This window comes from Sphingomonas sp. (genome assembly GCF_041661885.1).
Lineage (GTDB): Bacteria > Pseudomonadota > Alphaproteobacteria > Sphingomonadales > Sphingomonadaceae > Sphingomonas.
Genome location: NZ_JBAZTL010000006.1, coordinates 1 through 54,981, shown reverse-complemented (window position 1 = coordinate 54,981; position 54,981 = coordinate 1). Strand labels below are relative to the sequence as shown.

Genomic DNA, 54,981 nt, shown 5'->3' with positions numbered 1-54,981 from the left:
CCACAGCGAATATTCGGATTGCAGCGCCGCGATCGGATGCACTGCCGCCGCCTTGCGCAGCGTCGCGGCGCTCGCTTCGGACAGGCCAAGAAAGCGCACCTTGCCCTCGTGCACAAGCTCGGCCATCGCGCCGACGGTGTCCTCGATCGGCACGTTCGGGTCGACGCGGTGCTGGTAGAACAGGTCGATCGTGTCGATGCCAAGCCGCCGGAGCGAGCCTTCGCACGCGCGGCGGATGTTGGCGGGGGTGCTGTCGACACCAGATACCTTGCCGTCCTCACCGAAGCGGAAGCCGAATTTGGTCGCGATCACCAGGCGATCGCGCTTGCCGCGAATGGCGCGACCGACCAGTTCCTCGTTGATGAGCGGCCCATAGACTTCGGCGGTGTCGAACAGCGTTACGCCCAGCTCGATCGCACGGTGGATCGTGGCGATGCTCTCGGCTTCGGTCGCGGCACCGTACATATTGGGGCCGACGCCCGCCATCGGCATACAGCCTAGGCCAAGTGCGGAAACCGTGAGGTCGGGGCCAAGCGTGCGATATTTCATGAAGGGTGTTCCTGCAGCAAGGTATCAGCGGCGGACAGCGGGACCTTGTCCCCACGCGCTGCCACGGTCAGCGTAACCGCCAGATCGAACAGGACGTTCCCGAGCGTGCGGAAAATATCGGGCATCGTCTCGACCGCAACCAGCAGGCCGAGCGGGGCGACGGGCACGCCGAGGGTCACCGCAATCGGCGCGATTGCGCTGATGAAGCTGATTTGCCCCGGCAGGCTGACCGACCCAAGCGAGGTCAGCACCGCGACCACGGTTGCCGCCCCCAGCGTTGCCAAGCTTATCGGCACACTGAACCACGCCGCAACATAGATGGCGACGGCCAGGTTCATCGCCGGGCCGGTCGCGCGCATCATCGCCACGGCGAGCGGCAGCACCACGCCCGATGTCGCGACGGGCACGTCCAGCTCTTCGGAGCTGCGCAACATTGCGGGCAGGCTGGCGAGCGAGGATTGCGTGCTGAGCGCGACCGCCAGCACCGGCAGCGAAGCGCGGACGAACCGCCCAAGCGCCATGCCGCCTCCCCAGATGGCGACGGGCACCGCAAACAGACCGACCACGATTCCGACCGAGGACACCGTCACGATATAGTGGAACAGCGCCCCCACCGCCGCCGTCCCGGTCTTGGCGGCAACCGTCAGCGCGAGCGCGAACACGCCGACTGGCGCGATCCAGATGATCCAGCCGATCATCACCAGCATCGCATCGCGGATGGCGGAAAAAAAGGTCAGCAACGCGGCGCGGCCCGTGGCGTCGATCCGGGTGAGGGCAAAGGCAAAGATCAAAGCGAACAGAATCAGCGACAGGAAGCCGCCATTGGCAGCGGCGGCAATCACATTGTTGGGCACCATCCCTGCCAGAAATTCGCCGAGCGGCGGCACCGCGCCCGGCGGGCCGACATTGACCAGCGCGCCGCGCAAGGCGGCGGCAGAGGCAGCGGGAATCGGCACCAGCCCCAGGAGCAACGGCGTAAGCAGCGCGGCGGCCATCGCACTGCACACCATCACCACCAGGATGATGCTGATCGCCCGCGCGGCGACCGCCCCGCTGCGCGCGGCCTCGGCGGTCGAGGCGATACCGGTGACCAGCAGCGAGAACACCAGCGGGATCACCGTCATTTGCAACGCATTGAGCCAGGCCGCGCCGACCGGCTGGGCAACTGCGGTCGCGCCGGGCACTGCGCCCGGCAACCAGGTGGCAAAAATAATCCCGAGGAGTAACCCCGCGCCCAGCGACACGAGGATCCGCGTCGACGGGCTGTTCAACGTTGCAGACATACTCGCCCTTATCCGTAAGCAGCGCTATCAAGCGCCTCTGAAGATACGGGCATAACCGAACGGATGAGGGCGGATGGCAAGAAAATATTTCGGCACCGATGGAATTCGTGGCCTCACCAACAAAGCCCCGATGACGGCGGCGATGGCGATGCAGGTCGGCATGGCGGCCGGCGCACACTTCCGGCGCGGCGACCACAAGCACCGCGTGGTGATCGGCAAGGATACGCGGCTGTCGGGATATATGCTCGAATCGGCGATGGTGGCGGGCTTCACCAGCGTCGGCATGGACGTGGTGTTGCTCGGGCCGATGCCGACGCCGGCGGTGGCGATGTTGACGCAATCGATGCGCGCCGATTTGGGCGTGATGATCTCGGCCAGCCACAATCCGTTTTTCGACAATGGTATCAAATTGTTCGGGCCCGACGGGTATAAACTGTCCGACGCTGACGAAGCCGCGATCGAGGCGTTGATCGACGGCGACATTCCGCTGTCGCCCGCCGCCGAGATTGGCCGCGCGCGGCGCGTGGACGATGCGCAGGGGCGCTATATCCACTTCGCCAAATCGACCTTTCCCGAAGATCTGCGGCTCGACGGGATGCGGATCGTGGTCGATTGCGCCAATGGCGCGGCGTATCGCGTTGCGCCCACCGCCTTGTGGGAATTGGGGGCCGATGTCGTCGCGATTGGCGTGACGCCCAATGGCAAGAATATCAATGACGGCGTCGGCTCGACCGCACCGCAGACCTTGTGCGACACGGTGGTGGCAAGCGGTGCGCAGCTCGGCATCGCGCTCGACGGCGATGCCGACCGGCTGATCGTGGTCGATGAAAAGGGCCATGTCATCGACGGTGACCAGTTGATGGCGACGATCGCGAGCGGCTGGGCGCGCAGTGGCCGCTTGAAGAATGGCGGGCTGGTCGCAACCGTCATGTCCAATCTCGGGCTCGAACGGCATCTTGCGGCGCAGGGCATTGGCCTGGTGCGGACCGCCGTCGGCGACCGGCATGTGTTGGAGGCGATGCGGGCGCAGGGCTATAATGTCGGCGGCGAACAATCGGGGCACATCATCCTGTCGGATTACGCGACGACGGGGGATGGCCTGGTCGCGGCACTCCAGATTCTCGCCGAACTGGTGTGGGCGGGGGCACCGGCGAGCGAGTTGCTGCACCGGTTCGAACCCCTGCCGCAATTGCTCAAGAACGTGCGGTTTGCGGGTGGAAAACCGCTGGAGGCTGAGGCGGTAAAGGCAGTGATTGCGCAGGCTGAGGCCGAACTGAAGGGCAAGGGGCGGCTGGTGATCCGCCCATCGGGCACCGAACCGGTGATCCGCGTGATGGCCGAGGGCGATGACCCGGGCCAGGTCGAGGCGGTGGTCGATCGCATCTGTGATGCCGTCCGCGTGGCAGCCGGCTGATGCTCGAAATGCGCCCCGATTGCGAACGCTGCGGCGTGGATTTGCCCGCTGATGAAGCGGGCGCGTTTATTTGCTCGTTCGAATGCACCTTCTGCGCCGAATGCGCCGAAGCGCTCGACGATCGCTGCCCCAATTGCGGCGGTGAATTGATGGACCGTCCGGCGCGGGTCGATGACGCGCTCGCGCGCCATCCGGCGAGCACAAAGCGGCGCTTCGTGGGGCGGGCGTGACTCCGCGCATCCTCATCATCGCGGGCTCCGATTCGGGTGGGGGCGCTGGCATCCAGGCCGATATCAAGACCGTGACGATGCTTGGCGGACACGCAATGACCGCGATCACCGCGATCACCGCGCAGAATACTTTGGGGGTGCAGGCGGTGCTGCCGGTGCCGACCGAAATGGTGATCGCGCAGATCGAATCGTGTGTGTCGGATATCGGCATCGATGCGGTGAAGATCGGGATGATTGGTTCGGCTGCGACCGCTCATGCGGTGGCGGATTGGCTGGAGGGGTTATTTAGTCATTCGTCCTTCCCCGGCGAAGGCCGGGGTCCAGGTGCGAAGGTCGAGGTAACGAAGCGCGGCGATCCGTTTGCCAGTGGCGCACCACTGGGCCCCGGCCTTCGCCGGGGAAGCGAAACGGGGAAGCTTCCCATCGTCTTCGATCCCGTCATGGTCGCGACCAGCGGTGATGTGCTGGCTGATGCCGATACCATTGCGGCGTTCGAGCGGTTGATGCGGATCGCGACGGTGGTGACGCCGAATCTGCCGGAATTACGGGTGCTCGCCCCCGCAGGCGTGGCGTCTGGTGCGGACGGTGCCTCCACAAGCTCAGCACGAACGGGGGAGGGGGCAGCACTTCTTGCCCAAGCGTTCGGCACGACCGTGCTTATCAAAGGCGGGCACGGCGAGGGCAATACGCTCACGGATCGGCTGATCGGCCCCGACGGCGAAATCGCGCGCTGGTCGTCAGACCGCATCGTCACGACCTCAACCCACGGCACCGGCTGCACGCTCGCCTCGGCGATCGCGACTTTTCTCGGCCAAGGCCAGTCGCTCGCCACGGCGGTTGCCAATGCGCGCCAGTTCGTTCGGCTTGCCCTGCACGATGCCCCGGGCCTTGGCGGCGGGCATGGGCCAATGGGGCATCAGGCGGTGCGGCTCGATTGTGGGCCCGATCGGCGGCTCAACCAGGTCACGCTCGGTTTGGCGGATTATGCCGCCTCGTGCGATTTCTACCGGACGCTCGGCCTCACGCAAATCGTCGCGACTGACGACGCGCATTATGCGCGCTTCGAGGCGTCGGGCGGCGCGACGCTGTCGATCGAGCGGGGCGCGGAGCCAACACTGTTCTTCGAATGCGCAGATCTCGACGCGGAGGTCGCGCGGTTGCAGGCGGCGGGGCTGGTGTTCGACCAACCGCCGACCGACCAGCCCTGGCTCTGGCGCGAGGCACGGCTTACCGATCCGGGCGGGAACAAGATTTGCCTCTACCAGGCGGGCGAAAACCGGCGCTATCCGCCGTGGCGGTTGCCAGATGCCTAGCCTCAAACACGAAAAACTGTGTCTCGCCCCCGTAGCCGGGGTGGATGAGGCGGGGCGCGGGCCGCTCGCCGGGCCAGTGGTCGCCGCCGCCGTCATTTTACCGCCCAAGGGCATCCCGCGCGGCATCGATGATTCGAAGAAGCTCTCCCACGCGGACCGCGCGCGCCTGCATGACCGATTGCGCGATTGCGCGATTGTCGGGGTCGGCATTGTCGAGGCGGAAGAGATCGACACGCTCAATATCTATTGGGCGACGATGAAGGCGATGACGCTCGCGGTCGAGGCGCTCGGTTGCGCGCCGGGGCATGTGCTGGTCGATGGCAACCGGCTGCCCAAATGGGGCTATGCCGCGACGCCGATCGTGAAGGGTGATTCGATCAGCCTGTCGATTGCCGCTGCCTCGATCATCGCCAAGCACACGCGCGACACGATCATGCTCGCCCACGCCGAAGCGCATCCGCATTATGGCTGGCACAGCAACAAGGGCTATGGCGCGCCCGAGCATTTGCGCGCTCTGCGCGAACATGGGCCGTGCCCCTTGCACCGGCGCAGTTTCGCTCCCGTTGCCGAGGCATATCGCGCGCGCGAAACGCTGCTGGTGTGATTCGGGCCGAAATTCGTTCCGGGGCCATCTTTTTCTCGCAAGTGAGTCCTCGCGGCGACACCCCAGCGGTTGGGCCTGTGGATAACTCCGGACTCAACATCTGGCCTGCTTCCCGAAATGTTCCGCCTTGTTAACGATTTGGCAGATGTTTTCGTTAACCAATGTTCGCTTGACGGGAGTCCCCACATTCGCAGGGATGCGCGCGACAGCGAATAAAGGCGGGCATGATGGGCGTTTTGGAAAAGATCAGGGTCGGGACGAAGCTCGACACGGTGCCGCGTGCGCCGATGGCGGAACTGCCGCTCGACCAGATCCTGCAGGGGGATTGCATCGCGGCGATGCGCGCGTTGCCGGCCAAATCGGTCGATCTGATCTTCGCCGATCCACCCTATAATCTGCAGCTCGGTGGCGATCTGTCGCGGCCCGATGGCAGCCATGTCGATGCGGTGACCGATGAATGGGACAAGTTCGATTCGCTCAGCGCCTATGACAAATTCACGCGCGAATGGCTGGTCGAGGCGAAGCGCATCCTGAAGGACAATGGCGCGATCTGGGTGATCGGCAGCTATCACAACATCTTCAAGGTTGGTGCTGCGATTCAGGATCTGGGCTATTGGATCCTCAACGACATCGTCTGGCGCAAGGCCAATCCGATGCCCAATTTCAAGGGCACGCGCTTCACCAACGCGCATGAGACGCTGATCTGGGCGTCGATGGGTGAAAAGGCGCGCTACACCTTCAACTATCGCAGCATGAAGACGCTCAACGACGAGCTGCAGATGCGCAGCGACTGGGAATTTCCGGTGTGCGGCGGGCAGGAGCGGCTGAAGAAGGACGGGGTCAAGGTCCATCCGACGCAGAAGCCCGAGGCGTTGATCTATCGCATCCTGCTCGCCTGCACCAAGCCGGGCGACGTGGTGCTCGATCCGTTCTTCGGCACCGGCACGACCGGTGCCGTCGCCAAGCGGCTCGGGCGGCGCTGGATCGGGATCGAGCGCGAGGACGACTATATCGCCGCCGCGCGCGAGCGCATTGCTGCGGCGCTGCCGCTCGACGAATCATCGCTGAAGACGATGCAAAGTCCCAAGGCCGCGCCTAAGGTCGCGTTCGGCGTGTTGGTCGAAAACGGGTATCTGACTGCGGGGCATGTGCTGTGCGATGCCAAGCGCAAGCACCGCGCGCTGGTGCGCGCCGATGGCAGTTTGGAAAGCGTGTGCGGCGCGGTCGGGTCGATCCACAAATTGGGCTCGACGCTCCAGAATGCGCCCGCCTGCAACGGCTGGACCTTCTGGCATTACGACACGCCCGAGGGGTTGAAGCCGATTGACGTTTTGCGCCAGACCTATCTGCTGGCGACGCAGCCTTAAGCGTACCTGCTCTTCCCCGGCGAAGGCCGGGCCCCATTTGCGAAGGTGGCTGTAACCACCCGCCGCCTTCTCCTATTGGCATTCCTCAACTGGGCCCCGGCCTTCGCCGGGGAAGCAAGTAAGGAAAGCGCATGACCCTCCATCTCCGCCCGATCCAGTTCGTCGATACCCCGGTGGATCGTGACGGCGAGGTCGCGCGGCTGGCGGGGGGGATGCTGTGGTTCTCGGCTTATGAAGTGATTGAGGACGGGCGGCGGCGCACCGTGCCGATCGCCGATCTGGCCGCGTCGCTGCGCGACGAGCGCGCCGCGCGGCTCCACGCCGCCATCACTGCCCCACGCGCGCCGCTGGTGCTGAGTGAGCGCACGCTGCGCTTCGACCAGCCGATCATCGCGGGCATTCTCAATGTGACGCCCGACAGTTTTTCGGACGGGGGGGCCTTGCAAGACGATCCCGTCGCGGCGGCGAGCGCGGGGGTGGCGCTGGCGGAGGCGGGCGCGGCGTTGATCGACGTCGGCGGCGAATCGACCCGGCCCGGTGCCGCGACGGTGTGGGAAGGCGATGAGATCGCCCGCGTCGTGCCGGTGATCGAACGCCTCGCGCGCAGCGGAACGCTCGTGTCGATCGACACGCGCAAGGCTGGCGTGATGGAGGCGGCGCTGGCGGCGGGGGCGGCGATCGTCAACGATGTCGCGGCGCTGCTATGGGACGATCGCGCGCTCGAGGTGGTCGCCAAAGCCGGGTGTCCAGTTGTGCTGATGCATTCGCCCGATCCGGCGAAGGGCGCGGATGGTGGGGCCAGCTATCAGGACGTGCTGCTCGACGTGTTCGACTGGCTTGAGGCGCGGATCGCGGCGGTGGTTGCGGGCGGCGTGGAGCAGTCCCGGATCATCGTCGATCCGGGCATCGGCTTCGGCAAATCGCTGTCGGACAATCTCGCGTTGATCAACGGCCTTGCACTGTTGCACGGCCTCGGTTGCCCGATCCTGCTCGGTGCCAGCCGCAAGCGTTTGATCGGTGCGCTGTCCAACGCGGCTCCCGCAAGCGAACGGCTCGGCGGATCGGTTGCATTGGTGATGGCGGGGGTTGCGGCCGGCGCACAGATGTTGCGCGTGCACGATGTCGCCGAAACGGTGCAGGCGGTCCGCGTGTGGCGCGGCTTGCGCGATCGGGCGCTGGTCGGGCGCTGACCGCGCGGTCAGCACTCCGATTCAACTGCCAGGCGGAAAGGACGAGGCGACGATCATCGATTCCGGTGCGTGCGAGCGCAAAATTTGCGGAAATATGGCGACCATTGCTCGTGCTGTTCGGGTAGGATGGGGCGGCGGCGGACTATGCTGCGGCGTTATCGATGCCGAGTTCGCCGAGTTTGCGGTAAAGCGTCGAACGCCCGATGCCGAGCCGCCGTGCCACTTCGGTCATCCGCCCGCGATAATGGCCGATCGCGAGGCGGATAACATCGGCCTCGATTTCTTCCAGCGCGCGCAAATTGCCATCGGCGTGGAACAGCGTGACGCCACCGCTGGTCGCCATCGGCACCGGGGTGGGGGTGGTGTGGCGCTGCCCGCCGAGCGCCGCGATTTGCGGAAAGTCCGCGCGGGTCAGCGCCGATCCGTCGCACAATACCGCCGCGCGGAACAAGGCGTTCTGGAGTTGGCGCACATTGCCCGGCCAGTCATACCGCCCAAGCAAGGTGAGCGCGTCGTCGGTGATGCCAAGCTGGCGCAGCCCTGGCTGTTGTGCGATGCGCGCGAGCAGATGGCGCGCGAGCGCGGGGATGTCGCCGGTACGTTCGCGCAAGGGCGGGATGGTCACCTGCACGACGTTGAGGCGGTAATAGAGGTCCTCGCGGAAGCGGCCGGCCTCGACTTCCTCGATCAAACGCTTGTTGGTGGCGGCGATGACGCGCACATCGACTTCACGCACGTGCCGCGCGCCGATCGGCTGGATCTCCCCCGATTGCAGTACGCGCAGCAACTTGACCTGCGCGTCGAGCGGCATTTCGCCGATTTCATCGAGGAATAGCGTGCCGCCATCGGCGAGCTGAAACCGCCCGATCTTGCGCTCGAACGCGCCGGTAAACGCGCCCTTTTCATGGCCGAACAGCTCGGATTCGATCAGATTGGGCGGCAGCGCGCCGCAATTGACCGCGACCATCGGCTTCTTGCCGCGCGGGGAGGCGGCGTGGATCGCCTCGGCGACAACTTCCTTGCCGACGCCGCTTTCGCCTTCCAGCAGAACCGGTACACGCGCCCGCGCGGCCTTGGCGGCGATGGCCAATGCCGCGCGGAAATCGGGGGCCGAGCCGACGATTTCGTCAAAGGCGAGCAAGGCCGGGATCTTTTCGGTGAGCGGGCGCAATTCGCCCGCCGCCTTGCCCGCGACCGCCGCATCGAGCGCACCAAGCAGCCGTTCGGGGGCGAGCGGCTTGACCAGGAAATCGGTCGCGCCGCTGCGCATTGCGGCGACCGCCTGCGCGACCGAGCCATTGGCGGTGAGCAGCAGCAGCGGCAAATCGGGGCGGCGCGCGCGAATCTCGTCGATCAGCGCGGTCGGATCGGCCTCGGGTGCCCATTGGTCGAGCAATATGGCATCGAGCTGCATCCCGTCCTGGGTGCCAAGCATCGCGATCGCCATTTCACCATCGGCGGCGAACACCGCGCGCCACCCGCGCCGCGCCGCAATCGCCGCGACCAGCCGACGCTGCGCGGGTTCATCGTCGATCAACATCAGCAGGCGCTGTCCGTTGCGCGTCATGCTTTACCCCAATGCGTGCCAAATCCAGCCGCCACGCTTAGCGCGAAGGTGTGAAAACGCCCTTAAACGCCCCGTCATGGGACGGATGGGACAAGGGCCGGGCAAAACTGTCGGCGCAATAACCGGCAAGAATTTAGCGACGCATCGCGATAGATGGGGGGTTGAGAGGAGGGTGCGCGCAAGCTAAGCACAAACCAAAGGGGGTAACCCCTGGGATCTTCGAGGGGAGATATAATGGCTGCCGACAGTGAGCTGCAAGTCCACCGCGCGACCTACGAAAAGGTCATCGCCATGCTCAAATATGGCGCAATTGCCTGCTTCATCATCGCGTTTGTGGTGGTGTGGCTGATCTCGGGCAAATAAGGATGAAGATCGCTGTCCTCCGCGAAACCGCCGAGGGCGAGCGTCGCGTTGCCGCCACCCCGGAAACCGTCAAGAAATTCACCGCGCTGGGCGCGAGCGTTGCTGTGGAAACAGGCGCGGGCCTGACCGCCTCGATCGCCGACGCCGATTATGCCGCCGCCGGTGCAACGCTGGGCGACCGCGCGGCGACATTGGCGGGGGCCGAAATCGTGCTGGGGGTGCAGGGGCCTGCCGCCGATGCGCTTGGCGGCGTGGCACCGGGTGCATGGCTGGTCGCCGCGCTCAATCCCTTTGCCGACCGTGCGCGGATTGATGGTTATGCCGCGGCAGGCCTCGAAGCGCTGGCGATGGAGTTCATGCCGCGCATCACCCGCGCGCAATCGATGGACATCCTGTCGTCGCAGTCGAATCTCGCCGGGTACAAGGCGGTGCTCGATGCCGCGAGCGTTTATGGCCGTGCCTTTCCGATGATGATGACGGCGGCGGGCACAGTTTCCGCTGCGCGCGTGTTCGTAATGGGGGTTGGCGTCGCCGGGTTGCAGGCGATTGCCACCGCACGGCGGCTGGGCGCGCAAGTCTCGGCGACCGACGTACGCTCGGCGACCAAGGAGCAGATCCTGTCGCTGGGGGCCAAGCCCGTCTTCGTTGAAAGCGTCGCTGGGATCGAGGGCGAGGGCTCGGGCGGTTATGCCGGCGAGATGAGCCCGGAATATCAGGCGGCGCAGGCCGAACTGGTATCGTCGCACATCGCCAAGCAGGATATCGTCATCACGACCGCGCTGATCCCGGGACGCCCCGCGCCACGGCTGATTTCGGCGGCGCAGGTGGCGAGTATGCGGCCGGGTTCGGTCATTATCGACCTTGCGGTTGAAAGCGGCGGCAATGTCGAGGGCGCGGTTGCGGGCGAAACTGTGGTGGTGAACGGCGTGTCGATCGTCGGCCACCGCAACGTCGCGTCGCGGCTGGCGGCGGATGCCTCGGCCTTGTTCTCGCGCAACCTGTTCAATTTCTTGAGCGCCTTCTGGGAGAAGGAGGCGGGCAAGCCCGTGCTCGATGCCGAAATCGGCGACGCGATCCGGCTGACGCAAGGCGGCAAGATCGTCAACGCGCGGTTGTTGGGGTGACGGGGCTGAGGCCCTCTGATCCCCCTCGGAACGGGGAGGCGTGCGTGCGGTGCGGCTTGATCCTCCCCGTGCCGGGGAGGATATAGGTGGGTGCGCTGCATACTGATCCTCCCCGGAACGGGGAGGGGGACCGCGCGCAGCGTGGTGGAGGGGGCGTGCCGCGTGCGCTCCGCCCGGAAGTGGCAATTGCCCGAAAATTGCGGCGCGACCTAAGCCTGCCGGAGGCGCTCCTGTGGCAGCGGTTACGCGGGCAGCAGGCAGGGCTCAAATTCAGGCGCCAGCATCCGGTTGGGCCATATGTTGTCGATTTTTACTGTCCGGCGGTGAAGACCGTCGTCGAGATTAACGGCGAAGCGCATAATTGCGCCGGTCGGCCGGATCGCGATGCGGCGCGGGACGCCTTTCTTCGGGAAAATGGCCTTCGCGTCGTGCATGTTTCGGCGCAGCGCGTGCTTGCGGACCCGGATGCTGCTGCAGACGCGATCGTCGCGTTCGTGGCACGCCCCCTCCACCATTCGCCGGAAGTGGCGAATGGTCCCCCTCCCCGTTACGGGGAGGATTAAGGACTGTATATGGACTTCATCTCGATCCTTTCGATCTTCGTCATGGCCTGCTTCGTGGGCTATTACGTCGTTTGGTCGGTGACCCCGGCGTTGCACACGCCGTTGATGGCGGTGACCAATGCGATCTCCTCGGTGATTATCGTCGGTGCGCTGATCGCGGCGGCGGCGGTCGGGAGTGGCGGGGGCGGGGCGACCTCCAAATGGCTCGGGTTGCTCGCGGTGGTGCTGGCGAGCGTCAACATCTTCGGTGGCTTTGCGGTCACTGCGAGGATGCTGGCGATGTATAAGAAGAAGGCGCCTGCTGGGGCTAGGCACTGAATTTCGTCACCCCGGCCTTGTGCCGGGGTCCACTCATCCACTGACGCTAAGGCTATTGGCGCGGTGGACCCCGACCGTGGGTTCCCATCAAAGTATTACTTTGATGGGAACCCACGGTCGGGGTGACGGCAAGGGGTTGAAGACAAGTGGAACACATAACCGTCAATCCCTGGGCATCGCTCGCCTATCTCGTCGCGGGGGTGTGCTTCATCCTCGCGCTGCGCGGGCTGTCCAGCCCGGCGACGAGCCAGCGCGGCAACCGCATGGGCATCATCGGCATGACCATTGCGGTGGTGACGACGCTCATCACGCACATCCCGACGATCCAGTTGGTCGCAGTCGGCACGATCGGCAATGAAGATTATCTGGCGGTGTTCTCGCATATCGATGCTGTCACCGTGGTCGAGATCCTCGCCGCCATCGCGCTCGGTGGCGTGATCGGGCTGGTGACCGCGCGGCGTATCGCGATGACCGACATGCCGCAGCTCGTCGCCGCCTTCCACTCGCTGGTCGGCCTGGCGGCGGTGCTGGTGGCGTGCGCGGCGTTCCTCAATCCGGGTGCGTTCGGCATTGCCGAGGGCGGCGTGATCTTCGCGCAAAGCCGCGTCGAAATGGGGCTGGGCGTCGCGATCGGCGCGATCACTTTCTCCGGTTCGGTCATCGCCTTCCTCAAATTGAACGGCAATATGGGCGGCGCGCCGATCCTGTTGCCGGGGCGGCATGTCATTAATCTCGGCGTGCTCGCTGCGATCCTGGGGCTGGTCGCCTATTTCACCATCGACCAGAGCGCGTGGGTGTTCTGGACGATCACGGTGCTCAGCTTCGTGATCGGCTTCCTGCTGATCGTGCCGATCGGCGGGGCGGACATGCCGGTCGTGGTGTCGATGCTGAACTCCTATTCGGGCTGGGCGGCGGCGGCGATGGGCTTCACGCTGCACAACACCGCGATGATTATTACGGGCGCGTTGGTCGGGTCGTCGGGCGCGATCCTCAGCTACATCATGTGCAAGGCGATGAACCGCAGCTTTATCAGCGTGATCGCGGGCGGCTTTGGCGGCGAAACCGCAGCGGCTGGCGGCCCGGCCAAGGAACAGCGCCCGTGGAAGCGCGGATCAGCCGAGGATGCCGGTTTCCTGCTTGGCCAGGCCGAACAGGTCATCATCGTGCCGGGATACGGCATGGCGGTGAGCCAGGCGCAGCACGCTTTGCGCGAAATGGGCGACAAGTTGAAGGCGCATGGCGTCCGCGTAAAATATGCGATCCACCCCGTCGCCGGGCGGATGCCGGGGCATATGAACGTGCTCCTTGCGGAAGCAAACGTGCCCTATGACGATGTGTTCGAGCTGGAGGACATCAACAGCGAATTCGCGCAGACCGATGTCGCCTTCGTCATCGGCGCGAACGATGTGACCAACCCGGCGGCGAAAACCGACAAGACCTCGCCGATTTACGGGATGCCCGTGCTCGATGTTGGCAAGGCCAAGACCGTGTTGTTCATCAAGCGCTCGATGGGCGGGGTCGGCTATGCCGGGGTCGATAATGACGTATTCTACATGGACAACACCATGATGTTGCTGGGCGACGCCAAGAAGATGGTCGAAGAGATCGTCAAATCGCTGGACTAATCCGGGGTACTTCGGCCAAGCTCTTGATCTGAAACGCGAACGGGGGTTTGGGCGATGGTGACGGTTGGCGATATTATCGGGGGCGGCTTTCGCTTGATCCGGGAGCGGATCGGCGCGGTGGCGGTGTGGGCTGGCTTGTATCTGGTGATGAACGTTGCCGTCGTGCTGGCGCTGCGACCGATAATGGCGGGGACGCTGGCGGCGCAGGCAGCGGGCGTGGCGCCTGACCCTGCGGTTATGATGGCGGGCATGAGCCAGATGTTCGGCCTGTACCTGTTGATGATGATCGGTCTGCTGGTGCTCTATACGGCGGCGTTGCGTGCCGCTGTGCGCCCGGCGGAAAGCGGATTTGCGTATCTGCGCCTGGGCATGGACGAAGTGCGCATGGTGCTGGTCGGGCTGGTGCTGTCGGTCGGCTTCTTCCTGTTATATTTGCTGCTCGTACTGGTGGTGAGCGTGATCGGCGGTGTGGTGGCGGTGGCGTCACGCGCGGCGGCTTTGCCGGTGTTTATCGTGCTCGGCCTGGTCGTACTGGCGGTGCTGAGCTTCTTTTACGTGCGTTTCTCGCTCGCCTTTGCGCTGACGATGCAGCGCGGCAAGATCATGATCGGTGAATCGTGGAACCTGACCAAGGGGCGCTTCTGGACATTGTTCGGGGCGTATTTTGTGGTTGGCCTGATCGTGATGGTCGTTTCGGTGGTGGTGCTTGGCATTACGCAAGGCAGCTACATAGCGGAAATGGCGCAGGGCGGCTTCCGGCCCGAGGCGATACAGGCGGCGCAGCGCCATCAGATGGAGCAACAATTCGGCACGATCACGGGCCTGACCATATTGGGTTGGGTGCTGGGGGCAGTGCTGATGACGCTCTGGATCACGCTGGCGGCGGGCGTGGCGGGTACGGCGGCGACCGGACTCCGCGACGATGCGTTTGCCGATATCGGTGCCGTGTACGAATGAGCGCCGAAGCTTTGCTCCATTACGGAGCAAAGTTACGCAAACGCGTGGTTCCAACGGGGCCTTTACTGCCGAAACGGGGAGGCTTGTGCTGTTCCGCCACAGGGGAACGCGTATTTTGCGTACTCAGCCGCAGCAATGACGCGGCGTAGCGGAGCGGCGACGATGGACGAGCATGGGCGAGCGGCGGGAGGGGCGTTCCCGACCCGCGAGGGAAGCGGGCGATCCCCGGACATTCTGGCGATTGCCGAAGGCGATCGACACGCCACCGTGGAGGGTGTGCTCGACGCAGTGGGGTGCAGGAACCGCGCGTGGACCGACTGGCGCGGCGCGGTCGAGCGGTTGAATCACGCGGGATCGGCCGGGATTGTCGTGGCGGAGGCGCGCGGGGTTGGCGAGGCGGATCTGGTGCCGGTCCTCCCGCTGCTCGACGCGTTCGCGCGGGGTGCCGATCAAACGGTGATCGTGGTGCTGGATTTCGCGCAGATCGATTTGATATCCGCCACTTTGGCGGCTCCCGGCATTGCCTTGCTGTGCGCGCCGACGCTTGGCGAGTATGTCGCGGCGCTGTTCGTCGCGGGTGTCGGCACTGGCGGCGTGCGCGATAGCGGGCGCGAGGCCGAGGCGGAACGGCTGCGGCAATTGCATGAACAGGTCGCGCGCATCGCCGAGACCTTGGCGCGGTTGACCGGCGAAGCCCCCGACACGCCCGCGCGCGAGGTTGGCCGTGTCGGCGAACACGGCATGTCATATCGGGCGGGGCCCGGAACTGCCCCGGCAACCGACGTCGCCGCGCGCGACATCCGCGATGCTATCCGCGTGCGGCGTTTACGCGACCAGCATTTCAGCGGTGGGATGTTCGAGGATCCGGCGTGGGACATGCTGCTTGACCTGTTCGCAGCCGAGCTGGAGCGGGCGCAGGTGTCGGTATCGAGCCTGTGTATTGCCGCTGCGGTTGCGCCGACCACGGCGTTGCGCTGGATCGCGAAGATGACCGATGCCGGCCTGTTCGAGCGACAACCAGACCCGTTTGATCGCCGCCGCGCCTTCATGGCGCTCTCCCCGCAGGCCAGCGCGGCGATGCGGGCCTATGTTGCGGCGGCGCGGCGAATCAGCGCTGCAATCGCCTGAACCGGGTTCGACAAGGTCGGCAAGGCTTGCAGTGTTGCGCGGGTGGTGGCACAGGGCGCTTCTTCGATCCCGCAAGCGGGTTCGCGGGCGATTAGCTCAGTTGGTAGAGCGTCTCGTTTACACCGAGAATGTCGGCGGTTCGAGCCCGTCATCGCCCACCATTTTCCCCGAATCGGTTCAATGCGCCTTGGGCGACGCGATTTCGAACAGGGCTGGCCAGTTCTTGCCCGTGACATAGAGCTTCCGCGCCACACGATCATAGGCAATGCCATTGGCGACCGAATCGGGGTCCGTCACTTGCAACTGGGCAATAAGCGGGGACAGATCGATGAAGCCGAGCACCTTGCCACTGACCGGATCGATTCGCGCGATGTAGTGCGTCATCCAGATATTGGCGAGCAGTTCGCCATCGACATATTCGAGCTCGTTAATTTGATCGAGCAAACGACCGTTGATCGTCACCGTTACGCGCCGCACCACCTTTTGCGTGACGGGATCGAGAAAGCGCAGCACCGGCGTGCCGTCCGACAGGATCAGCGCGTGCCCGTCATCGGTCATCGCCCAACCTTCGCCGCTATAGTGAAAACCGCCCGTGCGCTTGAGGCCGGGGAGAGACCAGCGGAAACCCTGTCCGCCATGCCAGGTAACGCTGAAGAGTTGCTGCTTCCACGCGACGATGCCCTCGCCGAACAGCGCAGGCGGCAGCTTTACGCGCGCGAGCACGCGGCCACTTGCCAAGTCGACGCGGCGAATATCCGACTGGCCCTCGCGCCCGGTGCTTTCGTACAGCACGCCGTGGTCGATCAGCAGGCCTTCGGTAAAGGCGCTTGTATCGTGCGGATAGCGGTTGAGGATCTGTGCGGTGGTGACGGGTGGTGGGGGCGCCGGCGGCGGAGCCTCGCCTTGCAAAGCGAGGAGTGCGGCAAAGAGCAGGGTACGGATCATAAAGCGCGAACCAAGGTAACGGCGGTGGCGATCCACGGCGGGTCGGTGACGATTTGCTGGCGGGCACCGGGGCCGAGCGGGAGGAGGTGCAGCTTCCCGTCCTCGCGTCCGATCAGCCGTGCGAACAGGAAACGGCCCGCCGGGCGCGGGACGAGCACGTCGCGATTGAGCGCCTGGGCAAAATCGGAAGGCGGGATGCGGGTACACCAGATCGAATCGCCGGCACGATAGTCGCCCACGCCGGCTTGCACCGATACGGCCACATGTTCGGGCGCGGCGACCGGCGGAATGACCGTCGCGGCGCGTTTGGGGGCATAAGCCCCGGTCGTATCGAGAATTGCGGCGACGGCGATGTCACTGCGGTCGGGCAAGGTGACCAGATCGGCTGCGCGCACACCCAAGGCCGCGGCGATCCGGTTGAGCCAACCGACCGAGACGGTGCGGGTGCCCGTTTCCAGGCGACCGATTGTCTGCGCGGTGGTGGGCGGCACGCACGCACGTGCGACATCGTCGAGCGTCATACCCTTGGCGCGACGGACTTCGCGGATCGCTGTGATCATGTCAGCCTTCTAACCAAATTGGTTTTTCGCTGTCCTACATCCGCGCCGTGATGGCAACGTTTTTCACGAACGCGATGCGAGAGGAAATGGCGATGCGGGAATTGGTGGAGCGAGCGATCGACGAGTGCGGCGTAGTGCGTGGTGGGGCGGCACCGCGCACGCGTCAGCCCGGGCGGAGCGTAAGCGTGCATGTTGGCGAATCGCCGCTCGGGTGGCTGCGCGCGCATGGCAAGATCGATGCACGACAGTTCGAAGCGGGGGAACGTCTGCGCGGCGATTATGAGATGGCCGCGCTCGCCCCACGGGTGACGATGCAATGGGCGGCGCGGGTGGATGGCGGTGCCGGCGGGCTCGACCCGACACTGGCGCAAATCGCGGCGAAACGGCGCTTCGATGCGGCGATGGCGGCGCTTGGCAATGGCTTGCGCGACGTTGCGTGGCGCGTAGTGTGTGCGGGCGAGGGGTTGCCGGTTGCCGAGCGCGCCCTTGGGTGGCCGCAGCGCGCCGGGCGACTTGTACTGACGCTGGCGCTGGATCGCCTGGGCGATCATTATGGGCTGCAATAAAGGGAATCGTTGGGGGAAAAGGATGCCGATCAAGCGCGAAATGATGGTGCGGCGCGACGCGCTGACGCAGGTGGCGATCAACGAAACGCTGGCGCCCGAGCCGGATGAGGGCGAAATCCTGCTGCAGATCGAGTCCTTTGCGGTGACCGCCAATACCGTGACGTACGGGGTGGTCGGCGCGCAGATCGGTTATTGGAATTTCTTCCCCGCCCCCGAAGGCTGGGGGATCGTGCCGGCCTGGGGCTATGCCCGGGTCGTCGCGTCGTGCGTCGCGGAGATTGCGGTGGGCGAACGCGTTTATGGTTTCCTGCCAATGGCCACGCATCTGATCGTGCAGCCGGGCAAGATTTCGACCGGGCTGTTTCGCGACATGGCGGCGCACCGCCAGCCGATGAGCGCGGTCTATAACCAGTATCGGCGGCTCCAGGCCGACCCCGCGCACGATGCGGCACGGGAGGGTTTGCGGATGCTGTTCGAGCCGTTGTTCCTGACCAGTTTCCTGATCGAAGACACGCTGCGCCGCGCGGGGTATCACGGGGCCGATACTGTGGTGTTGACCAGTGCATCGAGCAAGACCGCGCTTGGCACGGCTTATGTCCTGCGGGAACGCAGCCCGCAGGTGCGCCGGATCGGCCTGACCAGTGCCGCGCATGTCGGTTTCGTCGAAAAGACGGGGTTGTATGACGCGGTGCTGCCCTATGACGCGATCGCCGATCTGGGTGGGGTTGGCGCTGCCATCCTTATCGATTTTGCGGGGAATGCGGCGCTGCTGCACGCCGCATATGCAGCCTTGCCCGGTCGCGTGGCGCAATGCCTTCGTGTCGGGGTGACGCATCATGATACGGGCAGCGAGACCGGAGTGCTGGCCAACCCCAAGCCGGTGTGGTTCTTTGCACCCGATGCTGCGACGGCGCTGATCGGCGAGATCGGGCAAGAGGGGTTCAATGCAGCGGTGGCGGCGCAATGGGGCGGTTTTGTCGCCGTCGCGGCGGGGCTGGTGAGCGTCGAGCACGGCAACGGCATCGACGCATTGCAACGCATCTGGCGCACGCAGGTGGCCGGGCAGGCCGCGCCCGATACCGGGTTCGTTATACGGCTGTAGCTATCGTCGCGTGGTTCCGCCCGCTAAGAGACCGTTTGGAAATGCGCGATGGCGCATATCCAAACAGACTCTAAGACGACGGACATGCAGATCGATTTCATCAAATGTCACGGGTCGGGGAATGATTTCCCGCTGGTGGACGCACGCGCGCTGGCGTTGGCCGACGAGAGCTGGGCGCGAATCGCGGTGGCGCTGGCGGATCGCGGCGGCAGCGTTGGCGGGGACGGGCTGCTGTTGCTGACCGCAGGCGACGCGACGCATCCAATCGGCTTTCGCATGTTCAATGCCGATGGCAGCGAAGCCGAGACGTGCCTCAACGGCGTGCGCTGTGTGGCGCGCGCTGGGTTCGAGGCGCTGGGCATTGCGCAGGCTGCACTGCGGCTGAAGACATCGACGGTCGAGGTGTGGCGCGATCCCGACCTGGCGCCGGGTGTGGTGACGATCCGCGAGCTGGCCGGGCCGGTCGACCTCGACGTGACGCGGTGGCCGATGACGGTGGGCGTGGAACGCATCGTCGATGCGCCGATTGCGGCGCTGGGCAGCGCGCGCGCCTTCACGGCAGTGGCGATCCCCAATCCGCATTTGGTGAGTTTTGTCGATACGATCGACGAGATCGAATTGGTCGCGCTGGGCGAGCGGTGCGAGGCGGCACCGGCATGGTTGCCCAACCGGGCCAACGTTTCCTTTGTCGAAGTGCGCGGTGACGACGCGCTGTTCGTCCGCACCTTCGAACGCGGCGTGGGCCTGACCGACAGTTGCGGCAGCGCGATGGCCGCCTCCACTTATGCCGCGTGCCTGACCGGTCGATGCGCGTTTGGCCGTGAGATCACGGTGCTCAATCGCGGTGGGTTGGTTCGCGCCGAAGCGGAGACCGACGGGATGGTACGGCTATCGGGCAATGCGACGTTCGAGTGGGCGGGATCGGTCGATGTCGATCTGGCGACACGGCGCGCGGGCCCGGTTATGGTGACGCGACGCCATGACAATGAGGTTGCGGCATGGCGTGGCGCGATCGCGGCCATTGCCTGAGCGGTTTCTTGCCGCAACCAAAGCCCCGGTGCATCGTTGGCGTGCCGTAACATCCAAGGAGTTTCCCCCGATGAACCGTTTTTTTCGTAATATGCCGGTGCTTGCGGCCGTGATCGCTGGATCTTGCCTGGCCGCTGCGACGCCCGCGCTGGCGCAGAGCCCGGCTGACGATCAGCGGTTTCAGCAAGCGCAACAGCGACTCGACAACGAGCTTGCCGTCTTCCGCGCCGAATTCGATCGCTATCAACAGGCACGGGCGCGTGGCTATCGCGATCCGCGTGGTTCGTTCGGCGACCCGCGCTATGCCGACCCGCGCACCGATGATCGCGACGAGGGAAGCTATGATCCCGCGCGCTATTATCGGAACGATCCGCGCTATCAGGAACGCGTATTGACGAGCAATGACCGGGTTTATCGCGGCAGCGACGGGCAATATTATTGCAAGCGCAACGACGGCACCACCGGCCTGATCGCGGGTGCGATCGGTGGCGGGGTGCTCGGCAATCTGATCGACGGCGGGCATTCGCGCGGGGTTGGTACGATTTTGGGCGCGATTGCGGGGGGCGTGGTTGGCAAGACGGTCGACCAGAACAATTCGCAATTGCGGTGCCGCTGAGCCGCGCATCTGCCTGGGGCATATCCGGAGCGCGCTTCGTGATTTAACCAAATAGGTGTAAAACGCCTTGACATCGCAACGCTGTTTTGGTACATAACAGGAACGATGAAGAATTGCGAGTCGGCCTCGACGGGGTCGATCAACGGGCCGGGGCGGCAACGCCTTCCGGCCCGTTTTGCTGTGCGGAGGGCCGGATGGATGAGATCGAGGGAGGAGGCAACGGCATGGTGCAGCGCCGCCCGGTACGGATCGGTAGTTTCAGCAAAGCCAAGCGCAAACGCTTTCTCGATACGCTGGCGGGGACGTGCAAAGTCAATCTGGCGGTACGGGCGGCGGGCGTAGCATCGTCGAGCTGCTATCGCGCGCGTTTGCGCGATGCCGACTTCGCGGCGGCGTGGGATGAGGCGCTCGCGACCTGCTATCAGCGGCTGGAAGAGGCGTTGCTCGATTATGCGCTGGCGCGCATCGCTGGCGAAACGCCCGATCCTGATGCCGCTGATCCCGAGGCACCGGCGCATGGAACCCCTGCGACGCCTCCCGCGCGGAACATTTCGCCCAACGATCTGAATCTCGCCATTACCCTGCTCAATCGGCGACGGGAGGGGGGCGATGGAAAAGGGCGCGCGGGGCGCAAGGTGAAAATAGCCTCCGCCGCCGAAACCGACGCTGCGCTACGCCGCAAGCTCGATCGGCTCGCGCGGCGGATGGGGCCGCAATGACCCGGCACTACACCAACGATGACGCGCGCGACCTGTTGCTGGAACTCGCGCGCTTGCCGGTGCCCACGCGCGAGAACCTGTTGCGTATGTTGAGCCCCGAACAAAGGGCGCAGCTCAACTGGACCTGGGGGCGCTGGGCGCAGCACGGGCAGCGCGCGCCCGATACGCCGTGGCGAATCTGGCTGATCCGCGCCGGACGTGGTTTCGGCAAGACGCGGGCGGGCGCGGAATGGGTAAGCGAAATTGCGCGCACTATGCCCGGTACGCGGATCGCGCTGGTTGGTGCGACGATCGAGGATGTGCGGCGTGTGATGATCGAAGGCGAAAGCGGGCTGATCGCGGTGGCGCGACCGGGGGAGTCGGTCGACTATCGATCGGGCGGCACCGAAGTGGAGTTCGCCTCCAGGGCTCGCGCGGGGATCTTTTCGGCGAGCGCGCCCGAAAAGCTGCGCGGGCCCGAACATGCCGCCGCGTGGTGCGACGAACTCGCCAAATGGCGCAACGGCGATGCGGCATGGGACAATCTGATGCTGGGGATGCGGATGGGCGACACACCGCAAGTGGTGGTGACGACGACGCCGCGACCGACCCCGCTGTTGCGCCGGATCATGGCGCTGGAGGGCCTCGTGCAAAGCGGGGGAAGTTCGCATGGAAACGTGTTTTTGCCCGACAGTTTTCTGGCGGCGATCGAACAGGCCTATGGCGGCACGCGGTTGGGGCGGCAGGAGATTGCGGGCGAAATGCTCGCCGATGTCGAGGGGGCTTTGTGGAAGCAAGGCCAATTCGACGCGGCACGGGTTGCGGTTGCCCCGGCTCTTGTGCGCGTTGTGGTCGCGGTCGATCCGCCGGCCGGTACCGAATCCGGGCGCGGCGGCGATGCGTGCGGGATCGTTGCGGTCGGGCTGGGGCGGGATGGGCGCGGCTATGTGCTGGAGGATGCAAGCGTGGCGGGGCTATCCCCCGAAGGCTGGGCGCAGGCAGTGGCGGCGTGCGCCGCGCGCCACCGCGCCGACCGCGTGATTGCGGAGAAAAACCAGGGTGGGCGGATGGTGCAGAGCGTATTGCTTGCCGCCGACGCCAGCCTGCCGCTGAAGCTGGTCCATGCCAGTGACGGCAAGGTCGCGCGCGCCGAGCCGGTGGCGTTGCTGTACGAACGCGGGGAGGTTTCGCATGTCGGGGCGATGCCCGAGCTGGAGCGCGAATTGTGCGGGCTGGTGGTCGGGGGTGGTTATCAGGGGCCGAGCCGATCCCCCGATCGCGCCGACGCGCTCGTCTGGGCGCTGGGCGAAGTGTTGCTCAGGCGGCGCGGCGTCGGGCGGGTGCGGGGGTTGTGAAGAGAGGTCAGGCGAGGATGTTGACGGTGCTCTTGCTGGTGGAGGCGGCGTTTGCCGCCGCTGCCCGGCGGGCACCATCGTCAGTGTCGTGATGCGGCGGATGCGGGCCGCCGCGCGCTTGCTGAAGCGCGACCGCCGCCTTCTGGACGGCGGCGGTGTCGCCTGTCTGCAGGGCGGCACCCAGCGAGGCGAGCGGGCTGTTGGCCGGAGGTGCCTGTTTGGCGGTCAGCTTGGCATAGGCTGCCTTTGCGCTTTCGACGTCGGCCGATTGCGCGGCGGCCATCATGGTCGCATAGTCGTGCCTGCGTTGTCGGATCGTTTCGATCGCCTGGCTGCCGGTGGGAGCCGTTGTTGCGCAAACCGCGCTGGTACAGCTACTCATACTGATCGTCCTTACCGCGCCCATCAGCGCATTACCCCAATTCCATTATAGCGGACGGGGCGGAGGAGCGGCGCGAACTGCCGCTTTTTTTGGGGGTATCGGCGTGGCGGTGCCGCGCGTACCGCCAGATGGCGTGAAACGACGGTTTAAGGACGAGCGTAATGGTGCCCCGCGAAATGATCGACAGCGCGCGCATCCCCGGCGGGGACGAAATGACGCTGTACCGGCGCGGCGACGATTTCATGATCGTGGTCGATCGCAATGAGTTGATGAGCACGCGGATGAACGGCTCCGAAGAGGCGCTGGGCACGATGGCGTGCGCGCGGATCGCGCGGGTGGCGGCGCCGCGCGTGCTGATTGGCGGTTACGGCATGGGCTTTACGCTGCGCGCGGTGCTGGGTGTGGTCGGCCCCAAGGCGGAGGTGACGGTGGCCGAACTGGTGCCCGAAATCCTCGCCTGGGCGCGTGGGCCGATGGCGGCGGTGGCGGCGGGGTGCCTCGACGATCCGCGCGTGCGCGTGGTTGAGGCCGATGTCGCCGAGGCGATCGCTGTGGCGCCGGGCGGTTATGACGCGATTCTGCTCGATGTCGACAATGGCCCGGATGGGCTGGTGCGTGCCGAGAACAACCGGCTCTATGCCCCGCGCGGGCTGGCGGTGGCGCGCGCGGCATTGCGACCGGGGGGTGTGCTGGCGGTGTGGTCGGCGGGCCCCGATGCGCGCTTCGTCATGCGGCTGAAGGCGGCGGGGTTCGCGGTCGATGAAGTGGCGGTGAAGGCGCGGCAGAACGGCAAGGGGCCGCGCCATGTAATCTGGTTTGCGACGCTGGCAGGGTAGGCGTCTTACCTCCCCTCCCTTTCAGGGAGGGGGACGCGTCGCGCGTCTTTTCTCGACGAGAAGGAATACAGCATGAAATGGTTCGGCTGGAAGGCAGCCGGGCGCGATGACTCGCGTCCGGCGCTGGAGTTTCGGCGTGCGCGCTTTGCCGATGGGGTGGCGATCGGCGCGCTCCCGCAAAGTTATGCGGAACAGGTGCGGGCGCTGTATCTGCGCAACGCGATCGCGCAGCGCGCGGTGCGGCTGGTCGCTGATGGCGTGGGTGACGCACCGCTGACGGGTACGCCCGAGAGTATTGCGCTGGTGCAGGCGCGATCGGGCGGGCAGGCGCTGACGGCGACGGTGGCGGCGCATCTGCTGCTGCACGGCAATGCCTATGTGCAGATGCTGACCGATGCGGCGGGCGATGTCGTCGAACTGTTCGCGCTCAGGCCCGAGCGGGTGACGGTCGAACCCGATGCGAGCGGATGGCCGGTGGCCTATCGCTATACCGTGGGGGAACGATCGGTGCGGTTGTCGGCGGAGGAGCCGCGGCCCGAAATCGTCCAGATCAAGGCGTTCCATCCGCTCGACGATCATTATGGGCTGGGGTGCCTCGGCGGGGCAGCGAGCGCGATCGCACTGCACAATGCGGCGGCGGCGTGGAATGCCGGGCTGCTCGACAATGCCGCGCGGCCATCGGGCGCGCTGATCTATGATCCGGGCGACGGCTCGACCTTGTCGCGCGAGCAATTCGCACGCTTGCGCGAGGAAATGGAGGCGAGTTTCGCGGGTGCGCGCAATGCCGGGCGACCGATGCTGCTGGAAGGGGGCCTTAAATGGCAGGCGCTGAGCCTGACGCCCGCCGACATGGACTTTGTCGGCATGAAGGCGGCGGCGGCGCGTGAAATTGCCACCGCGTTTGGCGTGCCGCCGATGCTGCTCGGCCTGCCCGGCGACGCGACCTATGCCAATTACAGGGAAGCCAATCGCGCGCTGTGGCGATCGACGATCCTGCCGCTGGCGGGAACGATCCTGGCCGGGCTGACGCAGGGGTTGCGCGGCTGGGTGCCCGGCGTGGCGCTGTCGGTCGATCTCGACCGGGTGACCGCGCTGGCCGAGGATCGCGAACGCTTGTGGAGCCAAATCGGGGCGGCGGATTTTCTGTCGCGCGATGAAAAGCGCGCGATGGTGGGGGTTGGGGAGGCTGTCATATGAGCGGGGCGGTGCTGGCGCAGTTGATGGCACAAGGCGCAGGCGAGGGCGCCGACTTGACCACGCTGCGCGCGATCATCGAAGAAGCGGGCGAGCTGGCGGCGGCGCGCGCGATGGCGCGGCTGGGGCTCGACGATGCCGCCGCCGCCAAGGACATGGCCGAATTGCGCGAATTGCTGGGGGCGTGGCGCGACGCCAAGCGATCGGTGTGGAAAGCGGTTTTGGGCTGGGTGGTGCGGATCGCGGGCGCGCTGCTGTTAACCGGGCTCGCCGCCAAATTCGGTTTTTGGGACTGGGTAAAGTGAGGGGCGCGCGCTCCTCCCCTCCCGGGAAGGGAGGGGGTGGGTTGGCCCGTGGCGGCGTCGCCCCCTTCCCCACACCGACCCACCCCCAGCCCCACCCTTCCAGGGAGGGGAGGACGGAGGGAGGCTTGCGCTTCGCTGGTTATGCCGCAATCTTTGACCGGGTCGATCGTGGCGGCGACGTGATCCGCGCGGGCGCGTTTGGGGCTTCGCCCGGCGCGGTGCCGTTGCTGTGGCAGCATCGCGGGCGCGCGGTCGGCACGATTGAGCGGATCGCGCCCGACCGGCACGGGCTGCGTGTGATCGGGCGGATCGACGATGCGCGGGTCGCGGGGTTGGTGCGGGGCGGGGCGCTGAACGGATTGTCGATCGGCTTTCGCGCGCGCGGGGCGGGGCGGGGGCAAGTGCGCGAGTTGACCGCGGTCGACCTGGTTGAGGTCAGCCTGGTGACCCAGCCGATGCAGCCGCTGGCACGGGTGCATATGGTGGAGGAGCGTGCTACGGTGCCGCCTCCAGACTTGGTTCCCGATCCCCGGCAGCCGCGCGCGGACGAGGAGAGCGATCATGGCTGAAGGCACCATCAAGCGACTGACCGACAAGGGTTTCGGCTTCATCGCCGACGCGAGCGGCAAGGATCTGTTCTTCCACATGTCGAGCGTCGAGGGCGTGCGCTACGAGGATTTGCGCGAAGGCGAGACGGTTACGTTCGACGTCGGACAGGGCCCCAAGGGCCCGCGTGCCGAGAATGTAAAGCAGGCGTGATCGGTTAACCGACCTATGCCTTGATGCGGCGCGCAGGTGCCGTATTCGAAATGCCAGAGGGCGTCGCGGATTGCGGCGCCCTTTTTTCGTGTCGTGCGAGTGCCTTCGACAGCGCCGCAGATGCATCGCCGAAGAAGAAGGTTTGTTCGCGCGGAGGCGCGGAGGACGCAGAGGTGTTGCGCGCGGATTGCAACGCGCGCGTCTCAATCATCGTCCCGATTATCGGGCCAATCATCAGGATGGTGGATGCGCTTGGAATCGACCGGGCGCGGGCTCTCTGTGTCCTCAGCGCCTTTGCGCGAACCTCTTCGACGCTGCTGCGGGAGCGCCGCCGGCCTTGGCCACAATTTTATCAGCAAGGAGAAAAAGCATGACCGACATGACGGTGGACGCGCTGGAAGCAAGCTTCGCGGCGCAGAATTTGGGGCAGGACATGGGCACCGTTCAGCGCCCGCTGCTGGCGGGTGGATGCGAGCCATCGGGGGCGGGATTTGACGGGTTCCTGCGCTCGGGCGCGAGCGTCGAGATGAAGGCGTTTACCGGGGTGAGCGGCGATGCCGGTGGCTATGCCGTGCCGCGCGAAATCGATGCGGTGATCGATGCAACGCTGAAATCGATCTCGCCGATCCGCAGCGTGGCGAATGTGGTGACGGTGGGATCGGCGGGGTATCGCAAGCTGGTGACGACGGGGGGCACGCCCTCGGGCTGGGCGGCGGAAACCGATGCGCGCGGCACCACCGCGACGCCGGTGTTCACCGAAATTGCGCCGCCGATGGGGGAACTCTACGCCAATCCATCGGCGAGCCAGGCGATGCTCGATGATGCCGCATTCGATGTCGAGGCGTGGCTGGCAGGCGAAATCGCGATGGAATTCGCCAAGGCCGAGGGCGCGGCCTATGTCAATGGATCGGGCGTCAACCGGCCCCGGGGCTTTTTGCAGGCGCCGACCGCGAGCACGGCGGATGCGGCGCGCGCCTTCGGGACGCTGCAATATCTGGCGAGCGGTGCGGCGGGCGATTTCGCGGCGAACCCGCAGGACCGGCTGATCGATTTGGTGCAGAGCTTGCGCGGGCCATATCGGCAGGGCGCGGTGTTCGTGATGAATGCGGCCACGCTGGCGCGGATCCGCAAGTTCAAAACCAATGACGGCGCGTTCCTGTGGGCACCGAGCCTGACGGCGGGCACGCCGGCGACCTTGCTTGGCTATCCAGTGATCGAGGCGGAGGACATGCCCGATATCGCCGCCAACAGCCTGTCCATCGCATTCGGTAATTTCAAGGCGGGCTATCTCATCGCCGAGCGCCGCGAGACGGTGATCCTGCGCGACCCCTATACCAACAAGCCGTTCGTCAATTTCTACGCGACCAAGCGCGTTGGCGGCTGCGTGTCCAATTCCGAGGCGATCAAGCTGATGAAGTTCGCGGCGGCCTAGATCCTTCTTCCTTTGGGAGAAGGTGGCGCGGAGCGCCGGATGAGGGTGACGGACTCGGGTGGATTGGGCGTCACCCTCCCCCTTCCCACTGCCTGCGGCAGCGGGAGATGGAGGAACTTCTATGATCGAGACGGATGGGCCGGGCGTGGTGACGCTCGGCGAGGAAGATCGTGCGCTGGCGGTGGCGGCGGTCAGAGCGGTGTTGCGCGTGGCGAACGAGGACGAGGACGCGCTGATTGTGGCCTTTGTCGAGACGGCTTTGGGGCTGGCCGAGCAATTTCTTGGGCAAATGCTGATCGTGCGGACGCTGCGCGTGCCGGTGGTGGGGTGCGCGGCATGGCAGCGGCTTGCAGTCGCACCGGTGCGCGCGATTACGGGGGTTGAAACGCTGGCGGGCGTCGCGCTGCGTGCGGAGGCGTTTGCGGTGGACATCGATGCGGCGGGCGAGGGCTGGGTGCGCGTCGTGCAGGCGGATGCGGCGGCGCAAGTGGCGGTGGTGGTGAGCGCCGGGCTGGCGACGGGATGGGCCGGTTTGCCTGCGCCGATCCGGCAGGGGGCGATACTGCTCGCCGCGTATTTGTTCGATGAGCGCGATGCAGGACGCGCGCCGCCGGTTGCGGTGACGGCGCTTTGGCGACCGTTTCGGCGGATCGCGCTGTCGCAGCCGGCGCGCGCATGTTGAGCGCGGTCGAGCTGCGCGGGCGCGCGGCGGGTGAGCGCGCGGCGGCACGGGCGCGGGTGCAAGTGGCCGCTGCCTTGCGCGCCGAATTACCGGGGGTCGCGGTGACGGTGGAGGGGGACGAGGTAGTGCTGACCGGACGGATTTCGCCCGACGATGCGCGGCTGCGCTGGATCGGGAGTTTGCTACCATGAGCGCGGAGAGCGTGGTGCAAGCGGCGGTGCTGGTGGCTGTGCGCGGGGTTGCCGGGTTGAACGGCGTCTATCTGGGGCCGCCGGTCAAGGCGACGGTGCCGTTTGCCGAACTGGGCGATCTGTTGAGTGGCGACTGGAGCGTCAAGGATCGCGGCGGGCGCGAGCTGCGGCTAATCGTGACGGTGCGCGATGCGGGCGACAGTCCGGCGCGCGTGCAGGTGCTGGCCGGGGCGGTTGGCGCGGCGATCGAGGCGGTGCCGCGCGATCTCAGCGGATGGCGCGTGGCGAGCCTGGTGCTGGTGCGGTCGCGCCTCAGCGGTGCGGCGGGTGGGCGGTGGAACGCCAGCGTCGAATACCGTGTGCGGGTTCTGGCGGGATAGCGACTGCTGGCGCTGCGTCTTGGTGCAGGCACCGGCTTGGTTCGCGCGGAGACGCGGAGGCGCGGAGAGGGTGCGCCCGGTTGATGGCGTGCGTGTCCCAAAGATGTGGGCTTGGGGGTAGTCGCCCCCTTTGTGCGCGCCATCTCCGCGGTTCCGCGTCTCCGCGCGAACGTGATTCATGAAGGGGCAGGCGCGTCGCCGTGGCGGTGGCGCTTGTGGCAGCGTGGATGGGTTCGCGCAGAGGCGCGGAGGACGCGGAGATGGTTCGCGTGGGGGCCGGTTCTGCCTGGTGATTGGCGCACGGCATTTATGCTGAGCGTGGCTTCTCTGCGTCCTCTGCGTCTCTGCGCGAACCAATTCAGGACCCTCGCCCTTCCCTCTCCCGGTGGGAGAGGGAGACTTTTTTCAGGAGACATTTTATGGGTGCGGAACGCGGTAGTGCCTTCTTGTTGAAGGTGGGGAATGGGGCAAACCCGCTCGTTTATGCGACCGTAGCAGGGCTGCGGACGACGCAGATGAGCATCAATGGCGAGCTGGTCGCGATCACTTCCAAGGATTCGGGCGGGTGGCGCGAGTTGCTGTCGGGGGCGGGGGTACGCTCGGTGAGCGTGTCGGGCGCGGGGATCTTTACCGGCTCCGCCGCCGAAACGCGGATCAAAGGCAATGCCCTGGCCGGCATGATCGACGATTACCGATTGAGCTTCGAAAGCGGCGAGACGCTGTCGGGGCGCTTCCTGGTGACCAAGCTCGATTATGCCGGGGATTATAATGGCGAGCGCAGCTACACGCTGAGCCTGGAGAGCTCCGGGCCGGTGGTGTCGGCGTGAGCGCGGCCAATCCCGAGCGCGGCGAGGCGGCGCTGCGCGTGGGCGGCGCGACTATCGTGCTGCGCCCGAGCTTCGCCGCGCTGGTAGCCGCGGAGGGTGAATTGGGGCCGCTGTTCGCCCTGGTCGAGCGCGCGGCGGCGGGGGGATTGTCGCTGGGCGAGATGGTCGGCTTGTTCTGGCATTGCGTGGGCGAGGCACCCGAGGGGCTGACGCGCGCGCAATTGGGCGAGGCGGTGGTGCTGGGCGGGCTGGCGCGCGCGACGCCGGTGCTGCGGCTGCTGCTCGGGCAGATTCTGGCGGGGCGGTGATGGAGCGGTTCGCGCAGGTCGCGACGCGGCTGGCGGGCTTTGCCGGCGTGGTGCTGGGCTGGGCGCCCGATACCTTCTGGCGTGCGACCCCGGCGGAACTGGCGGCGGTGGTGGCGGTGCTGCGCGGGGGCGAAGGCGACGTCACCCCGCCCGATGGCGCGACGATCGCGCGGATGCAGGAGGCGTTTCCCGATGGATGAGGAAATCGAACGGCTGGTGGTGGGGGTGCGCGCGGATACGGCGGGGTTCGCGCGCGATGTCGATGCAATGCGCGCGAGTTTGGATGGGCCGTTGACCAGCGGAGTGGACCGCGCCGGACGCGCAATCGAAAGCGCGCTGGGCAAGGCGGTGCGTACCGGCAGCCTGGGCTTTGAGGATTTGCGCAAGGTCGCGCTATCGGTGCTGGCAGACATTGCGGCGTCGGCGGTGCGGGGTGGGTTGAACGAATTGTTCGGCGGCGGTTCCGGCGGCGGATCGAGCGGGGGCGGGTTGCTGGCGGCGCTGAGCGGCCTGTTCGGCGGCGCGCCGGGGCGTGCGACGGGCGGGCCGGTGTCGCCTGCGCGGCCCTATCTGGTTGGGGAGCGGGGACCTGAGCTGTTCGTGCCGACCGCGAGCGGGAGCGTGGTTGCGGCGAACGGCGGCGCTGGCGGTGTGCGGGATGTGCGTGTGTCGATCACGGTGCAGGGCGGGAGCGATGCGCCGCAAGCGCTGGCGGCGTCGAGCCGGCAAGTGGCGCGGGCGGTGCGAGCGGCGTTGACCGAGTGAGGCTGCCTGATCCTCTTTGAAGGGGAAGCGACGTTGGGAGATGGGTTTTGAGCGGCGGTTCTTTGGACTGCCCCTCTCCCCGGCCCTCTCCCCAGAGGGGAGAGGGAGATATGGCATTTTGGTTGGCTTCCGAGCGGACAGTTCAAGCGGAGGGCGTCGTTTCGCGGTTCGATCCGCGCTTCTGGACGGTGAATTTTCCGCGGCCGATGATGGCGGCGGTGACGACCACCGCGCCCGATGCGCTGCGCGTCGATGCGGTGTTCTATACCTCGGGCGATTTGGCGGGGTTGATCTGGGAGGCGGAGGATCGCTTCGACCATCCGTTGCTGCGCTATGAGACGGCGCGCGATTTTCGGGGGTGTCGGCTCGATTTCCGGTGGCGGTCGGCGGGGTTGCTACCGCTGGATGCGGTCAATGGCCCGGTGCTGACGATCGAGGGGCGCGATGCCGGCGGCGCGGCGCGCGCCTGGTATGTGCGGCTGTGGAACTATGCGGTGGGGTCGCCCGAGGATGCGCGCATCTCGATCGACTTTGCGAAACTGTCGGGCGGGTTTTTGCTGCCCGATGAGGCCGACCCGGTGTGGGCGGGCGATGTCGACCGGATGTTTGTGTCGCTGGTGCCGCGCGGGTTTGACGGCGGGAATCGGGTGCTGGCCACGCCGGTGGAGGCGTGGGTCGAACTGACGGAGATGGTGTGCGACGGCCCGGGGGCGGTGCTGACGATCGGCGATGTGGTGTTGCCCGAACATACGCTCGCCATCGCGAGCGGTTATGATGACAGTTATCATCTGACGCCGGCGCGGTTGCTGCGCAACGCACTGTTGCTCGGCTGTCGCGGGAGCATCGTCCATTATTTGGGGATGAGCCATTATTTGCGGCTCGAAGCCAATTCAGGCGGCTTTTACGCGAGTCTGGCTGGCGGTGTGCTCAACGTCGCGGCGGCGGCGTGGCAGCGCGATTTCGCGCGGCGCGCCAGGGCGCTGGGCTATGAGGTGATCTGGTCGCTCAGTTATGAACTGTTCGATGCGCATTGCTGGGGTGATTGGAAGCAGCGCGCCTGGGATGGCAGCCCCGCGCTGACCGGGTGGAGTCCGCCTTCGACGCTGTTGTCGCCCGCGCATGACGGGGCGATGGGCTATTTACGCGCGGTCGCGGTGGCGGTGATCGGGATTGCGGTTGCCGCCGGGCTCGCGCCGAAATTCCAGGTGGGCGAGCCGTGGTGGTGGGTGACACCCGATGGGCGACCATGCCTGTATGATGATGCCGCGAAGCGTGCGTTGGGGGGTGCTCCGGTGGAGATCGCGAGCGTCCATGCCGTCAGCACGGCAGCGCAGCGGGCGCTGTTCGATGCGGCGGGGGCGCTGCTGGCGGCATCGACGGCGGCGCTGGTGGGGGCGGTGCGCGGGGTGGCGCCGACGGTGGAGACGCATGTGCTGGTCTATCTGCCGAGCGTGCTGGCGAGCAATGCGCCCGAGGTGCGGCGGGCGAATGTACCGGTCGGCTGGGCTTATCCCGCCTTCGACGTACTGCAACTGGAAGATTATGATTTCGTCGTCGCGGGCAATGCCGCAGGTACGGCGCGCGCGGTTGCCGCAGCGCAGGGACGGCTGGGCTATCCGACGGCCAGGACGCATTATTTTTCGGGGTTCGTGCTGCGGCCCGACCAGTTTGCCGATTGGCGCGAGATCGAGGCGGCGGCGGTGGCGGCGCAGGCGCGCGGGGGCGCGCGCAGCTTCGTATGGGCGCTGCCGCAGGTGTTGCGCGATGGTTTCGTGCATTTCGAAACGGGAGAGGGCGAGATGCAGGCGTTCGATGATGTGCTGTTCCCGCTCGCGCTGGGGCGCGAGGCTGAGGTCAGTCCGGAGTTTTCGACCGCGATCGTCACCAGTGCAGGCGGGCATGAGGCGCGCAATGCAAGCTGGGCGGAGGCGCGCACGCGCTATGATGTTGGGCCCGGGGTGCGATCCGAAGCCGATATCGCGACCTTGCTCGGCTTCTTTCGCGCGCGGATGGGGCCGGCGCGCGGGTTCCGGTTGCGCGATCCGTTCGATGCCAGTTCGGGGACGGTAACGCCGGGTGCGCGCGACCAGGTGTTGGGGACGGGCGACGGCGTCACGGTGCGCTTTGCCCTGGTCAAGCGCTATGGCGACGCGGTGCGGCGGATTACGCGGCCCGTCGCGGGGAGTGTGCGCGTGGCGGTCGACGGGATCGAGACGACGGCGTTTTCGGTAGTGGTGGGGGGTTATGTCGAGCTGGACGTTGCGCCTGCGTCCGGTGTGGCGGTGATGGCGGGTTTCCTGTTCGATGTACCGGTACGGTTTGCGGAGGACCGATTGAGCGTCAATCGCGCAACCTTTCTGGCAGGGGCGGCAACGGCGGTGCCGCTGATCGAAGTGCGCGAGGACGTGGCGTGAGTTTCCTTGAAGGGGCGCTCACCACGATCGCCCTGTGCTGGCGGATCGAGCGGCGCGACGGGGTGACGATCGGGCTGACCGACCATGATCGCGACCTGGTCGTCAACGGGCTGGTGCATCGCGCGGCGCCGGGCATGACACCGTCGGCGATCAAGCGCAGCGACGGGCTCGAGGCCGATACGATGGACATTACCGGGGCGTTGACCAGTGCGGCGATCGCCGAGGTGGACTTGCTGGCCGGGCGTTGGGACGGGGCGCGAGTCGCCCTGTTCGCGCTCGACTGGACTGGCGGCGATGCGACGCAAGTGCCGCTTGGCGAAGGAACGATCGGTGCGGTGGAGACCGATCGCGGGGGTTTTACCGCTGAATTGCGTGGGGCGAGCGCGGCACTAGATCGACCGGTGGTCGAGGCGACCTCACCCGAATGCCGTGCCGAGTTGGGCGACAAACGCTGTCGCGTGGCGATGGCGGGGCGGCGGCGGATGGCGCGCGTGCTAGGCGTGGCGGAGCACGTGGTGACGGTGGATGCAGTCGAGCCGAGCGACAATGCCTATGGCACGGGGCTGCTGCGCTGGATCGGTGGGGCCAATGGCGGGCTGCAGAGCGCAATCGCGATGTCGGCGGGGACGACGGTGACGTTGCGCAGCGCACCGGCGCTGGCGGTTGCGGGAGGCGATCTGGTCGAGCTGATCGAGGGGTGCGACAAGAGCCTGGCGACCTGTGCCGCACGGTTTACCAATACGGTGAATTTTCGCGGCGAGCCGTATCTGCCAGGGATCGATTTGCTCACGCGCTATCCGGGCGCATGAGCGCGGCCGAGCGCGCCGTTGCAGCGGCGCGCGGTGCGATTGGTGTGCGCTTCCGCCTGCATGGGCGAGACCCGGCGTTCGGGCTGGATTGCGTTGGATTGGCCGGGCTCGCGGCGCGCGCGGCGGGTTTTCAGGGTGACATTCCAAGCGGCTATGCGCTGCGTGGCGGGGACGAGGCGGCGATCGCGGTGGCGTTCTCGGCGGCGGGGCTGGCGGCAAGCGAGACGCCTGCCACAGGCGATCTTGCGCTGTTTGCGACCGGGCCGGGGCAATTTCATCTGGCGGTGCTGGTGCCGGGCGGCATCGTCCACGCCGACGCGATGCTGCGACGCGTGGTCGAGCGACCGGGGGTGCCGCCCTGGCCGATGCTGGGATGCTGGCGCGTGAAGGAGTGAACGATGGCGACATTGGTGCTTTCGACCGTTGGGCGCTTTCTGGGTGGCCCGATCGGTGGCGCGATTGGCGCGGTGATCGGCAACGTCATCGACCGCGACGTGCTGTTCAAACCCAAGGATCGCGAAGGCCCGCGGCTGACCGGACTCCAGGTCCAAACATCGAGCTATGGCACGCCGTTGCAGCGGGTGTTTGGTACGATGCGCGTCGGCGGCTGCGTCATCTGGTCGACGGATTTAATCGAAAGCAAGATGCGCAGCGGTGGCGGAAAAGGTCAGCCGGGCACGACCAGCTACAGCTATTCGGCCTCGTTCGCGGTGGCATTGTCTGGGCGTCCGATCCAGGGCGTCGGGCGAATTTGGGCCGATGGCAAGTTGCTGCGTGGCACTGCCGGAGATTTCAAAAGCGCCACCGGCTTTCGCCTGCATCCGGGTGACGAGGCGCAAGCGGTTGACCCACTGATTGCCGCTGCCGAGGGGGTGGCGTTTACCCCGGCGCATCGCGGAGTCGCCTACGCCGTGTTCGAGCATTTCGAACTGGCCGATTATGGCAACCGCATTCCCTCGCTGACCTTCGAGGTGATTGGCGATGCCATGCCGGTGACGATCGGCGCGATCACCCGGGAGCTTACCGATGGGGTGATCGATGGCACGGCTGGTACGCTGACAATTGCCGGGTTCGCTGCTTATGGGGACAGCGTGCGCGGCGTGGTGGAAACATTGGCGGTTGCAGGCGGCGCGTGGTTTGCGCCCGACGGGCGCGGATTGCGGATGCGCACGGGACTGGTGGCGGAACGCGCGATCGCCGATGGCGAGGCGGTGGCGCAAGCGGGTACGCGAGGCAAGCATGGTCGCGCGGTGGTCGCGCTTGAGACGGTTCCGCAGCAAGTGACCCTCGCCTATTACGATCCCGCGCGCGATTATCAGACCGGCATCCAGCGTGCTCGACGCCCCGGCACGGGCACGCGCGAGGACCGCGTCGAGATGCCTGCTGCGATCGATGCAGACACCGCCAAGACGATGGCAGAAGCGGTGCTGTCGCGCGCCGAGGCGGGGCGCGAGCGGCGCACGGTGACGCTCGGCTGGGATGCGCTCGCGGTGGTTCCCGGTGCGTGTGTCACGATCATGGGCGTGGCGGGGATATGGCGGGTTACCGGGTGGGCGCTCGAGCATATGGTGCTCGCGCTCGAATGCGTGCGGCTCGCTGCCGGGACGCTGCCCCGCTCGGGTAGCGCCGGCCGGGTGTTGTCCGCACCCGACATTGCAACCGGAACAACGGTGCTGGCGGCGTTTGAGGGATTGCCGTTCGACGAAACCGTGCTCGCGGGGCCGCGCGTGACGATCGTGGCAGGGGGGACGCAGCCGGGCTGGCGCCGGGCGGCACTGTTGTACAGCAGCGACGGTGGTGTGCGCTGGTCGCCGGCGGGGGCCACGGGCGTGCCCGGTGTTATCGGGCGGATCGTCACGCCACCAGGATTTGGCGCAGCATCGATCGTCGATCGAGCGACGGCGTTCGAGGTCGAACTGGCCCATGAGGGTATGGCGCTACAGGAGGCCGATGCCAACGCGCTCGACGTGGGTGCCAACATGGCGGTGGTTGGCGACGAGATGCTGCAATTCGGCACGGCGGCGCAATTGACCGCGACGCGGTGGCGTCTGTCCGGTCTCCTGCGTGGGCGGCGCGGAACCGAGGCTGCCATCGGAACACAGCGCACGGGGGATCGCTTCGCGTTGATCGAGGCGGACTCGGCGGTTTCGCTCGATCTGCCGGTTGCCGCGCTCGGGACCGACCTTCGGATCATGGCGTCGGGACCAGGCGATGTCGAGGGGCCGGTTGAGGTTACGCTCAGGCTCGGTGGCGCGTCGGTATTGCCGCTTTCACCGACCCATGTGACGTGGCGGGAACTGGGAGACGGCGACGTTGCGGTGCAGTGGATCCGGCGCAGCAGGGCAGGCTTGCGCTGGATCGACGGGGTCGATGCGCCGTTGGGCGAGGAGCGCGAAGCCTACCGGATTACGCTGCTCTATCCAGACGGACGAACTGACGCGATCGACGCGACAGTGCCCACCTTTACCCTTTCGCGTGCCAGCCGGATTTCCGGGGTGGAGCTGGCTGTGCGGCAGGTAGGAGCGCATGGCGAATCGAACCCTGCCCGTATCGCGATTCCCGGCTGGATCTTTTGAGAGAGGATCACAATGAGCGACCAAACGAGCGCGCGCCTCGGGCTTCCGATGCTCCAAATTGGGCAAGCGCAAAAAGAATTGTCCCATAACGAGGCGCTGACCCTGCTGGACTTTGCGGTACAGCCGGTCGTCGAAGCTGTGGGCGTCGATGCTCCGCCGAGCAGCCCGGTCGTAGGCGCGTGTTGGGTCGTCGGCTCCTCCCCCACCGGGGCGTGGAGTGGGCGAGCGATGGCCGTTGCAGGCTGGACGAGCGGGGGCTGGCGCTTTCTGTCGGCGCGGGAGGGAATGGCCGTCTGGAGCCGGGGCGACACCGCCGTTGCACGGTTCGATGGGGTTCATTGGGGCGTTGGCGAGATCCGCGGCGCGCATCTTGTCCTGGCCGGGCGGGCCGTCGTCGGAGCACAGCAACCCGCGATAGCGGCGCCGACCGGCGGGGCAACGGTCGATGTCGAGGCTCGCGCGGCGCTCGCTACGATTCTTGCCGCACTGCGAACACATGGACTTATTGCTTCGTGATACGGAGCAATTATACGCTGCTGCTTCCTTTGTGATGTTGCTATTGGGCCACAGTTGCTCCTATTTGTGCGCTTGCGTGGAAACCTTCCATTGGGTAGGGAGTTTGCGCTGTCCGAGTGACAACCAGAAGAAGGGGATTTTTATGCGGAAGCTTGCCGTTGCTATGGCGCTTGCCTCCACTGCTCTCGTCGCCACGCCTGCCCTCGCCCGCGATAAATCGTGGTACGTCGGCGTCGAAGGTGGCGCGCTGATCGTGGAAGACATCAAGTTCGACATCAATTCGATCAAGAATGCCGGAAGCGTCGATCATCATTATGGTTATGATGTCGATGGCACCATCGGCTATGACCTTGGCACGTTCCGCCTCGAAGCCGAAGTCGGTTACAAGAGCGCAACGATCGATGGTTACACCTCGACGCTGACCACCCCCGGCATCGCCCAGAATGGTCGTCCGTTCAACGCACCTGCTGGCTCCTATCCGCTTGCTGCGGGCCGTTCGTCGGCGCTCAGCTTCATGATCAACGGCCTCGTCGATTTCGGTGATGAAGATGGCGTGCAGGGCTTCGTTGGTGGCGGCGTCGGTATCGCTCGCGTCAAGGAGCGCGCGCAGATCAATTCGCTGCAAAACTTCCTTGACGACAGCGATTCGGTTTTCGCCTATCAGGGTCTCGCGGGCGTTCGCGCTCCGATCACCAAGCATATCGACGCAACGCTGAAATATCGCTTCTTCACGGCCGACAATGTGAAGCTGGTTGACGTTTCGGGGCGTGCCTTCGAAGGCAAGTTCCGCACGCACAGCTTGCTGGGCGGTTTCACCTACAACTTCGGTGAGCCTGCTGCTCCTCCTCCTCCCCCGCCGGCACCTGCGCCCGCTCCTGCCCCGGCACCCGCGCCTGAGCCGGCTCCGACGCCTGCTCCGGTTGTGGTTCCGTGTTCGCCTGGGCCGTTCATCGTGTTCTTCGAATGGGACAAGTCGGACGTGACGCCTGAGGCAGCGGCGATCCTGGATGGCGCGATTGCGCAATACCAGAATTGCGGTAACGCACACGTTATGCTCGCCGGTTTCACCGACCGTTCGGGTACGCCGAAGTACAACGTCGGTCTTTCGCAGCGTCGCAACGACGCAGTGCGCGCCTATCTGACCGCGCATTCGATTGCTGACGGCGTGATCTCGACCGAAGCGTTCGGTGAAGATCCTGCGCATCTGCGCGTGCAGACTGCCGATGGTGTTCGCGAAGTGCAGAACCGTCGCGTGGAAGTGTCCTACGGTCCGGGTTCGGGCAACTAAGTTCCCGTCCCACGGGTTGAAAATCTGGGGAGATCGGCGATGCCGGTCTCCCTATTTTTTTGCCGTTTCGCAGCCGGATTTTCGTGGGTGCTTATACACGCGTGCTGCAACGTACAGATGGGGTGGCAAAGTCGGTACGATCGGCTAGAGCGACGCCAATGCCATCACTGGAGGACGGCGATCCGCTGGCGCGCCGTTCGCAAAATTGGGTTAAGGGGACATCATGCGGATTACGATGATTGGCTCGGGCTATGTCGGCCTCGTGTCTGGCGCGTGCTTTTCCGATTTCGGGCATGACGTGATTTGCGTCGACAAGGACGCCGGCAAGATTGCCGCTCTCGAGGCGGGCAAGATGCCGATCTTCGAGCCGGGTCTGGATACGTTGGTTGCAACCAACGTGGCGGCGGGGCGCCTTAAATTTACGACGGACCTGAAGGCGGCGGTATCGGGCGCGGATGCGGTGTTTATCGCAGTTGGCACGCCGTCTCGCCGCGGCGACGGACATGCCGATCTCAGCTATGTGTTCGCTGCCACGCGGGAGATCGCGGCTGCGATAGATGGCCCGGTCGTTGTCGTGACCAAATCGACGGTGCCGGTTGGAACTGGCGACAAGGTCGAGGAAATTCTTGCAGAACTGAGCGGGGATTTTCCGATCGCGGTGGTTTCCAACCCCGAATTTTTGCGCGAAGGCGCCGCAATCGGCGACTTCAAGCGGCCCGATCGCATCGTCATTGGCACCGACGACGCGCGCGCGCAGCAAGTGATGCGCGATATTTACCGTCCGCTCTACCTGAACGAAAGCCCGATCCTGTTTACCGGGCGACGCACGTCAGAACTGATCAAATATGCGGCCAATGCGTTTCTGGCGACCAAGATCACTTTCATCAACGAGATCGCCGATCTGTGCGAAGCGGTCGGCGCAAACGTCCAGGACGTTTCGCGCGGCATCGGGCTGGATAATCGAATCGGTTCAAAATTCCTTCATGCAGGGCCAGGCTATGGCGGTTCGTGCTTCCCCAAGGATACGCTCGCGCTGCTGAAGACCGCCGAGGATTACGAGACCCCGGTACGGATCGTCGAGGCAGTGGTGCAGGTCAACGACACGCGCAAGCGTGCAATGGGCCGCAAGGTCATCTCGGCGCTTGGCGGCGACGCCAAGGGCAAAACCGTTGCGGTGCTGGGCCTGACCTTCAAGCCCAATACCGATGACATGCGCGACGCACCGAGCCTTGCGATCGTTCAAAGCCTCATCGATGCGGGCGCGAAGGTGCGCGCGCATGATCCGGAGGGCATGGAAATTGCCGCGACGATGATGCCCGAGGTGATTTACTGCAACGACGCCTATGAGGCGGCCAGCAGCGCAGATGCAGTGGTGATCGTGACCGAGTGGGACATTTACCGCGCGCTCGATCTCAAGCGCCTGGCGGGGAATATGGCGGGGACCGTTATGGTCGACTTGCGCAATGTCTATCCGCCAAGCGAAGTCGAAAAGGCCGGGTTTACCTATAGCTCGATTGGTCGGTAACGATTAATGCCGGTAGCGGCGCTCCCCTCGGAGCCTGCCGCACCTATGCGGAAAGACCGGTTTTCGGTGAGACCAGGAGAAATCCAGCCACAGCGCGATCAAGCCTGACGCTCGATCGCGCTGTGGCGGTTGCCTCAGGCGATGGCCTTGTCGGTCTTGGCCGCCGCGTAGCGTTCAATCGCTTCGATGACGATCCGGCGTGCCTCGTCGCGATCGCCCCAGGTGCCGATACGCACCCACTTCTTCTTTTCCAAATCCTTATAGTGCGTGAAGAAGTGTTCGATCTGTTCGAACACGATCTCGGGCATGTCGCCCCGCTCGTTGACGTTCGAATAATATGGGAACGTCGAATCGACGGGCACACAGACGAGTTTTTCGTCGCCGCCGGCTTCGTCTTCCAGATTGAGCACGGCAATTGGCCGCGCGCGCACCACGCAGCCCGGGATGAAGGGCGAGCGCGCAACGACCAGCGCATCGAGCGGATCACCGTCGGGCGACAGCGTGTGGGGTACGAAGCCGTAATTGGCCGGATAGCGCATCGGCGTGTGCAGGATGCGGTCGACGAACAGCGCGCCGCTGGCCTTGTCGAACTCATACTTCACCGGTTCGCCGCCGGTTGGCACTTCGATGATCACGTTCAGGTCATCGGGCGGGCTCTTGCCGACCGGAATCATGTCGATACGCATGTCAAATCCTTAAACTGATGCGGGTCCGTGATGCAGCCGTTTACCGGGCTGTCAGCAACCGATCCAAGCCACCCTCTCCGGTGCCAATTTTCTCCAGGTGCGGATAGCGCAGCCCGCCATGATAGTCGATGCTGACTGGCGTGACGCTGTCATTGGATTTGATCAGCAGCACAATCTGGTCGGTACCGCTCTTTGCGGCGGTCACGGCGGCTTTCAACGCGGTATCCGAGAAGACTGTGCCGTTCACGGCAACGATGGTGTTGCCGATCGTAAGCCCGGCCTTGAACGCGGGCGTATCCCAACCAACCCCGGTGACGCCGCCATCCTTGTTGAGCGTGATGCCCAGCGAATAGGTCAAGTCCGTGCTCCGGCGCGTGGCCTCGGCATTCTTGAACGCGAGTGAGGGCGTGTCGGTGTAAACGAGCTTATAGCCATTGGCCTCGAAGCCTTTAAGCGGCGCTGGCTCGCCCGTTTCGGTCAGTCGCTTGTGGAGCAGGCTGGCCCAGTCATAAGGCTGGATCGCGTTGAGCGTCGCGACGACATCGTCGAACGTGTAGGTTACCTCGCCAAAATCGCCGTCGTTGAGGCCAAAGAACTTGGTGGCGAAATCGTCGATCGATTTGGTGCCGCCCGACTGCTTGCGCAGGATCGAGTCGACCTCCATCCACACCAGCAGGCCCTCATTGTAATAATCTTCCGAGCGCTGATAGCTGACCCACCCCTTCGGGCGGCGCTGCGAAATTGTCGGATCGTTGGTGGTGTCGACCAGGTCGCGCCAGTTGCGTGCCGGGCGATTATCGAGGCTGGCGAGGATCGAGGCATAGCCGTCGAGCGTGTCCTGCTTGGACACAAGGCCCGAGCGCGCCTGGAAGACATAGCCCCAGAATTGCGTTTGGCCCTCATAGACCCAGAGCAAGCTGCCACGCATCGGCGTGCGGTAATCGGGGGTCCACAAATCGGCACCGCGGCGGAACTTGCCGTCCCAGCTATGATTATATTCGTGTGGCAGCAGGTTGCGCGAGCCCGGGCCATCCTTCCACTTGGTGAAATAGCCGAGGCGCACGCCATCCTCGGACGAGCGGTGATGTTCGAGCCCAATGCCGCCCATCACATCGGAGATCGACAGCAGAAATTCATAGGTGTCGTAATGCTGCGCGCCGTAAACCTTGACCGCCTGTTCGACGAGCTTCTTGTGCGCGTCGATCTGTTCGGGGGTTGCGGTGAGTTCGGCGGCATTGTCGGCATAGACGTCGAGATTGACGCGCGGGCTGAGCGGCCACTGCTTGTAATAGCGCCCGGCGAGCACCGGCGAATCGATCAAAATCTCATAATTGGTCAGATCATAGCTGTAGGTCGAGCCAGTCGCTTTCGACGGCAGGCCCGATGAGGCGGTCCAGCCCGTCGGATATTTAACGGTCGCCTTTACCGGAATCTGCCGGGTGAAATAGCCTGCCGGATAGAGGCTCATCGAATTCCACTGCAGTCGCAGCATGTTGGGCGACATCACCACCGCGCCCTGATCGCCGACGGTGGCGGAGAGGAATTGCAGGTCGATATCGAGCGCCTTGGCCCCGGCAGGCACGTCGATGTGGAAGGCGTAGACATCAACCGGGTCGCGCGTCCACGCCAGCTCCTTGCCGCCAGCGCGGATGTGCAGCCCGGCGAGCTTGTCGAGTTGGCCCGTCGGGGAGTGGTTGCCGGGCAGCCATTTCGGGAAGAGCAGCACCATAGGACCGGCCGAAACGCCGCTGATCGTCTCACGCGTGGTGAAAATGCCGCGATGCGTGTCGGTCGCATTGATGTCCAGCGTGATTGTACCGGGGAAGCGGATGTCCTGCGCGGCAGGGATCGTGTCGACAAACGGCACCGGTTGCGGCTTGGAATTTTCCGCCAGCACCGGGGTGGTGGTGGCGAGCAACAGGGCAGTCAGCGCGGCGCGACGGATCATTCGGGAGTCTTTCGGTTAAAGGAGAGCTGTAACAGGGGTTTAAGCGGCTAATGCGGGCGGCGTCCAGTCTAGGCCGTACTGCTGCTGCCCAGCACGTTGATGGTGAAGGCCAACACCCCGATGTTGAAGACGAACGCCGCGAGGCAATGACCGAGCGTGACCCGACGAATCTGGCGCGAGGAGATTTCGACGTCGGAGGTCTGGAAGGTCATGCCGAGCGTGAAGCTGAAATATAGGAAGTCCCAATAATCGGGCTCGGCACAATTGGGGAATTCCAGGCCGCCCGCGTCTTTTCCGTCATCGTCGCAATCCGAGTAAAAGAGATGCGCGTAATGCAGCGCATAGACCGAATTGGAAAACAGCCAGGCCAGCACCAGTGTCGCGATGACGAGCACGGTCGCGACGAGATTGGCTTTTTCCTGCATTTCCTTGGCGACCGAGGTGAGGATGACGACCATCGTCAACCCGGTCAGCACCAGCAGGCCCGCGCGATTGGCGTCGTTCGCGGTCGCCGCTTGCCGCATCTGGTCTGCCTTGCCCTTGCGCAGCAAGGTCGAAATCGCGACGAGGAACACCGCCGCCGCGACATCGAACGCTCCCATCGTGCCGCGCCCCCAACCAAAGGTCGGGATGGCGACGAACAGTCCACCCACGAACAGAATCGTGAACAGGATGAAGCGGGGCGGGGCGATTCTCTTGCCGAGGTTCAGGGTCATCGGCGCGGTGCTACCGCGCTTTTGACCCGGCGCAAATCACATATGCAGAGCGCGATTGAACATGATTCCGGCAATGAACAGCAAGTACACGCCAAATACGCGCTTGAGCGGCTCGGCGGGCAGGGCATGGGCGGCGGCGACGCCGAGCGGCGCGGTGAGGATCGACATTGATGTGATGATCGCCGCCCCCAGGAAATTGACATAGCCAATCGATCCGATCGGCAGGCCGGGCTTGCCCAGGCCGATCAGCATCCAGCCGATCGTGCCCGGCACCGCGATGATGAAGCCGAAGCCCGCCGCCGTTGCGATCGCCTTGTGGATCGAGCGACCGCACAGCGTCATCACGATCACCGCCACGGTGCCGCCGCCAATGCCGAGCAACGAGGAGAAGATGCCGAGGCTGCCGGCGATTCCGGCCCGCACCACCCCGGTTGGCATCGTATCGCTGACTTGCCGACGCGCGAGCTTTGGCACGAGGAAGTTGATCGACATCAGCGTGATGCCAACCGCAAAGATGATCGAAAGCGCCTGGCCGGTCAGGACGCGTGCGAGCATCACGCCGATGCCGACCCCGCCGATAATCCACGGCGCCCAGCTTTTCAGGATCGTGAAATCAACCGCGCCGCGTTTGGCGTGCGACAGGGTCGAGCGCAAAGCGGTAATCACGATCGTGGCGAAGGATGTGCCGATCGCGACATGCGTATATTCGGCATGGCTGCCGCCGAGCAGCGGCAGCAGCGCCACCATTGCCGGCACAACGACGAATCCGCCACCGATGCCGAACAGTCCGGCGGCAAAACCGGCGAACAGGCCGGCGGCGAGCAGGGCTATGATCGCGGGCCCCCATGCGATCAACAGGCTCATGCGGCGATGGTGACGGTACAGGGACGGGAAATAGCGGGACTTTGGGAAGCAAACAGACGCATGGCTACCTTTCCGAAGCGAGCCGGGTGGATTCCTGCAGATGCTGAGAAGGGAACTGTTGCCGCCCCGTTGCGAGGATGCTGCGATGCAGCGAAGGCTGTGTCAAGCGCTGTCATGGCGAAGACGCACAAGCATCTGGCGCTTGGTGCCCGGCTCGCTTAGAGAGCCAGCCTTTATGGCACGTATCGAAACTCCCAAACGCATTCGCGGCACGCAGGACATTTTCGGCGACGATCAACGGCGCTTCGCGCGCGTGGTCGATACCTTCGATCGCGTGCGGCGGCTCTATTGTTTCCAACGCGTTGAACTGCCCGTGTTCGAGTCCACGGCGGTGTTCGCGCGCTCGCTCGGCGAGTCGACCGATGTAGTGTCGAAGGAGATGTACACCTTCGAGGATCGCGGCGGTGATTCGCTGACGCTCAGGCCCGAATTTACCGCCGGGATCGCGCGCGCGTATCTGACCGAGGGTTGGCAGCAATATGCGCCGCTCAAGATCGCCACGCATGGGCCGGTGTTCCGCTATGAGCGCCCGCAAAAGGGGCGCTACCGGCAATTTCACCAGATCGACGCCGAGGTGATCGGCGCGGCAGAACCGGCGGCGGATGTCGAATTGCTCGTGCTGGCGGACCAGTTGCTGCACGAACTGGGCATTGCCGAGGGCGTGACGTTGCAGCTCAATACGCTGGGCGATGCCGAGACGCGCGATGCGTGGCGCGCGGCTTTGGTCGCGCATTTCGAGGCGCATCGGGATGTGCTGAGCGAGGACAGCCTGACGCGGTTGGAGAAGAACCCGCTGCGCATTCTGGATTCGAAAGACCCGCGCGATCGGCCGGTGGCGGATTCGGCGCCCGATGTCGACGCCTATCTGACGCCCGAAGCGCGCGCGTTCTTTGATGCGGTGACGGCGGGGCTGGATGCGGCGGGCGTGGCGTGGACGCGCAATGCGCGGCTGGTGCGCGGGCTCGATTATTACCGGCACACCGCGTTCGAGTTCGTGACCGATCGCTTGGGCGCGCAAGGCACCGTGCTGGCTGGCGGGCGCTATGATGGGTTGATCGGGTCGCTTGGCGGACCGGAGACGGCGGGCGTTGGCTGGGCCGCGGGGATCGAGCGGCTGGCGATGTTGTTGGAGGAGCCGGAGGCGGATTGGCCGGATGTTGCAGTTGTTGCTGAAGAAGATAACGCAATCCCCGCTGCTTTGACTGCGGTCACGCGATTTCGCCGACATGGCTGGAGTGCCACGCTGGTCGCCAGCGGATCACCTCGCAAGCGCTTCGACAAAGCAGTCAAGGAAAAGCCGAGCGCGATTGAATCAGTTCGGGTCGCAGATGGAAAGGTTATCAGGCGCCTTCAAATGCTACGAGAGAATGTCGAACGCATTGAAGAAAAGCTTCTTGCCTTGCTGGCGCGAGACGACGGCGAATGACCGCCGTGGCGTTCACATTCTCCCATTCCCGTCGACACCCGTTGTTCTCCGGCGAAAGCCGGAGCCCAGGGTTCCGGGCGATGTCCTTCGCAACCCTAGGCTCCTGCCTGCGCAGGAGCACGGCGGGGGGTAAAGGGCGCGCATGACCTCCATCTCCCCCGAACGCATCCGCCAGATCGAGGCGCGGCGCGACGAGCTTTCGGCGCTGATGGCGACCGGGGATTTGCCGTCGGACCGCTTCGTCCAGGTGTCGAAGGAATATGCCGAACTCGAACCCGTCGCGCAGGCTGCGGGTGAGGTGCGGCGGTTGCGCGCCGAGCTCGACGTGCTGGCCGGCATGGAAGATGACGGCGACCCCGAGATCAAGACGATGGCGCGCGAGGAGATCGACACGATCCGCGAGCGCTTGCCGGTCGCCGAGCGTGCGCTGGCGCTGTCGCTGCTGCCGCGCGATGCGGCCGATGAACGCGCGGCGATGCTCGAAATCCGCGCCGGAACCGGCGGGGACGAGGCCGCCTTGTTCGCCGCCGACCTGTTCCGCATGTATCAACGCTACGCCGAAAGCCAGGGCTGGCGGGTGGAGCTGATCTCGACGTCCTCGTCCGAAAGCGGCGGCTTCAAGGAAGCGATCGCCTCGGTCGAGGGCAAGGGTGTGTTCGCCAAGTTGAAGTTCGAAAGCGGCGTCCACCGCGTGCAGCGCGTGCCCGCGACCGAGGCGCAGGGGCGCATCCACACCTCCGCCGCCACCGTCGCGGTGTTGCCCGAGGCCGAGGAAGTCGACGTCAAGATCGAGGACAAGGATCTGCGCATCGACATTTACCGCTCGTCGGGGCCGGGTGGGCAATCGGTCAACACCACCGATTCGGCGGTGCGTATCGTCCATATTCCGACGGGCCTGACCGTCATCCAGCAGGACGAGAAGAGCCAGCACAAGAACAAGGCCAAGGCGATGCGCGTGCTGCGCACACGTTTGTACGAGGCCGAGCGCGACCGCCTGCATCAGGAGCGCGCGGGCGCGCGCAAATCGATGGTCGGTTCGGGCGATCGCTCGGAGCGGATTCGGACGTACAATTTCCCGCAAGGGCGCGTGACCGACCACCGCATCAATCTGACACTGCACCGGTTGCCCGAGATTCTGGCGGGCGAGATGGATGAGTTGCTCGGCGCGCTGATCGCGCAGGACGAGGCCGAGCGGCTGGCGAGCCTTGACTCTTAAACTCCCCTCCCGCGTGCGGGAGGGGCTGGGGGAGGGCAGTGCGACAAGCGCGCGGTACGAATTATGACAGCCCCTCCCCCAACCCCTCCCGCACGCGGGAGGGGAGTTAGAGGCGCGCTCGCTTCGGCAACCACCGCGCTTACTCCTGTCTCGGCGACCCCACGGCTCGATGCTGAACTGTTGATGGCGCACGCGCTCGGCATTTCGCGCGAAACGCTGTTGTTGCAGCGGCTCGATTCCCCCACGCCGCACAGCTTCGGCCCACTGCTGGCGCGGCGGCTCGCGCATGAGCCGATCGCTTATATCACCGGCAGCCGTGCCTTCTGGACGATCGAACTGGCGGTGGGGCCAGGCGTGCTGGTGCCGCGCGCCGATAGCGAGACGCTGATCGAGGCGGCAGTCGATCATTTCGGCACGGCTGGCCCCAAGACCATTCTCGATCTGGGCACTGGGCCCGGTACTTTGTTGCTGGCCGCGCTCGACCAATGGCCTGGGGCCACCGGGCTGGGCGTCGATGCGTCGCTCGACGCGCTGGCCTATGCCGAGCGCAATCGCCTTGCCCTGGGGCTGGGTGAGCGCGCGACCCTCCGGCGCGGCGATTGGGCCGAGGGCGTGGCCGGGTCTTTCGACCTGATTTTGTCCAACCCGCCTTATATCGGCACCGGCGAGGACCTTCCCGCCGAAGTGCGCGAGCACGAACCGGGAGCGGCGCTGTTCGCTGGCTCGGATGGGCTCGACGACTATCGCCGCATCGCCCCACAATTGCCCCGCTTGCTCGCGCCCGGCGGGGCCGCAATCCTGGAGATTGGGGCGACACAGGCGGAGGCGGTCACCGCGCTGATGGAAGCGCAAGGGTTTGCCGTGGCGCTGCGCCACGATCTCGGTGGGCGTCCGCGCGCGGTGATCGCAACCGCATCGTCCTAATTGGTCACGCGACGGTCATAATATTCCGCTTGGCGATTGGCTTTGCAGTCGCTATTGAACGGCGCAGGGGCTCGCGTTTTCATCGCAACTGGTTGAAAACGGGCTGTAGCCTGCATCCTTAGTCATGCAGTCGCTGTCGTCCGGCGACCGTGGCGGGCGCGCGTTGCCGATGGTCGGCGGCGGTGCCGGGGGCATTTGCATCCAGATTTATTGGAGCACGGCCGGGTTGGTTTCCAAGCACAGGACAACAAGAACTTGATCAATAATCGTCAGGCCGGCCGCCGTCGCGGTCGTGGCGGGCAGCAGCAGCGCTCGTCGGGTGGCAATCCGGGTCGTCAGGATACCGGCAATCGCATCGACAATCGTGCGCGCGGCAATGCCGCCCAATTGCTCGAGAAATATAAGACGCTCGCGCGCGATGCGCAGATGCAGGGTGACCGCGTCAACGTCGAATATTATCTGCAATTTGCCGATCATTACTTCCGCGTGCTGGCCGAGACTCGCGCGCGCTTCGAGGAAAATGGCGGCGCGCCATCGACCCGCCGCATCCAGGGCGCGACGCTCGATGAAGACGAGCCCGATTATGAGGATGAAGGCGAGCGCGCTCAGGAGCAGCCGCGCGCTGACCAGCAGCGGGGCGACCAGCCGCGCGGCGGCCAGCACGGCAACGGCCAGCAGAACGGGTATCGCCAGGACGGCAATCGCCAGGACGGGCGTCCGGATGGCAATCGCACCTATAACCAAAATGGTGGCCATCAGCAGAATGGCAATCAGAATGCCGCACCCCAAAACGGCGCATCCGAACAGCGTGGCGTAGGCCAAGGCTATGACGATCGCGGGCGTGGCCGGGCGAATGGCAACGCTCAGGGCGGCGAGGGCGGTTATGAGCGCCAGGCCGATGCACCGCGCGAGGAGCGCGGCGAACGTCGTCCGCGTGGCGAGCGCTACGAACGGGAAGATCGCGTTACGCGTGCCCCTGAGGCAACCGAAGCGGCGGCCACGGTCGAAGCGATTACACCCTTTGAAGGCGCACCGGCACTCGAGGGTGTGGTTGCGGTCGAGCCGGTCGCGGAGGCACCGCGTCGCGGTCGTGGCCGTCCCCGGCGCGAACCCGTTGCGGTGGCCGTTGTGCAAGACGCTGGTGAGGATAGCGGCTTCACTGCGGATCGCCTGCCGCCGTCGCTCAACGTCTCCGCCGTTGTTGAGCCCGACAGCGATGACGATTTGATCGAGAAGCCACGCCGTCGTCGCGGCCGCCCACCTGGCAGCACAGCCAGCACGCCAGGCGAGTAAACGACCGCTCACCGTTTCGCGGGCCTGACGATAGGGTTGTAACATCGCTGTTATATCCATAGCCTAGGCCCGCGATAACGGGAGAGCGATGACATGCGCATGTGGCTGGCGACGACGATGCTCTGCTTGCCCGGCGTGGCGATCGCTCAGAGCGCAGCCCCCGACCCGGTTGCGACCAGCGCGCAGGGTGATCTTGCGGTTACCATCTACAATAATGATCTGGCGTTGATCCAGGACACCCGCCAGCTTGCGCTGCCGCGCGGCCGGTCGCGCCAGGAATTTGCCGACGTCTCCGCGCAAATCCGCCCCGAGACGGTGACGCTCACCGCCGCCGGTGCCGGGATCATCGAACAGAATTTCGATTACGACTTGCTCTCGCCCGAAACGCTGATGAGCAAATCGGTTGGCCAGAGCGTGACACTGGTGCGTACCAACCCGGCGACCGGCGCGGAAACGCGCGAGACGGCGCGCGTGCTCGCCAATAATGGCGGCACCATTGTCCAGGTTGGCGACCGGATCGAGATCCTCGATCGCAGCGGTGGCCGCGTGGTTTTCCCGTCGCTTCCCACCAATCTGCGTGCGCGGCCGACCTTGTCGGTAACGCTCGATAGCGCGAACGCGGGCACGCGCCCGGCCACGCTCAACTATCTGTCGCGCGGGCTGGGGTGGAAGGCGGACTATGTCGCCTTGTTCGATGAGAAGGTGGGCAAACTCGACGTGCAGGGCTGGGTCACTCTGACCAATACCACCGGCACCACCTTCAACGCCGCCAAAACATTGCTGGTCGCGGGCGCGGTCGACACCGTTGATGGCGGCAATCGTCCGAGCTTTTACGGTGGTCGCGGCACGCCCGGCTCGCGCGGCAACCGGCCCGGCACCGAGACGGCGGGCCGCGAGCAACTCGGCGACTTTTACCTCTATCCGTTGGCCGAGCGCACCACGATTGCCAACGCACAGACCAAGCAGGTCAGCTTCCTTGATGTGGCGGGGGCTCCTGCCGCCAAGACCTATTTCTATCGCAACCCCTGGCTGCAAAAGCTTGACGAGGCGGTCAGCGTCGACACGGTTCTGAAGTTCAGCTCGTCGCGCGAGGGCGGGCTCGGCGACGCGCTGCCCGCAGGCACGGTACGCGTCTATATGCGCGATGCGCGTGGCGCGCCGCAATTCATCGGCGAGAGCGAAATCCCGCATACCCCGATGGGATCGAAGCTCGCGCTCAAGACTGGTGAAGCGTTCGACGTAAAGATCCTGCCGGTGGTCGAGAAACGCGAGCGGATTTCCGACAATCGCTGGCGCACGACGATGCGCTATACCCTCACCAATGCGCGCGCGCAGGGCGTGACGGTCGAGCTCGCCCAGGCCGGGCTCGACGGTTGGTGGCACGACACGAAGATCACCGACGAAAGCCAGCCGAGCACGCGCGTCGATGCCGATGAGGCGGTGTGGCACGTCGCCGTTCCCGCCAACGGAACGGCGAGCGTCACCGCGACCTTCGACACGCGGTTCTGAGCGCGGTGCGGCGCGTTCTGCGCTGGTTGCTGGCATTGCTGGTCGGCGCGCTGGCGAGCGCGGCGCCCGCGCAAACGGTGTCGCCCGCGCCCGACCGCGTTGCCGTGACGATCTACCGTGCCCCCCGGCGTGCGCCCGATCAGGCGATCGATCGCGCCTGGCTGCAAGGCTATGCACTCATCACCGAACAGCGCCGTGTCACCATTCCGGCGGGGCGGACGACGTTGCGGTTCGAAGGCGTCGCGGCAGGGATTTTGCCCGAAAGCGCGATCGTCACCGGCCTGCCGCACGGCGTGCGCGAGAAGAATCTCGACGCCGATCTGCTCTCGCCGCGCAGCCTTTACGCGGGCAGCTTTGGCCGTCCTGTGACGATCCGGCATACGATCGCCAAACGCATCGTCGAGGAGGAAGCGATCCTCCGCTCGGGGCCGGATGGTGCTGCGATCCTGCAGACGCGCGACGGCTTCATCGCCGCCGATTGCGCGCCATCGCAGGATGCGCTGGTCTATAACCGCGTGCCCCCTACGCTTGCTGCCAAGCCAACGCTGTCGGTCGAGCTCGATTCGCCCGCCGCAGCGAGCGTTACCGTTACGCTCTCCTATCTCGCGTGGGGGTTTGACTGGCAGGCCAATTATGTCGCGACGCTGCGCCCAGATGGCCAAAGCGCCGATCTGCTCGCGTGGGTGACGCTCGCCAGCAGCGACACCACCAGCTTCGCCGATGCCGAGACGATGGTGGTTGCGGGCGCGGTCAAACGAGAGGGCAGCGCGCCCAATCCGGCGTGGAGCGCGCGCGACGAGTCGCTTACCTTTACGTGTTTCGCTCGCCCGATCGAGATTCCGGTACTGGCGGCGTTGGCTCCGCCGGCACCCGCACTCGTCGTATCCGCACCTGCACCGATGGCGATGGATATCGTGGTCACCGGCAGTCGCGTCAGGGTCGCAGGGTTCGTGCAGCAGGAGGATCTCGGCGATCTGAAACTCTACCGCGTGCCCGATCGCACCACCGTCGCCGCGCTCGCGCAAAAGCAGGTCGCCTTGCTCGATCGCGTCGCAGTGCCGGTCGGCATTATCTATGTGTCCACGATCGACAGCGATGGCGATGCCACCCCGCCCCGGATCACGCTGCGCCTGCGCAACCGCACCGATCAGGGGCTGGGCGTGCCGCTTCCGGCGGGACCTGTCGCCTTATTCCAGCGGCGCGGCGACACCGCGCTGTTAATCGGGGAGGGCGCGATCGCCGACAAGGCGGTGGGTGAGGAGGTCGAAGCCGGTGTCGCCGAAGCCACGCAAGTGACGATCGAAAGCGCGCATCCTGCGAGCGGTAAAGATTGGGAGGCCTATCGCCTGACGGCGCGCAACGCCAATTCCTATCCTGTCCGTTTCGAGGCGCGTTTCGCGGGCGAGAATTTGCCGCGCATGTCGCGTATGACCAAGAAGCTCGTGCGTAAGGACGGCAAAGCGATATGGTCGGTGGAAATCCCCGCCAACGGCACCCGAAGTTTCGGCTATCGCATCAAGGGCCGCGATTAGAATCGGGTGATCCTTTCACCAGTTCCGTTCGTTTCGAGCGAAGTGAAATCATCGCGCTCAAGCGTCCGACGGTTGGCCCTCGCTCAGTCCCGTCGATCGACCGACTCATCATGGCCCGAACCCGAGCTGAGGAAGATCAGCCCCATCAGCACCGCGCTCAACATGATCGATCCGCCTGCGCCGCCGATTACCGCGAGGATCGCGACCCATCCCATCGGCCCATAAAAATGCTGCAGCACCACGATCGCCGCGACGATGAACAGCGCTGCCAGCACCGCCATCCAGCCGAGGATGCGGCGAAAGCGCGCCCAGGCGAAAGCCGCATAAGCGGGATCATCGAGGCCGGGTGGAGTCGTCATTGCTTCCCATAGGGCGCGAAACGTGAAATCCTCAAGCGCCTGAGAGACTCGGATGACGAGCGCAGTAGGAGAGAGCCGATGACGATCGCAGCAATCCTGGGCAATAAGGGCCGTGAAGTAATTTCGATCACCGCGCAGCAGACCGTGGGCGACGCAGTGGCGGTGCTGGCGACGCGCCGCGTCGGTGCGGTGCCGGTGATGGAGGGCAACCGCGTCGTCGGGATTTTTTCCGAACGCGACGTGATCCACGCGATCGACGCACATGGCGCAGAGGCAATGGCGCGCAGCGTCGGCGATACGATGACCGCGCCGCCCATCACCGTGACCCCGGGGGAGGCGGTAATCGGGGCATTGTCATTGATGACACGGCGACGGATTCGGCATTTGCCGGTGGTCGACGGCGACACGGTGATCGGCTTCGTGTCGATCGGCGATCTGGTCAAATATCGCATCGACCGGATTGAGGCCGACGCCGAGGCGATGCGCAGTTACATCCAGTCGGCTTAAGCGGTTGCCAGCGTGGCGGGTTGCTTGCGCACTGTCGCAATCACGTCGCGCAGCACGCCGCGTGCAAACAGCAGCAACCAGCCACAATAGACCATTGCCCCGACCAGCACGAGAATAGCCAGGCGTGCGCCGGGTAGCATTGCGGGCAGGGCCTTATCGACCAGCGTCACCACCAGTGCCATCGCCAGCGCGGCGAGCAACGCTGGCGCGATTGCGTCGGCAATGGCGCGCGGCGAGGTGCCGATGACGGGCAGTGATCGCCACAGACTGACGCCGAGATAGACCGGATAAGCGCAGATCCACGCCGTGGCGAGGCCGGTTGCACCCCAACGCACCCCGACCAGAAAGCCGATCGCCAGTACCAACGCACCAACCGCGCCGTTGCGCACGCCAATCCCCGGTCGGCCGCACGCGTCGCACGCCGGTTGTAGCAACACTTGCAGCGTCATGAACGGCATGGCCAACGCCAGCAAATGCACGACCGGCGCGGCTTCGCGCCACTTTTCACCAAGCACCGTCAGCACCAGCGGCTCGGCGGTGGCGGCAAGGCCGAAATAGAAAGGGAGCGCCGCAATCATGATGATCCGCACCGATCGCGCAAAGGCCGCAGCGACTAGCGCGCGATCATGCTGGATTCGCGCATAGGCCGAAAAGGCGACTTCATTGAGCGGCGGCACGAATTTGGAGACGAACACCTGCGTCAGGAACAGGCCTTCGGTATAGATGCCGAGCGTGTGCGGGGAGAAATGGCGCCCGGCAATGAACACATCGGCCTGGCTCTGTGCAAACCAGAACAGTTGGCCGATTGCCATCACCCCGCCATAGCGCGCCAGCCTGCCCGCACCGCGAAAATCGAAGCTCGGCCACACCAAAGATTTGGCGACGATCGTCATCCCCACCGCCCGCACGGTAAACAGGACCAACGGGGCGAGCACCAGCGTCCACACACCCAATCCCGCCATCGCGCCGCCCAGCGCCGCGCTCGCACTGGCGAGCGACGCGAGAATATTGACCCGCGCCTGCAGTTTGAATTCGAGCGTGCGCGACAACAGCGCATAAGGCAGCGCGATAAAGGGGGTCGTCAAATAGAGCAGCGCCTGGACCTGCAGCATATGGGCGACGATCGGCTGGCGGTAATAAGCCGCTGCAGCCGGCGCGAGCAGGAGAACCTGCGCAGCGGCAAGCGCTCCATTGAGGAGTAGCAACATTCCGAACAATTGCCGGATGTCGCGCGGGCTGATCTCGGCCTTCTGGATCAGTCCGCTCGCCAGGCCATAGCCGTTGAGCATGTTGAGGAAGACCAGCACCACCCCGGTCATCGCAAACAGGCCATAATCGTGCGGATCAAGGATACGAATCACGAGAAAGGTCGCGGCCCATTGCACAATTTGCGCGAGAATCTGGCTGCCCGAACGCCAGATTACGGCGCTACGCACCTGATTCGACAGCGATTCGGCTGGGGGATTCGCGGATTGGGTAGGGGCGTCCATCCGCAGGCGGGTAGCGCACAAGCCCTTAAAGACCCTTAAATCCGCAGATTTCTGCGGGTTTGGCCGGGCAGTGAAAGAAAATTGCAAAAAAGGGTTTGACCGAATCAAACGGTCTGCCTAGAGGGGTTTCACCGCAGCGGTGGCCCACACGGATCGCTTCTACGGTCACCAAATTTTCGGCGCTCGGCTTGGCCTTTGAAAGAAGGGTTGAGCAAGGCGTCGGTATTTTGCGCTCTTTGACATTGTTGGTTTAAGATGAAGGGACATGTGGGCGGCGGCTTCACGGTTTTTCGGGTTCTTTAGGCCCGTTGGATCGTTCAAAGCTAAGCTGTTCCTACATGTCCTTCACGTTTCCATACGTAAAGATATGTGCAGAGCAGCTCCTAGAGATGCTGGTTTGATCGTGGAATTCCACTGCGATGAAGCCGGTCATAAACTTGAGAGTTTGATCATGGCTCAGAATGAACGCTGGCGGCATGCCTAACACATGCAAGTCGAACGAAGGCTTCGGCCTTAGTGGCGCACGGGTGCGTAACGCGTGGGAATCTGCCCTCAGGTTCGGAATAACAGCGAGAAATTGCTGCTAATACCGGATGATGTCGTAAGATCAAAGATTTATCGCCTGAGGATGAGCCCGCGTAGGATTAGCTAGTTGGTGTGGTAAAGGCGCACCAAGGCGACGATCCTTAGCTGGTCTGAGAGGATGATCAGCCACACTGGGACTGAGACACGGCCCAGACTCCTACGGGAGGCAGCAGTGGGGAATATTGGACAATGGGCGAAAGCCTGATCCAGC

The 54,981-nt window shown here is 65.1% G+C and carries 58 protein-coding genes, 1 tRNA gene and 1 rRNA gene (1 of these 60 only partly in view); 48 read left to right on the top strand and 12 right to left on the bottom strand.

Annotation, left to right across the window (positions count from 1 at the left end; all coding sequences use genetic code 11):
- Both WC704_RS12445 and WC704_RS12440 read right to left on the bottom strand, forming a co-directional pair.
- Positions 1 to 549 carry the 5' portion of an aldo/keto reductase gene (locus WC704_RS12445; RefSeq protein WP_372890339.1) on the bottom strand. Its footprint begins 447 nt before the window's first position, so only the first 549 of its 996 coding nucleotides appear in the window; the start codon lies at positions 547 to 549; its stop codon lies beyond the left edge, outside the window.
- A complete protein-coding gene (locus WC704_RS12440) occupies positions 546 to 1,832 on the bottom strand; it encodes a dicarboxylate/amino acid:cation symporter (RefSeq protein ID WP_372890337.1) in 1,287 nt (428 codons plus the stop codon). The genes WC704_RS12445 and WC704_RS12440 overlap by 4 nt, the downstream gene beginning before the upstream one ends.
- A gap of 73 nt (positions 1,833 to 1,905) precedes the next feature.
- On the opposite strand from WC704_RS12440, the gene glmM reads away from it, so the two are divergent.
- The 6 genes from glmM (at position 1,906) to folP (ending at position 7,950) form a co-directional block, all read left to right on the top strand.
- Positions 1,906 to 3,246: a phosphoglucosamine mutase gene (gene glmM / locus WC704_RS12435; RefSeq protein WP_372890335.1), complete on the top strand. Its 1,341-nt coding sequence runs from the start codon at positions 1,906 to 1,908 to the stop codon at positions 3,244 to 3,246.
- Positions 3,246 to 3,476, top strand: a complete 231-nt coding sequence (locus WC704_RS12430; protein ID WP_372890333.1) for a DUF1272 domain-containing protein — start codon at positions 3,246 to 3,248, stop codon at positions 3,474 to 3,476. The genes glmM and WC704_RS12430 overlap by 1 nt, the downstream gene beginning before the upstream one ends.
- A complete protein-coding gene (locus WC704_RS12425; RefSeq protein ID WP_372890331.1) occupies positions 3,473 to 4,789 on the top strand; it encodes a bifunctional hydroxymethylpyrimidine kinase/phosphomethylpyrimidine kinase in 1,317 nt (438 codons plus the stop codon). Before WC704_RS12430 ends, WC704_RS12425 begins: the two co-directional genes overlap by 4 nt.
- Positions 4,782 to 5,393, top strand: coding sequence for a ribonuclease HII (locus WC704_RS12420; protein ID WP_372890329.1), 612 nt, complete (start codon positions 4,782 to 4,784; stop codon positions 5,391 to 5,393). The genes WC704_RS12425 and WC704_RS12420 overlap by 8 nt, the downstream gene beginning before the upstream one ends.
- Before the next feature lie 227 nt (positions 5,394 to 5,620).
- The gene (locus WC704_RS12415) at positions 5,621 to 6,760 is read left to right on the top strand and encodes a site-specific DNA-methyltransferase (protein WP_372890745.1); all 1,140 of its coding nucleotides are present in this window, start codon (positions 5,621 to 5,623) and stop codon (positions 6,758 to 6,760) included.
- A gap of 131 nt (positions 6,761 to 6,891) precedes the next feature.
- On the top strand, positions 6,892 to 7,950 hold the full coding sequence (gene folP / locus WC704_RS12410; RefSeq protein ID WP_372890327.1) for a dihydropteroate synthase: 1,059 nt from the start codon (positions 6,892 to 6,894) through the stop codon (positions 7,948 to 7,950).
- A 142-nt stretch (positions 7,951 to 8,092) separates the two neighbouring features.
- Here the strand turns inward: folP and WC704_RS12405 are convergent, their stop codons facing one another.
- On the bottom strand, positions 8,093 to 9,517 hold the full coding sequence (locus WC704_RS12405; RefSeq protein WP_372890325.1) for a sigma-54-dependent transcriptional regulator: 1,425 nt from the start codon (positions 9,515 to 9,517) through the stop codon (positions 8,093 to 8,095).
- A gap of 234 nt (positions 9,518 to 9,751) precedes the next feature.
- Here WC704_RS12405 and WC704_RS12400 point away from each other — a divergent pair, with 234 nt between their 5' ends.
- From WC704_RS12400 to WC704_RS12365, 8 genes are all read left to right on the top strand, one after another.
- Positions 9,752 to 9,880, top strand: a complete 129-nt coding sequence (locus tag WC704_RS12400; RefSeq protein WP_372890323.1) for an aa3-type cytochrome c oxidase subunit IV — start codon at positions 9,752 to 9,754, stop codon at positions 9,878 to 9,880.
- 2 nt (positions 9,881 to 9,882) lie between these two features.
- Positions 9,883 to 11,004, top strand: a complete 1,122-nt coding sequence (locus WC704_RS12395; protein ID WP_372890321.1) for an NAD(P) transhydrogenase subunit alpha — start codon at positions 9,883 to 9,885, stop codon at positions 11,002 to 11,004.
- An 86-nt stretch (positions 11,005 to 11,090) separates the two neighbouring features.
- Positions 11,091 to 11,567 (top strand): endonuclease domain-containing protein, encoded by a 477-nt coding sequence (locus WC704_RS12390; protein ID WP_372890319.1) that lies wholly within the window; start codon positions 11,091 to 11,093, stop codon positions 11,565 to 11,567.
- A 9-nt stretch (positions 11,568 to 11,576) separates the two neighbouring features.
- Positions 11,577 to 11,885, top strand: coding sequence for a proton-translocating transhydrogenase family protein (locus tag WC704_RS12385; RefSeq protein WP_372890317.1), 309 nt, complete (start codon positions 11,577 to 11,579; stop codon positions 11,883 to 11,885).
- Positions 11,886 to 12,031: 146 nt separating this feature from the next.
- The gene (locus WC704_RS12380) at positions 12,032 to 13,510 is read left to right on the top strand and encodes an NAD(P)(+) transhydrogenase (Re/Si-specific) subunit beta (protein WP_372890315.1); all 1,479 of its coding nucleotides are present in this window, start codon (positions 12,032 to 12,034) and stop codon (positions 13,508 to 13,510) included.
- 54 nt (positions 13,511 to 13,564) lie between these two features.
- Complete coding sequence (locus WC704_RS12375) at positions 13,565 to 14,467, top strand: hypothetical protein (RefSeq protein ID WP_372890313.1); 903 nt, start codon at positions 13,565 to 13,567, stop codon at positions 14,465 to 14,467.
- A 135-nt stretch (positions 14,468 to 14,602) separates the two neighbouring features.
- Positions 14,603 to 15,595, top strand: a complete 993-nt coding sequence (locus tag WC704_RS12370) for a hypothetical protein (RefSeq protein WP_372890311.1) — start codon at positions 14,603 to 14,605, stop codon at positions 15,593 to 15,595.
- Positions 15,596 to 15,680: 85 nt separating this feature from the next.
- Positions 15,681 to 15,756, top strand: a tRNA-Val gene (locus WC704_RS12365).
- A 16-nt stretch (positions 15,757 to 15,772) separates the two neighbouring features.
- On the opposite strand, the gene WC704_RS12360 is transcribed toward WC704_RS12365, so the two are convergent.
- Together WC704_RS12360 and WC704_RS12355 are read right to left on the bottom strand one after the other, a co-directional pair.
- Positions 15,773 to 16,540, bottom strand: coding sequence for a glutaminyl-peptide cyclotransferase (locus tag WC704_RS12360; protein ID WP_372890309.1), 768 nt, complete (start codon positions 16,538 to 16,540; stop codon positions 15,773 to 15,775).
- The gene (locus tag WC704_RS12355) at positions 16,537 to 17,100 is read right to left on the bottom strand and encodes a helix-turn-helix domain-containing protein (protein ID WP_372890307.1); all 564 of its coding nucleotides are present in this window, start codon (positions 17,098 to 17,100) and stop codon (positions 16,537 to 16,539) included. Before WC704_RS12355 ends, WC704_RS12360 begins: the two co-directional genes overlap by 4 nt.
- A 92-nt stretch (positions 17,101 to 17,192) precedes the next feature.
- Here WC704_RS12355 and WC704_RS12350 point away from each other — a divergent pair, with 92 nt between their 5' ends.
- The 6 genes from WC704_RS12350 (at position 17,193) to WC704_RS12325 (ending at position 22,466) form a co-directional block, all read left to right on the top strand.
- A complete protein-coding gene (locus WC704_RS12350; RefSeq protein WP_372890743.1) occupies positions 17,193 to 17,666 on the top strand; it encodes a DUF6456 domain-containing protein in 474 nt (157 codons plus the stop codon).
- A 22-nt stretch (positions 17,667 to 17,688) separates the two neighbouring features.
- Positions 17,689 to 18,768: a DUF2855 family protein gene (locus tag WC704_RS12345; RefSeq protein ID WP_372890305.1), complete on the top strand. Its 1,080-nt coding sequence runs from the start codon at positions 17,689 to 17,691 to the stop codon at positions 18,766 to 18,768.
- Between the two features lie 84 nt (positions 18,769 to 18,852).
- Positions 18,853 to 19,797, top strand: a complete 945-nt coding sequence (gene dapF, locus WC704_RS12340) for a diaminopimelate epimerase (RefSeq protein ID WP_372890303.1) — start codon at positions 18,853 to 18,855, stop codon at positions 19,795 to 19,797.
- A gap of 70 nt (positions 19,798 to 19,867) precedes the next feature.
- On the top strand, positions 19,868 to 20,413 hold the full coding sequence (locus tag WC704_RS12335) for a glycine zipper 2TM domain-containing protein (RefSeq protein ID WP_372890301.1): 546 nt from the start codon (positions 19,868 to 19,870) through the stop codon (positions 20,411 to 20,413).
- 194 nt (positions 20,414 to 20,607) lie between these two features.
- The gene (locus WC704_RS12330; protein WP_372890299.1) at positions 20,608 to 21,132 is read left to right on the top strand and encodes a hypothetical protein; all 525 of its coding nucleotides are present in this window, start codon (positions 20,608 to 20,610) and stop codon (positions 21,130 to 21,132) included.
- Positions 21,129 to 22,466 (top strand): DNA-packaging protein, encoded by a 1,338-nt coding sequence (locus WC704_RS12325; RefSeq protein WP_372890297.1) that lies wholly within the window; start codon positions 21,129 to 21,131, stop codon positions 22,464 to 22,466. The genes WC704_RS12330 and WC704_RS12325 overlap by 4 nt, the downstream gene beginning before the upstream one ends.
- Before the next feature lie 7 nt (positions 22,467 to 22,473).
- Here the strand turns inward: WC704_RS12325 and WC704_RS12320 are convergent, their stop codons facing one another.
- Positions 22,474 to 22,848, bottom strand: a complete 375-nt coding sequence (locus WC704_RS12320) for a hypothetical protein (protein ID WP_372890295.1) — start codon at positions 22,846 to 22,848, stop codon at positions 22,474 to 22,476.
- Between the two features lie 161 nt (positions 22,849 to 23,009).
- Between WC704_RS12320 and WC704_RS12315 the strand changes: the two genes are divergently transcribed.
- The 20 genes from WC704_RS12315 (at position 23,010) to WC704_RS12220 (ending at position 39,655) form a co-directional block, all read left to right on the top strand.
- Positions 23,010 to 23,684, top strand: a complete 675-nt coding sequence (locus WC704_RS12315; protein WP_372890293.1) for a spermidine synthase — start codon at positions 23,010 to 23,012, stop codon at positions 23,682 to 23,684.
- Between the two features lie 72 nt (positions 23,685 to 23,756).
- Positions 23,757 to 24,881, top strand: a complete 1,125-nt coding sequence (locus tag WC704_RS12310) for a phage portal protein (protein WP_372890291.1) — start codon at positions 23,757 to 23,759, stop codon at positions 24,879 to 24,881.
- Positions 24,878 to 25,183: a DUF6127 family protein gene (locus WC704_RS12305; RefSeq protein ID WP_372890289.1), complete on the top strand. Its 306-nt coding sequence runs from the start codon at positions 24,878 to 24,880 to the stop codon at positions 25,181 to 25,183. The genes WC704_RS12310 and WC704_RS12305 overlap by 4 nt, the downstream gene beginning before the upstream one ends.
- Before the next feature lie 125 nt (positions 25,184 to 25,308).
- Positions 25,309 to 25,752, top strand: a complete 444-nt coding sequence (locus WC704_RS12300) for an HK97 family phage prohead protease (protein ID WP_372890287.1) — start codon at positions 25,309 to 25,311, stop codon at positions 25,750 to 25,752.
- A complete protein-coding gene (locus WC704_RS12295) occupies positions 25,745 to 25,942 on the top strand; it encodes a cold-shock protein (RefSeq protein ID WP_010406292.1) in 198 nt (65 codons plus the stop codon). Before WC704_RS12300 ends, WC704_RS12295 begins: the two co-directional genes overlap by 8 nt.
- Positions 25,943 to 26,312: 370 nt before the next feature.
- Positions 26,313 to 27,374 (top strand): phage major capsid protein, encoded by a 1,062-nt coding sequence (locus WC704_RS12290; protein WP_372890285.1) that lies wholly within the window; start codon positions 26,313 to 26,315, stop codon positions 27,372 to 27,374.
- Positions 27,375 to 27,495: 121 nt separating this feature from the next.
- The gene (locus WC704_RS12285) at positions 27,496 to 28,056 is read left to right on the top strand and encodes a hypothetical protein (protein ID WP_372890283.1); all 561 of its coding nucleotides are present in this window, start codon (positions 27,496 to 27,498) and stop codon (positions 28,054 to 28,056) included.
- Positions 28,050 to 28,247 carry a hypothetical protein gene (locus WC704_RS12280; RefSeq protein ID WP_372890281.1) on the top strand — a complete coding sequence of 66 codons (198 nt, stop codon included), beginning with the start codon at positions 28,050 to 28,052 and terminating at the stop codon, positions 28,245 to 28,247. Before WC704_RS12285 ends, WC704_RS12280 begins: the two co-directional genes overlap by 7 nt.
- Positions 28,244 to 28,627: a DUF3168 domain-containing protein gene (locus tag WC704_RS12275; RefSeq protein ID WP_372890279.1), complete on the top strand. Its 384-nt coding sequence runs from the start codon at positions 28,244 to 28,246 to the stop codon at positions 28,625 to 28,627. Before WC704_RS12280 ends, WC704_RS12275 begins: the two co-directional genes overlap by 4 nt.
- A gap of 419 nt (positions 28,628 to 29,046) precedes the next feature.
- Entirely contained in the window at positions 29,047 to 29,454 is a 408-nt protein-coding gene (locus WC704_RS12270; RefSeq protein ID WP_372890277.1) for a phage major tail protein, TP901-1 family, read from the top strand.
- Positions 29,451 to 29,762: a gene transfer agent family protein gene (locus WC704_RS12265; RefSeq protein ID WP_372890275.1), complete on the top strand. Its 312-nt coding sequence runs from the start codon at positions 29,451 to 29,453 to the stop codon at positions 29,760 to 29,762. Before WC704_RS12270 ends, WC704_RS12265 begins: the two co-directional genes overlap by 4 nt.
- Positions 29,762 to 29,962: a phage tail assembly chaperone gene (locus tag WC704_RS12260; RefSeq protein WP_372890272.1), complete on the top strand. Its 201-nt coding sequence runs from the start codon at positions 29,762 to 29,764 to the stop codon at positions 29,960 to 29,962. The genes WC704_RS12265 and WC704_RS12260 overlap by 1 nt, the downstream gene beginning before the upstream one ends.
- Complete coding sequence (locus WC704_RS12255) at positions 29,955 to 30,527, top strand: tail tape measure protein (RefSeq protein WP_372890270.1); 573 nt, start codon at positions 29,955 to 29,957, stop codon at positions 30,525 to 30,527. Before WC704_RS12260 ends, WC704_RS12255 begins: the two co-directional genes overlap by 8 nt.
- A gap of 110 nt (positions 30,528 to 30,637) precedes the next feature.
- A complete protein-coding gene (locus tag WC704_RS12250) occupies positions 30,638 to 32,941 on the top strand; it encodes a TIGR02217 family protein (protein WP_372890268.1) in 2,304 nt (767 codons plus the stop codon).
- The gene (locus tag WC704_RS12245) at positions 32,938 to 33,750 is read left to right on the top strand and encodes a DUF2163 domain-containing protein (protein WP_372890266.1); all 813 of its coding nucleotides are present in this window, start codon (positions 32,938 to 32,940) and stop codon (positions 33,748 to 33,750) included. Before WC704_RS12250 ends, WC704_RS12245 begins: the two co-directional genes overlap by 4 nt.
- A complete protein-coding gene (locus WC704_RS12240; protein ID WP_372890264.1) occupies positions 33,747 to 34,145 on the top strand; it encodes a peptidoglycan endopeptidase in 399 nt (132 codons plus the stop codon). Before WC704_RS12245 ends, WC704_RS12240 begins: the two co-directional genes overlap by 4 nt.
- Before the next feature lie 3 nt (positions 34,146 to 34,148).
- Positions 34,149 to 36,326, top strand: coding sequence for a phage tail protein (locus WC704_RS12235; protein WP_372890262.1), 2,178 nt, complete (start codon positions 34,149 to 34,151; stop codon positions 36,324 to 36,326).
- A 12-nt stretch (positions 36,327 to 36,338) separates the two neighbouring features.
- Positions 36,339 to 36,842 (top strand): DUF2793 domain-containing protein, encoded by a 504-nt coding sequence (locus WC704_RS12230; protein ID WP_372890260.1) that lies wholly within the window; start codon positions 36,339 to 36,341, stop codon positions 36,840 to 36,842.
- A gap of 142 nt (positions 36,843 to 36,984) precedes the next feature.
- Positions 36,985 to 38,130 (top strand): OmpA family protein, encoded by a 1,146-nt coding sequence (locus WC704_RS12225; protein WP_372890258.1) that lies wholly within the window; start codon positions 36,985 to 36,987, stop codon positions 38,128 to 38,130.
- A gap of 223 nt (positions 38,131 to 38,353) precedes the next feature.
- Positions 38,354 to 39,655: a UDP-glucose/GDP-mannose dehydrogenase family protein gene (locus tag WC704_RS12220; RefSeq protein ID WP_372890256.1), complete on the top strand. Its 1,302-nt coding sequence runs from the start codon at positions 38,354 to 38,356 to the stop codon at positions 39,653 to 39,655.
- Positions 39,656 to 39,789: 134 nt separating this feature from the next.
- Here WC704_RS12220 and ppa read toward each other — a convergent pair whose 3' ends face one another.
- The 4 genes from ppa to WC704_RS12200 form a co-directional block, all read right to left on the bottom strand.
- Positions 39,790 to 40,341: an inorganic diphosphatase gene (gene ppa, locus WC704_RS12215; protein ID WP_372890254.1), complete on the bottom strand. Its 552-nt coding sequence runs from the start codon at positions 40,339 to 40,341 to the stop codon at positions 39,790 to 39,792.
- 40 nt (positions 40,342 to 40,381) lie between these two features.
- A complete protein-coding gene (locus tag WC704_RS12210; protein WP_372890252.1) occupies positions 40,382 to 42,289 on the bottom strand; it encodes a M61 family metallopeptidase in 1,908 nt (635 codons plus the stop codon).
- 68 nt (positions 42,290 to 42,357) lie between these two features.
- Positions 42,358 to 43,005, bottom strand: coding sequence for a DUF1345 domain-containing protein (locus tag WC704_RS12205; protein ID WP_372890250.1), 648 nt, complete (start codon positions 43,003 to 43,005; stop codon positions 42,358 to 42,360).
- A gap of 36 nt (positions 43,006 to 43,041) precedes the next feature.
- Positions 43,042 to 43,869 carry a sulfite exporter TauE/SafE family protein gene (locus WC704_RS12200; protein ID WP_372890248.1) on the bottom strand — a complete coding sequence of 276 codons (828 nt, stop codon included), beginning with the start codon at positions 43,867 to 43,869 and terminating at the stop codon, positions 43,042 to 43,044.
- 235 nt (positions 43,870 to 44,104) lie between these two features.
- Between WC704_RS12200 and hisS the strand changes: the two genes are divergently transcribed.
- The 6 genes from hisS (at position 44,105) to WC704_RS12170 (ending at position 51,829) form a co-directional block, all read left to right on the top strand.
- Complete coding sequence (hisS, locus tag WC704_RS12195) at positions 44,105 to 45,355, top strand: histidine--tRNA ligase (protein WP_372890246.1); 1,251 nt, start codon at positions 44,105 to 44,107, stop codon at positions 45,353 to 45,355.
- Between the two features lie 142 nt (positions 45,356 to 45,497).
- Positions 45,498 to 46,571 (top strand): peptide chain release factor 1, encoded by a 1,074-nt coding sequence (gene prfA, locus WC704_RS12190; RefSeq protein WP_372890244.1) that lies wholly within the window; start codon positions 45,498 to 45,500, stop codon positions 46,569 to 46,571.
- A gap of 63 nt (positions 46,572 to 46,634) precedes the next feature.
- Positions 46,635 to 47,495, top strand: a complete 861-nt coding sequence (prmC, locus tag WC704_RS12185) for a peptide chain release factor N(5)-glutamine methyltransferase (RefSeq protein WP_372890242.1) — start codon at positions 46,635 to 46,637, stop codon at positions 47,493 to 47,495.
- A gap of 255 nt (positions 47,496 to 47,750) precedes the next feature.
- Entirely contained in the window at positions 47,751 to 48,788 is a 1,038-nt protein-coding gene (locus WC704_RS12180; RefSeq protein WP_372890240.1) for a DUF4167 domain-containing protein, read from the top strand.
- Between the two features lie 93 nt (positions 48,789 to 48,881).
- Entirely contained in the window at positions 48,882 to 50,297 is a 1,416-nt protein-coding gene (locus tag WC704_RS12175; RefSeq protein ID WP_372890239.1) for a DUF4139 domain-containing protein, read from the top strand.
- Between the two features lie 5 nt (positions 50,298 to 50,302).
- On the top strand, positions 50,303 to 51,829 hold the full coding sequence (locus tag WC704_RS12170) for a DUF4139 domain-containing protein (protein ID WP_372890238.1): 1,527 nt from the start codon (positions 50,303 to 50,305) through the stop codon (positions 51,827 to 51,829).
- Between the two features lie 83 nt (positions 51,830 to 51,912).
- Here the strand turns inward: WC704_RS12170 and WC704_RS12165 are convergent, their stop codons facing one another.
- Positions 51,913 to 52,188, bottom strand: coding sequence for a hypothetical protein (locus WC704_RS12165; protein WP_372890236.1), 276 nt, complete (start codon positions 52,186 to 52,188; stop codon positions 51,913 to 51,915).
- 78 nt (positions 52,189 to 52,266) lie between these two features.
- On the opposite strand from WC704_RS12165, the gene WC704_RS12160 reads away from it, so the two are divergent.
- Positions 52,267 to 52,695 (top strand): CBS domain-containing protein, encoded by a 429-nt coding sequence (locus WC704_RS12160; RefSeq protein WP_372890234.1) that lies wholly within the window; start codon positions 52,267 to 52,269, stop codon positions 52,693 to 52,695.
- Here WC704_RS12160 and WC704_RS12155 read toward each other — a convergent pair.
- Positions 52,692 to 54,185 (bottom strand): lipopolysaccharide biosynthesis protein, encoded by a 1,494-nt coding sequence (locus tag WC704_RS12155; RefSeq protein WP_372890232.1) that lies wholly within the window; start codon positions 54,183 to 54,185, stop codon positions 52,692 to 52,694. The genes WC704_RS12160 and WC704_RS12155 overlap by 4 nt on opposite strands.
- Before the next feature lie 433 nt (positions 54,186 to 54,618).
- Here WC704_RS12155 and WC704_RS12150 point away from each other — a divergent pair.
- Positions 54,619 to 54,981: ribosomal RNA gene (locus WC704_RS12150) — 16S ribosomal RNA — on the top strand; the annotation flags it as partial.

What these genes read in the sequence shown, in the direction of transcription:
- WC704_RS12405 (WP_372890325.1), bottom strand. Translation starts at nt 9,517, where the DNA reads ATGACGCGCAACGGACAGCGCCTGCTGATGTTGATCGACGATGAACCC.
- folP (WP_372890327.1), top strand. Translation starts at nt 6,892, where the DNA reads ATGACCCTCCATCTCCGCCCGATCCAGTTCGTCGATACCCCGGTGGAT.
- WC704_RS12350 (WP_372890743.1), top strand. Translation starts at nt 17,193, where the DNA reads ATGCGGGAATTGGTGGAGCGAGCGATCGACGAGTGCGGCGTAGTGCGT.
- WC704_RS12225 (WP_372890258.1), top strand. Translation starts at nt 36,985, where the DNA reads ATGCGGAAGCTTGCCGTTGCTATGGCGCTTGCCTCCACTGCTCTCGTC.
- WC704_RS12335 (WP_372890301.1), top strand. Translation starts at nt 19,868, where the DNA reads ATGAACCGTTTTTTTCGTAATATGCCGGTGCTTGCGGCCGTGATCGCT.
- WC704_RS12175 (WP_372890239.1), top strand. Translation starts at nt 48,882, where the DNA reads ATGCGCATGTGGCTGGCGACGACGATGCTCTGCTTGCCCGGCGTGGCG.
- WC704_RS12355 (WP_372890307.1), bottom strand. Translation starts at nt 17,100, where the DNA reads ATGATCACAGCGATCCGCGAAGTCCGTCGCGCCAAGGGTATGACGCTC.
- WC704_RS12325 (WP_372890297.1), top strand. Translation starts at nt 21,129, where the DNA reads ATGACCCGGCACTACACCAACGATGACGCGCGCGACCTGTTGCTGGAA.
- ppa (WP_372890254.1), bottom strand. Translation starts at nt 40,341, where the DNA reads ATGCGTATCGACATGATTCCGGTCGGCAAGAGCCCGCCCGATGACCTG.
- WC704_RS12415 (WP_372890745.1), top strand. Translation starts at nt 5,621, where the DNA reads ATGGGCGTTTTGGAAAAGATCAGGGTCGGGACGAAGCTCGACACGGTG.
- WC704_RS12240 (WP_372890264.1), top strand. Translation starts at nt 33,747, where the DNA reads ATGAGCGCGGCCGAGCGCGCCGTTGCAGCGGCGCGCGGTGCGATTGGT.
- WC704_RS12280 (WP_372890281.1), top strand. Translation starts at nt 28,050, where the DNA reads ATGTTGAGCGCGGTCGAGCTGCGCGGGCGCGCGGCGGGTGAGCGCGCG.
- WC704_RS12345 (WP_372890305.1), top strand. Translation starts at nt 17,689, where the DNA reads ATGCCGATCAAGCGCGAAATGATGGTGCGGCGCGACGCGCTGACGCAG.
- WC704_RS12220 (WP_372890256.1), top strand. Translation starts at nt 38,354, where the DNA reads ATGCGGATTACGATGATTGGCTCGGGCTATGTCGGCCTCGTGTCTGGC.
- WC704_RS12230 (WP_372890260.1), top strand. Translation starts at nt 36,339, where the DNA reads ATGAGCGACCAAACGAGCGCGCGCCTCGGGCTTCCGATGCTCCAAATT.
- WC704_RS12200 (WP_372890248.1), bottom strand. Translation starts at nt 43,869, where the DNA reads ATGAGCCTGTTGATCGCATGGGGGCCCGCGATCATAGCCCTGCTCGCC.
- WC704_RS12290 (WP_372890285.1), top strand. Translation starts at nt 26,313, where the DNA reads ATGACCGACATGACGGTGGACGCGCTGGAAGCAAGCTTCGCGGCGCAG.
- WC704_RS12420 (WP_372890329.1), top strand. Translation starts at nt 4,782, where the DNA reads ATGCCTAGCCTCAAACACGAAAAACTGTGTCTCGCCCCCGTAGCCGGG.
- WC704_RS12395 (WP_372890321.1), top strand. Translation starts at nt 9,883, where the DNA reads ATGAAGATCGCTGTCCTCCGCGAAACCGCCGAGGGCGAGCGTCGCGTT.
- WC704_RS12440 (WP_372890337.1), bottom strand. Translation starts at nt 1,832, where the DNA reads ATGTCTGCAACGTTGAACAGCCCGTCGACGCGGATCCTCGTGTCGCTG.
- WC704_RS12155 (WP_372890232.1), bottom strand. Translation starts at nt 54,185, where the DNA reads ATGGACGCCCCTACCCAATCCGCGAATCCCCCAGCCGAATCGCTGTCG.
- WC704_RS12165 (WP_372890236.1), bottom strand. Translation starts at nt 52,188, where the DNA reads ATGACGACTCCACCCGGCCTCGATGATCCCGCTTATGCGGCTTTCGCC.
- WC704_RS12235 (WP_372890262.1), top strand. Translation starts at nt 34,149, where the DNA reads ATGGCGACATTGGTGCTTTCGACCGTTGGGCGCTTTCTGGGTGGCCCG.
- WC704_RS12320 (WP_372890295.1), bottom strand. Translation starts at nt 22,848, where the DNA reads ATGAGTAGCTGTACCAGCGCGGTTTGCGCAACAACGGCTCCCACCGGC.
- WC704_RS12270 (WP_372890277.1), top strand. Translation starts at nt 29,047, where the DNA reads ATGGGTGCGGAACGCGGTAGTGCCTTCTTGTTGAAGGTGGGGAATGGG.
- WC704_RS12295 (WP_010406292.1), top strand. Translation starts at nt 25,745, where the DNA reads ATGGCTGAAGGCACCATCAAGCGACTGACCGACAAGGGTTTCGGCTTC.
- WC704_RS12385 (WP_372890317.1), top strand. Translation starts at nt 11,577, where the DNA reads ATGGACTTCATCTCGATCCTTTCGATCTTCGTCATGGCCTGCTTCGTG.
- glmM (WP_372890335.1), top strand. Translation starts at nt 1,906, where the DNA reads ATGGCAAGAAAATATTTCGGCACCGATGGAATTCGTGGCCTCACCAAC.
- WC704_RS12250 (WP_372890268.1), top strand. Translation starts at nt 30,638, where the DNA reads ATGGCATTTTGGTTGGCTTCCGAGCGGACAGTTCAAGCGGAGGGCGTC.
- dapF (WP_372890303.1), top strand. Translation starts at nt 18,853, where the DNA reads ATGCAGATCGATTTCATCAAATGTCACGGGTCGGGGAATGATTTCCCG.
- WC704_RS12305 (WP_372890289.1), top strand. Translation starts at nt 24,878, where the DNA reads ATGAGCGGGGCGGTGCTGGCGCAGTTGATGGCACAAGGCGCAGGCGAG.
- WC704_RS12285 (WP_372890283.1), top strand. Translation starts at nt 27,496, where the DNA reads ATGATCGAGACGGATGGGCCGGGCGTGGTGACGCTCGGCGAGGAAGAT.
- WC704_RS12205 (WP_372890250.1), bottom strand. Translation starts at nt 43,005, where the DNA reads ATGACCCTGAACCTCGGCAAGAGAATCGCCCCGCCCCGCTTCATCCTG.
- WC704_RS12360 (WP_372890309.1), bottom strand. Translation starts at nt 16,540, where the DNA reads ATGATCCGTACCCTGCTCTTTGCCGCACTCCTCGCTTTGCAAGGCGAG.
- WC704_RS12330 (WP_372890299.1), top strand. Translation starts at nt 20,608, where the DNA reads ATGGATGAGATCGAGGGAGGAGGCAACGGCATGGTGCAGCGCCGCCCG.
- WC704_RS12430 (WP_372890333.1), top strand. Translation starts at nt 3,246, where the DNA reads ATGCTCGAAATGCGCCCCGATTGCGAACGCTGCGGCGTGGATTTGCCC.
- prfA (WP_372890244.1), top strand. Translation starts at nt 45,498, where the DNA reads ATGACCTCCATCTCCCCCGAACGCATCCGCCAGATCGAGGCGCGGCGC.
- WC704_RS12160 (WP_372890234.1), top strand. Translation starts at nt 52,267, where the DNA reads ATGACGATCGCAGCAATCCTGGGCAATAAGGGCCGTGAAGTAATTTCG.
- WC704_RS12370 (WP_372890311.1), top strand. Translation starts at nt 14,603, where the DNA reads ATGACGCGGCGTAGCGGAGCGGCGACGATGGACGAGCATGGGCGAGCG.
- WC704_RS12255 (WP_372890270.1), top strand. Translation starts at nt 29,955, where the DNA reads ATGGATGAGGAAATCGAACGGCTGGTGGTGGGGGTGCGCGCGGATACG.
- prmC (WP_372890242.1), top strand. Translation starts at nt 46,635, where the DNA reads ATGACAGCCCCTCCCCCAACCCCTCCCGCACGCGGGAGGGGAGTTAGA.
- WC704_RS12275 (WP_372890279.1), top strand. Translation starts at nt 28,244, where the DNA reads ATGAGCGCGGAGAGCGTGGTGCAAGCGGCGGTGCTGGTGGCTGTGCGC.
- WC704_RS12310 (WP_372890291.1), top strand. Translation starts at nt 23,757, where the DNA reads ATGAAATGGTTCGGCTGGAAGGCAGCCGGGCGCGATGACTCGCGTCCG.
- WC704_RS12260 (WP_372890272.1), top strand. Translation starts at nt 29,762, where the DNA reads ATGGAGCGGTTCGCGCAGGTCGCGACGCGGCTGGCGGGCTTTGCCGGC.
- WC704_RS12210 (WP_372890252.1), bottom strand. Translation starts at nt 42,289, where the DNA reads ATGATCCGTCGCGCCGCGCTGACTGCCCTGTTGCTCGCCACCACCACC.
- WC704_RS12400 (WP_372890323.1), top strand. Translation starts at nt 9,752, where the DNA reads ATGGCTGCCGACAGTGAGCTGCAAGTCCACCGCGCGACCTACGAAAAG.
- hisS (WP_372890246.1), top strand. Translation starts at nt 44,105, where the DNA reads ATGGCACGTATCGAAACTCCCAAACGCATTCGCGGCACGCAGGACATT.
- WC704_RS12375 (WP_372890313.1), top strand. Translation starts at nt 13,565, where the DNA reads ATGGTGACGGTTGGCGATATTATCGGGGGCGGCTTTCGCTTGATCCGG.
- WC704_RS12315 (WP_372890293.1), top strand. Translation starts at nt 23,010, where the DNA reads ATGGTGCCCCGCGAAATGATCGACAGCGCGCGCATCCCCGGCGGGGAC.